At 65.8% G+C, this 42864-nt stretch carries 28 protein-coding genes, 1 pseudogene and 1 riboswitch; of the genes and pseudogenes, 19 read left to right on the forward strand and 10 right to left on the reverse strand.

Annotated features, from left to right (window positions below; all coding sequences use genetic code 11):
- The 4 genes from POF53_RS21595 to POF53_RS21610 form a co-directional block, all read left to right on the forward strand.
- Window positions 1-493, forward strand: a 493-nt coding sequence (locus POF53_RS21595; protein ID WP_498969334.1) for a hypothetical protein, incomplete at its 5' end; no start/stop codon positions are given.
- Entirely contained in the window at window positions 493-1689 is a 1197-nt protein-coding gene (locus tag POF53_RS21600; RefSeq protein WP_203647150.1) for a DUF6708 domain-containing protein, read from the forward strand. The genes POF53_RS21595 and POF53_RS21600, both read left to right, overlap by 1 nt.
- Window positions 1661-1858: a hypothetical protein gene (locus POF53_RS21605; RefSeq protein ID WP_267812176.1), complete on the forward strand. Its 198-nt coding sequence runs from the start codon at window positions 1661-1663 to the stop codon at window positions 1856-1858. Before POF53_RS21600 ends, POF53_RS21605 begins: the two co-directional genes overlap by 29 nt.
- 47 nt (window positions 1859-1905) lie before the next feature.
- Complete coding sequence (locus POF53_RS21610) at window positions 1906-2163, forward strand: PAAR domain-containing protein (protein WP_186734772.1); 258 nt, start codon at window positions 1906-1908, stop codon at window positions 2161-2163.
- A gap of 3 nt (window positions 2164-2166) precedes the next feature.
- Here POF53_RS21610 and POF53_RS21615 read toward each other — a convergent pair whose 3' ends face one another.
- Window positions 2167-3066, reverse strand: a complete 900-nt coding sequence (locus POF53_RS21615) for an MFS transporter (RefSeq protein WP_498969336.1) — start codon at window positions 3064-3066, stop codon at window positions 2167-2169.
- A gap of 76 nt (window positions 3067-3142) precedes the next feature.
- Between POF53_RS21615 and POF53_RS21620 the strand changes: the two genes are divergently transcribed.
- The 4 genes from POF53_RS21620 (at window position 3143) to POF53_RS21635 (ending at window position 7460) form a co-directional block, all read left to right on the forward strand.
- The gene (locus tag POF53_RS21620) at window positions 3143-4312 is read left to right on the forward strand and encodes an acetyltransferase domain-containing protein (RefSeq protein ID WP_498969338.1); all 1170 of its coding nucleotides are present in this window, start codon (window positions 3143-3145) and stop codon (window positions 4310-4312) included.
- Window positions 4313-4339: 27 nt separating this feature from the next.
- Window positions 4340-4537: riboswitch (cobalamin riboswitch) on the forward strand.
- Window positions 4538-4651: 114 nt separating this feature from the next.
- Window positions 4652-5665, forward strand: a complete 1014-nt coding sequence (locus POF53_RS21625) for an ABC transporter substrate-binding protein (protein WP_232857421.1) — start codon at window positions 4652-4654, stop codon at window positions 5663-5665.
- The gene (locus POF53_RS21630) at window positions 5662-6678 is read left to right on the forward strand and encodes a FecCD family ABC transporter permease (RefSeq protein ID WP_232857422.1); all 1017 of its coding nucleotides are present in this window, start codon (window positions 5662-5664) and stop codon (window positions 6676-6678) included. Before POF53_RS21625 ends, POF53_RS21630 begins: the two co-directional genes overlap by 4 nt.
- Window positions 6675-7460, forward strand: a complete 786-nt coding sequence (locus POF53_RS21635) for an ABC transporter ATP-binding protein (RefSeq protein WP_232857423.1) — start codon at window positions 6675-6677, stop codon at window positions 7458-7460. The genes POF53_RS21630 and POF53_RS21635 overlap by 4 nt, the downstream gene beginning before the upstream one ends.
- A gap of 549 nt (window positions 7461-8009) precedes the next feature.
- On the opposite strand, the gene POF53_RS21640 is transcribed toward POF53_RS21635, so the two are convergent.
- Complete coding sequence (locus tag POF53_RS21640) at window positions 8010-8444, reverse strand: bleomycin resistance protein (RefSeq protein ID WP_232857424.1); 435 nt, start codon at window positions 8442-8444, stop codon at window positions 8010-8012.
- A 223-nt stretch (window positions 8445-8667) separates the two neighbouring features.
- The gene (locus tag POF53_RS21645; RefSeq protein ID WP_232857425.1) at window positions 8668-9039 is read right to left on the reverse strand and encodes a GFA family protein; all 372 of its coding nucleotides are present in this window, start codon (window positions 9037-9039) and stop codon (window positions 8668-8670) included.
- Between the two features lie 167 nt (window positions 9040-9206).
- Here POF53_RS21645 and POF53_RS21650 point away from each other — a divergent pair, with 167 nt between their 5' ends.
- The 3 genes from POF53_RS21650 (at window position 9207) to POF53_RS21660 (ending at window position 11636) form a co-directional block, all read left to right on the forward strand.
- Window positions 9207-9362, forward strand: coding sequence for a hypothetical protein (locus POF53_RS21650; RefSeq protein ID WP_155952705.1), 156 nt, complete (start codon window positions 9207-9209; stop codon window positions 9360-9362).
- A 58-nt stretch (window positions 9363-9420) separates the two neighbouring features.
- A complete protein-coding gene (locus POF53_RS21655) occupies window positions 9421-9903 on the forward strand; it encodes a hypothetical protein (RefSeq protein WP_232857426.1) in 483 nt (160 codons plus the stop codon).
- A 149-nt stretch (window positions 9904-10052) separates the two neighbouring features.
- Window positions 10053-11636: a sensor domain-containing diguanylate cyclase gene (locus POF53_RS21660; protein ID WP_244670909.1), complete on the forward strand. Its 1584-nt coding sequence runs from the start codon at window positions 10053-10055 to the stop codon at window positions 11634-11636.
- 43 nt (window positions 11637-11679) lie between these two features.
- Here the strand turns inward: POF53_RS21660 and POF53_RS21665 are convergent, their stop codons facing one another.
- The 4 genes and pseudogenes from POF53_RS21665 to mqo all read right to left on the reverse strand — a co-directional run.
- Window positions 11680-11985, reverse strand: coding sequence for a hypothetical protein (locus POF53_RS21665; protein ID WP_186734798.1), 306 nt, complete (start codon window positions 11983-11985; stop codon window positions 11680-11682).
- Between the two features lie 134 nt (window positions 11986-12119).
- A complete protein-coding gene (locus POF53_RS21670) occupies window positions 12120-24371 on the reverse strand; it encodes a filamentous hemagglutinin family protein (protein WP_498969343.1) in 12252 nt (4083 codons plus the stop codon).
- 265 nt (window positions 24372-24636) lie between these two features.
- Window positions 24637-25782: a substrate-binding domain-containing protein gene (locus POF53_RS21675; protein WP_203647159.1), complete on the reverse strand. Its 1146-nt coding sequence runs from the start codon at window positions 25780-25782 to the stop codon at window positions 24637-24639.
- Between the two features lie 398 nt (window positions 25783-26180).
- Window positions 26181-27743: pseudogene (mqo, locus tag POF53_RS21680) on the reverse strand (malate dehydrogenase (quinone)); the annotation flags it as partial.
- A 338-nt stretch (window positions 27744-28081) separates the two neighbouring features.
- Between mqo and aroQ the strand changes: the two are divergent.
- Entirely contained in the window at window positions 28082-28531 is a 450-nt protein-coding gene (aroQ, locus tag POF53_RS21685) for a type II 3-dehydroquinate dehydratase (protein ID WP_232857433.1), read from the forward strand.
- Window positions 28528-29373 carry a shikimate dehydrogenase gene (locus tag POF53_RS21690; protein WP_475858221.1) on the forward strand — a complete coding sequence of 282 codons (846 nt, stop codon included), beginning with the start codon at window positions 28528-28530 and terminating at the stop codon, window positions 29371-29373. The genes aroQ and POF53_RS21690 overlap by 4 nt, the downstream gene beginning before the upstream one ends.
- 48 nt (window positions 29374-29421) lie before the next feature.
- On the opposite strand, the gene POF53_RS21695 is transcribed toward POF53_RS21690, so the two are convergent.
- Both POF53_RS21695 and quiC read right to left on the reverse strand, forming a co-directional pair.
- A complete protein-coding gene (locus POF53_RS21695) occupies window positions 29422-30084 on the reverse strand; it encodes a TetR/AcrR family transcriptional regulator (protein WP_203647163.1) in 663 nt (220 codons plus the stop codon).
- A 211-nt stretch (window positions 30085-30295) separates the two neighbouring features.
- A complete protein-coding gene (quiC, locus tag POF53_RS21700; protein ID WP_498969346.1) occupies window positions 30296-32188 on the reverse strand; it encodes a 3-dehydroshikimate dehydratase QuiC in 1893 nt (630 codons plus the stop codon).
- Window positions 32189-32693: 505 nt separating this feature from the next.
- On the opposite strand from quiC, the gene POF53_RS21705 reads away from it, so the two are divergent.
- Both POF53_RS21705 and POF53_RS21710 read left to right on the forward strand, forming a co-directional pair.
- Window positions 32694-34067 (forward strand): MFS transporter, encoded by a 1374-nt coding sequence (locus tag POF53_RS21705; RefSeq protein ID WP_498969348.1) that lies wholly within the window; start codon window positions 32694-32696, stop codon window positions 34065-34067.
- 93 nt (window positions 34068-34160) lie between these two features.
- The gene (locus tag POF53_RS21710) at window positions 34161-36068 is read left to right on the forward strand and encodes a hypothetical protein (RefSeq protein ID WP_498969350.1); all 1908 of its coding nucleotides are present in this window, start codon (window positions 34161-34163) and stop codon (window positions 36066-36068) included.
- A 60-nt stretch (window positions 36069-36128) separates the two neighbouring features.
- On the opposite strand, the gene POF53_RS21715 is transcribed toward POF53_RS21710, so the two are convergent.
- Window positions 36129-37040 (reverse strand): LysR substrate-binding domain-containing protein, encoded by a 912-nt coding sequence (locus POF53_RS21715; RefSeq protein WP_498969352.1) that lies wholly within the window; start codon window positions 37038-37040, stop codon window positions 36129-36131.
- Window positions 37041-37134: 94 nt separating this feature from the next.
- On the opposite strand from POF53_RS21715, the gene POF53_RS21720 reads away from it, so the two are divergent.
- From POF53_RS21720 to POF53_RS21735, 4 genes are all read left to right on the forward strand, one after another.
- Window positions 37135-38226: a tartrate dehydrogenase gene (locus POF53_RS21720; protein WP_498969353.1), complete on the forward strand. Its 1092-nt coding sequence runs from the start codon at window positions 37135-37137 to the stop codon at window positions 38224-38226.
- Window positions 38227-38490: 264 nt separating this feature from the next.
- Window positions 38491-40089, forward strand: a complete 1599-nt coding sequence (locus POF53_RS21725; RefSeq protein WP_498969355.1) for a BCCT family transporter — start codon at window positions 38491-38493, stop codon at window positions 40087-40089.
- Window positions 40090-40298: 209 nt separating this feature from the next.
- The gene (locus POF53_RS21730; protein ID WP_050706148.1) at window positions 40299-41420 is read left to right on the forward strand and encodes an aromatic ring-hydroxylating oxygenase subunit alpha; all 1122 of its coding nucleotides are present in this window, start codon (window positions 40299-40301) and stop codon (window positions 41418-41420) included.
- 57 nt (window positions 41421-41477) lie between these two features.
- Window positions 41478-42452 (forward strand): PDR/VanB family oxidoreductase, encoded by a 975-nt coding sequence (locus tag POF53_RS21735; protein ID WP_498969358.1) that lies wholly within the window; start codon window positions 41478-41480, stop codon window positions 42450-42452.
- The last annotated feature ends 412 nt before the right edge of the window (window positions 42453-42864 follow it).

Below are 42864 nucleotides of genomic sequence, written 5' to 3' on the forward strand. Positions count from 1 at the left end.
CTATCGGCTGTGGGGGGCGGGGTTGGCGACGGTGGGTGGCGTTGTCAGTATTACGTGGGACGTTTCAGACGCGAGAGAAGCCACCGCTCGATCTAAATCATTGCTGGCAACGACTTATTGGCTACGAGCTGGATCTACGACCGCCCTACTTTTGGGGCAGGGAGGAATAGCATTTTCACAGGCAAGTGTGTTTTTCCAATGGCTATCAATGAGTGCCAACCAAACATGGAAAAGCAGCTTATACGCCACCCTTTCCACTCTTTCTGCACGACTAGCCGCGAACCGTGCCGCCATGATGTTTCTGAGTCGCTTAAGCTGGATAGGCGGCGCTATTGTACTCGGCACCACTATAACCTTACTCATTATCGATGATGACACACTGGAAAAATGGTGTAGTAAATGCTGCTTCCGCCTTAAACCATCCGACAAAGGATACGTGAAGGACGCAGAAGAGCTAGAAGCCTTATTCAGCGCCATGAGTGAGGCCATATAATGTATTTTATTGAATGGCTTGCATGGCTGGCCGCCATTGACCCCAAAGAAGAACGCGAAGCCTTTAAAAAGCAGAACAGAACAATCAAGAATAGAGGGGTGTACGAAAGCGAGGACGAAGAATACGTTGCAGCCGCAAAAAAACCAGTATGCGAAACCCCAAAGAGCCGTGGCCCAGTCTACGTGTACAACGAGCATGTGCTCGAAATGCGCTGCGGCATGTGGGAGGACAAGCGCGGGCTGATCAGTATATTATCTCTCACCATAATAATGCTGATAATCAGCGGATTAGAAATTGCTTTCCATTCGATAACGATATTAATCGATCTTGCTTCTGATTATCAGGGAGAGCCGTATGGTGAGAGGCTATATTTAGCAGTTTTCTTTCTCAGCACAACCCTCTGCATCTTGTGGTTTTATCTGAAGTATGTTTTCCGCTTCACACGTTTTGAAATGTTCACGTCACGCCACTTGTTGATACGTTTCAACCGCATCACCCAACAAGTCTACCTCCACCGCCCGCCATACTGCGGAGGGATCGTCACGCTCCCATGGAACGGCGTATCGTCTAGCGGCTCTGATAAAAAGTATGCTCCACCAGGTGGAATGGGTATGCCGCTGGAACTCACATGGTCGCCCGTGTTCACTGGCACACTGCGTCCTGAACTGATTTGGGTCGGCAAATCCGCCAACAATTTTGCGGAGCTTCAAGCCGAATGGGAGTTTATCCGTCGCTTCATGGATGAAGGTCCAGAAGGACTACCACGCCCCCACATCACCTCGCACTTTCCCTGGCCCTGGCAAGCCTTCACGCCTCAGTTCGAAGGCCTGACTCACTACTTCCGCAGTTCCCCACGCGTCCTCAAATGCGGCCTGCTGCTGCTCTCTCCTGCCTTCCTGATCATCGGAACAGGCCATTGGTTGAGTCTCCTGCTGTGCTGGAAGCCTCGATGGCCCAGGGTCATTCGTGAAGCCGGCCTGCCGGGAAAACCCGTCCCGGCAGTGACCACAGTTGACGATTACCCACCCCATATCCAGGAGAGGCTGCGAGAAAACGCCTACCTCTGGACCATACGTCCAGGCAAACGCCCGGAGAGAAAGCCCCGCGCCTCTAAACGTCGGCCCAAGAGCCAAAGTCAAACTCCCGATATCGAGAAGGATGCGCCCCATGAGCTCGACAGTATTGATCAGCCGTAAAAGCAGGTTGTTCTTGACCGAGATGGAACTCAACGCACCACGCCTCTGCCTGCTGGACCAATGCTGGCGCGACGATCCCCATGACTGCGACAACCCGACAGTGCGCGGCTCCACCGTCATCCAATCCGATACCCGCGAAGTGCTAATCACCCTGAGCGAAGCCAAATAAGGCGCGGCTTAAATCCCTACACCTAACGAAAACAAGGAGCATACGTGATGAAACCCATCGTTCTAGTCGGGCACAAGCATGACTGCCCCCTGCATGGCGCAGGCGAGGTTGTTTCAGGCCATACGGCCACATTGATCAATGGCAGGGCTGTCGCCTGCGTAGGCGACAGGATCAGTTGTGGGGCCGTCATCGAAACAGGGTCGGCGAACCATGCCATCGAAGGCCGGGCCGTTGCACGCCAAGGTGATACCACCAGCCATGGCGGAACCCTGGTGGAGGGCGAGATCGGCTGGATGGTTGATTAGGCCTCATTCGCTTCTCTGCAGTACCAACGTGGCCACCAACACCACCACCGCAAACCCACAAGCCACATAACCCAACGCAGCCAGACCAAGCCCCTGGATCGCCGCGCCCCCCAGCGCGGCACCGGCGGCGATGCCCGCGTTGGCCGCCGACACGTTGAGGGTCCCGGCCAGGGCCTGGGCCTTGGCGCCGGCGCGCATCACCCGCACCTGGCACACCGGGAACAGCGCCGTGTATGCGATGCCCCACAGTGCCAGGGCGCCCACCAGCAGCAGCGGGTTGCCGATCACCGGGGTGACCAGGCCCATGCCCAAGGCCAGCATCGCCAACAGCAGCAGCGTGGCCCGCAGCGGGCTGCGATCGACGATCCGTCCGGCCAGGGCGTTGCCGAGCATGCCCACCAGGCCGAAGCCCATCAGCCACCAACCGACCGCGTTGGCCGGCACGGCGGCGAACTGCTCGAGGATCTCGGCCAGGTAGGTATAGGCAGTGAACATGGCGGTGACCACCAGCGCCGAAAGCAGCACATGGGCGATGAAACGACGGTCCTTGAGAATCACCGTCTGCCGCTCCCCTGCGACGCGGGCCGGGACCTTCGGCAGAGGCGGCAGCCAGGCCCACATCAGCAGCGCCACCAGCAGGCACAGCCCGGCGCTTTCGCTGGCGGTGCCCCAGTACACCGGCAGGGCCAGCGCGGCGAGGAACCGCGCCAGGGCCAGTACCCAGACGTTCGGCGCCAGCGCCGACAGAGCATTGAAGGCGGCGAACAGCAGCAGGATGGAGATAAACAGCCCCCTGGCGCCGCAACCGCGGGCATCTGCCCAAGGTGAGCGCGATGGTCCAGGCCCTGGCCGAGCGGCTGGGGCCGCTGATTCAGGGCTGATCCAGGCTGAACGCCAGTGCATGCCTGTATCCAGGCACAGACAAATGAAATAAAATAACATTTCATTTGAATGCTATCCCTGCCTGCGACCCGCCTCGATGACCAGCCTCCCGACCACCCTCCCCAGCCAACGCCTGCACAGCATCGACGCCCTGCGCGGCCTGGTGATCCTGTTCATGCTGCTGGACCACGTGCGCGAAACCTTCTTCCTGCACCGTCAAGTCAGCGACCCGATGACCATCGACGCGATCGACGCCACCGAACCCAGCCTGTTCGTCAGCCGCACCCTGGCGCACCTGTGCGCGCCGGTGTTCGTGCTACTCACCGGGTTGTCGGCCTGGCTCTACGGTGAAAAGCACCAGGGCCGGGGCGATGTAGCGGCATTCCTGTTCAAGCGCGGCCTGTTCCTGGTGTTGCTGGAGCTCACCCTGGTCAACTTCGCCTGGACCTTCCAGTTGCCGCCGGGCGTGATCTACCTGCAGGTGATCTGGGCCATCGGCCTGAGCATGATCGCCCTGTCGCTGCTGGTGTGGCTGCCACGCCCGCTGCTGCTGGCCCTGGGCGCGCTGATCGTCGTCGGCCACAACCTGCTCGATGGCCTGCACTTCGCGCCGCACTCGGCGCTGCATGTACCCTGGGCGATCCTGCACGAACGCGGCTGGCTGGAGCTGTCCGACAGCCTGCGCCTGCGCACTTCCTACCCGGTGCTGCCGTGGATCGGCGTGATCGCCCTCGGCTACGGGCTCGGCCCCTGGTTCAGCCGCACCAGCGATGCCGGCGAGCGCCAACACCGCCTGCTGCTCGGCGGTGTGATGCTGCTGCTCGGCTTCGTCGTATTGCGTCTTTTCAACGGCTATGGCGAGGCGCCGTGGACCTTCTACGCCAGCGTCGGGCAAACGCTGATGAGCTTCTTCAACATCACCAAGTACCCGCCGTCACTGCTGTTCCTGGCCATTACCCTGGGCGTCGGCCTGTTGCTGCTACGCGCGTTCGAGCGTGCCGGCGAGGCCCGCTGGATCGGCCCGCTGGCGGTGTTCGGCGCAGCGCCGATGTTCTTCTACCTGCTGCACCTGTATGTGCTCAAGCTGCTGTATGTGGCCTGCGTGGCGCTGTTCGGCCTGAACCAGGGCAGCCATTTCGGCTTCGACGGCATCGGCGCGGTGTGGCTGGTCGCGGTACTGCTGGCGATCGCCCTGTACCTGCCGGTGCGCGGCTTCGCCCGGCTCAAGGCGCGGCGGCGCGACATCGCCTGGCTCAAGTACCTGTAAAAGCGTTTTCAGCCGATGGCCCGATGGTCTACCATGCCGCCCGCCGGTTTCCACACGGAATCAAAAGGGAATCCCGGGCGCGCCGAGAGCGGGCCAAAGGGAACTGCCCCCGCAACTGTAGGTGCCGAGCCTGCGCCATCGATGCCACTGGGTCTGCCGACCCGGGAAGGCCGGCGCCGGCCAGGACGCACCAGTCAGGAGACCTGCCGGCACGCATTCACCAACCGGCGGGGTGTCCGGGATGGTCATCCGCCCCTGGCCGCGTGCTTGCCGCACGACGCCTGGCGATGCCTGTCCGTGGGCCATTCCGTGCACCACCCGACAGGAGATCGCCCCACCATGCCGCACCGCCTCGCCACCCTGCTCGCCGGCCTGTCACTGGCGGGCCTGGCCCACGCCGACGCCACCCGCTATCCGCTGACCATCGACAACTGCGGCCTGCCGCAGACCTTCGCCCAGGCTCCGCAGCGCGCGGTGACCATCGGCCAGGCCGGCACCGAGCTGCTCTATGCCCTGGGCCTGGGCGAGCGGCTGGCGGGCACTTCGCTGTGGTTCAACAACGTGCTGCCCGAGTTCAAGGCGCAGAACGACAAGGTCGAGCGCCTGGCCGACAACGAACCGGGCTTCGAGGCGGTGGTCGGCAAGCGCCCGCAGTTGGTGACGGCGCAGTTCGAATGGATGGTCGGCGCCCAGGGCGCGGTCGGCACCCGCGAACAGTTCGCGGAACTGGGCATTCCCACCTACCTGCTGCCCTCGGATTGCGAAGGCAAGGACAACCTGGTGGGCGCCGACGGTACCCGCCTGCAGCCGTTCAGGATCGACACCATCTACAAGAGCGTCAGCCAACTGGCCGAGATCTTCGACGTGCAGGATCGCGGCGAACGCCTCAATGCCGAGCTCAAGGGCCAGCTGGACCAGGCCCGGCAACGCCTGGCCGGCCAGGACCTGAGCCACACCAGCGCATTGTTCTGGTTCTCCAGCGCCGACCTCAAGGTCGATCCTTACGTCGCCGGTCGCCAGGGCGTGGCCGACTTCATGCTGCAGACCCTCGGCGTGCGCAACGTGGTCGAATCCAGCGAAGAATGGCCGGCGGTGGGCTGGGAAACCCTGGCCAGGGCCAACCCCACCTGGCTGATCGTCGCCCGCATGGACCGCCGCCGCTACCCCGCCGACGACTACCGGAAAAAACTCGAGTTCCTGCGCAGCGACCCGGTGACCCGCAACATGGACGCGGTCAGGCAAGGCCGGATCATCGTCCTCGACGCCGACGCCATGCAGGCCGGCATCCGCCTGTTCCGTGGCCTGGAGGTGCTGTCCAGCGCCTTTGCCAGCGGTAAAGCGCCACAACCATGAGCCGCTTGCTGCCCATCAGCGCCTTCGCGCTGCTCGCCCTGTGCCTGGCCATGCTCGCCGGGATCGCCATCGGCGAGACACGGATCAGCGCCGAGGTGGTCTGGCAGGTGCTGGCCAACCAGCTGTGGCAGGCCGGTCATGCGCTCGATCCGATCGACGCCGGCATCGTCTGGAACTACCGCCTGCCGCGCACCCTGGTGGCCGCCGCCTGCGGCGCGGGGCTGGCGACCTGCGGGGTGATCCTCCAGGCGCTGCTGCGCAACCCGCTGGCCGAGCCGTACCTGCTGGGCCTGTCGGCGGGCGCCTCGACCGGCGCCGTGGCGGTGGGCCTGTTCGGCCTCGGTGGCGCGGTGCTGTCGCTGTCGGCCGGCGCCTTCATTGGCGCGCTGGCCGCGTTCGCCCTGGTGCTGGTGCTGTCGCGGGCCAGCGGCAGCCGACAGGACAATGCGCAGGTGATCCTCGCCGGCATCGCCGGCTCGCAGCTATTCAACGCGCTGACGGCCTTTCTGATCACCAAGTCGGCAACCGCCGAACAGGCCCGAGGCATCCTGTTCTGGCTGCTGGGCAACCTCAGCGGCGTGCGCTGGCCAGCGGTGTGGCTGGCGCTGCCGGTGGCCGTGGTCGGGCTGGCGGTGTGCCTGTGGCACCGCCGGGCGCTGGACGCCTTCACCTTCGGCGCCGACTCGGCGGCCTCGCTGGGCGTGCCGGTGCGGCGCACGCAATGGTTGCTGATCAGCTGCACAGCGCTGGTGACCGCGGTGATGGTCTCGATCGTCGGTGCCATCGGCTTCGTCGGCCTGGTCATCCCCCACGCCCTGCGCCTGCTGCTCGGCCCTGGGCACAGCCGCCTGCTGCCGGCCAGCGCCCTGGGCGGCGCGTTGTTCCTGATCGTCGCCGACATCCTCTCGCGCACCCTGATCGCCGGCCAGGTGATCCCGGTGGGCGTGGTCACCGCCTTGATCGGCGCGCCGGTGTTCGCGTTGATCCTGGTCAGCCGCCGGGTGCGTCCATGACCGTGATGACCGCCATCGCCCACGCCCCGCTTGCCTGCGAGGGCCTAAGCCTGCGCCTGGGCGACCGCGACGTGCTGCAGGGAATCGACCTGAGCGTGATGCCCGGCGAGACCCTCGGCGTGGTCGGCCCCAACGGCTCGGGCAAGTCCACCCTGCTCAAGCTGCTCGCCGGCCTGCGCACGCCGAGCAGTGGCGGCGTGCGTTTGCTGGGCGAGGCGCTGGAGCGCATGCCGCGTCGGCGCGTGGCGCAAAGCCTGGCACTGGTCGAACAGCAGGCCGACACCCTGGACGCCATCAGCGTGTATGACGCCGTGGCCCTCGGCCGCACGCCGTGGTTGTCGGCCCTGGCGCCGTTCGGCGCGGATGACCGTGCGATCGTCGAGCAGGCGCTGGCCGACGCCGATGCCGGCCACCTGCGTCGGCGCCTGTGGGGCGAGCTGTCCGGCGGCGAACGCCAGCGCGTGCACATCGCCCGGGCCCTGGCCCAGCGGCCGCAGGTGTTGCTGCTGGACGAGCCGACCAATCATCTTGATATCCAGCATCAGTTGAGCCTGTTGCGGCAGGTGCAGGCGTTGCCGGTGACTACCCTGGTGGCCTTGCATGATCTGAACCAGGCGTTGACCTGTGACCGGTTGGCTGTCCTGGATCAAGGGCGGTTGGTGGCCTTGGGGAAGCCTGAAATGGTGCTGACGCCGGAGCGGTTATTGGGGACGTTTGGGGTTCAGGCTCATTACCTGGTCGATCCGTATGATGGGGCGCGGGTGCTGCGGTTTCGTGCCTGAAACGGCTGGGGGTGCTTTACAACCCTATCAAGGTCTTTGGAGGCGGGGTTATTGATTGTATCAAGGCCACCAGGTGCTCGCCGCGCACCTTGCAGCGCCTATGAGATCGAGCGCCGCCTGCGCGGCGCATCGCGGGACAAGCCCGCTCCTACATCTGTTTCGGGCCAATTTCTCCTGTGCCATTACCTGGTCCGCCCTGTTGGTACGACGCGGTTTCAGCGTGGGCATCACTGCCGCCCCGCACGACTTGAGGCATGAGCCAAGGCGGACAGCGATAACCTCACAGGAGTGACTGGCCCGAAACAGATGTAGGAGCGGGCTTGTCCCGCGATGCGCCGCGCGGGCGGCGCTCGATCTCATAGGCGCTGCAAAGCTCGTGGCAAGCACCTAGTAGCCCTAATGCAGTCAATAACCACCCGCGTCCAAACCTTGAAAGGACTGGCCCCAAGACCGTGGAGCACCGTGATCGCGGGGCAAGCCCGCTCCCACGTTGGTAATGCTGGTAAGGTTGCTTGCAGCGCGACAGCGCAAATGAGCAGGACGCGGACTCTACCGCATATTCGACTGTGCCGGACGCTCGCCCATCCGTTGCGCGAGCCTCAGCAGATAACCATCCGGGTCCTGGACCAGAAACTGACGCAGCCCCACCTCGATGGCGTCGGCGCGATACCAGACGTCCTCGCACGCCTGGAACAGCGGCCAGCGCTGGCGCTCGAGCCGCTCGACCAGCGGCGCGACCGCCGCGACGTCGATCTGCAGGTTGATCCCCCGCCCCAAGGGTTTTTCCAGGGGCCCGGTAAGCCAGTGATCCTCGGCGTCGAACTGCTCGAGCATGACCTGCGCGCCCTGCAGGTCAAGGTAGGCAAAGCGCTGCTCCGGGCGCTGATAGGCAATCTCGAACCCCAACAACGAAACCCAGAAATCCAGACTGCGATCGAGGTCACTGACGATCAGTTCGGGCACCATCTTGTTGCGCTGCAGCATGCAATCGTCCTTGAGCGGCATGGGAAAGTGGCGCACATGATATCCCTTACTCAATCTCAAGTCGTGCGCCAAGGCGGGCAACCATGGCCCAACAGGTTCGGCACGTTGCAATAGATGTAGGAGCGGGCTTGTCCCGCGATGCGCCGCGCGGGCGGCGCTCGATCTCACAGGCGCTGCAAGGCCCTCGCCGAACACCTGTCAGCCTCCCCCCAATCCCCAACCTTCACCCCACCCTCCACCAACGCGGCCGACAAGCCCGAAACGAATGCGAACTCGGCCGCAGGGCCTGGTCGCCCTTGGCATCGAAGCAGCCCAGCAGCAAGGCCACCGTCGGCGCATCGTCAATGGCCCCGAGGGAACTGCCGCAGGTGGCACAGAACGCACGGCAGGAGCCCTCGGACGAGCGGTACAGCGCAGGCAATCCACCCTCCCCGGTCCAGGCGACCGCTGCCTTGTCGAACTCCACCCAGCACAGGGTCAGGCTGCCGGAATGTCGCTGGCACTGCCCGCACGAGCAGGTATGCGGAAAACGCGGCTCGCCGCTGGCGGAGAACCGGATACGGCCGCACAGGCAGCCACCTTTGTAGCGGGTCATGGGGTTACCTTCCTTGGCTGCCGGGATTGCCGCACAATAGCCAACCTCGCGCCTACCAGTGGCGCAAAAGTGTTACGCCGTGTGGCATGCCGACCTGCCCTGCCTGCGTCGCCTGCTACAGTGCTCCCCGCGGCCCTTCCGGCCCCTGCAATGATGGAAACCTGCTGATGGAAAGAATGATCCAGTTCGTGGCCGTGGTGGTGGTCTGCACCCTCATCGGCGTCGCCTGCGAACACTACGAAGTCAACCGCTACCTGAAATGGCTGCTGATGGCCCTGCCGGCGATCCTCTGGGTGCGCCTGCGCAATCCGCTGCAACGCTGATTCCACCACCACGGGTTTGCAGTACACTCCCAGGCCTTACCGTGCTCAAGGCCCCACCATGCCCCGCCGCCTGTCTCGTCTACTGCTGCCCGTGTTGCTGCTCGGCGCCCTCGCCGCCTGCGACCAGAAACCCAGCCGCGAGGAAAAGATCCTCGCCAACCTGCCCCTGCAGGAAGCCTACGACCACAACATCGAGCGCATGGCAGGCCTGTTGGCCATGACCCACGCGCAGGTGCCCGAGGACAAGATCAAGGACGTGCTGCGCAAGCACCTGACCGTCGACGACCAGCGCCAGGACCTGTTCAGGCTCTACAGCGAGGAGCACTTCAGCGATGCCGAGTTCGACCTCATCGTTCAGGCTACCCGCGACCCGGCCAAGGCCAGGGAGCTTGGCCAGAGCGAGGAAGGCAAGCGCCTGAGCGAGAAGCTCACCACGCTGATGCGTGAAAGCGCCAGCGACGCCAAGGTCCAGGCCCTGGTGCAGGAGCGCATGCAACAGGTCGAGGATGACCTGCAGGCGCTGGAGCAGACTGCGCCCTGACCCTGGATAACAAGGGAGGATAATTCCGAGAGCTTTGTGGGAAACCGGAGCTCCCCTTGTCCTCCAATCCTGCAATTGCGCACAAGCATGGTCCACCTTGCGCCAAGCGCGTAAGGTGCGTTTTCCGCTGTATCCGACGAGGCCAAGGATTGCGATATTTCACCCCGCACGGACCGCGCCCCGACCTGCGCACCCTCATACTCGCCCTGTGCGCCACCACGGCCCTGGTCATGCTGCTGGCCAGCTACTTCGCCAGCTACCGGGTACAACGGCAACTGCTGATCGACAGCGCCCTGGAGGCCAACCGAGCCTATGCCGCCAAGCTGGCGGCCGTGACCGAAACCACCTTGGTCAGTGCCCTGCAGCAACTGGCCTACAGCGCCCGGCAAAGTGGCCTGCACCCGAACGACGACAGCCTGGTGCAGGATGAGATCGACCGCCTGCAACAGCAGGGCAACCTGTTCAATTCCACCTTGCGGGTCGATGCCCAGGGGACCGTGCGTTCGCTCTCGCCCGCCTCGCTGCAGCACCTGGCCGGCAGCCAGGCGACTTCACCCGGCGCCCAGCAAGCACTGCGCGAACACCGCACGCTGGTCTCCACACCTTTCCTGTCGGCGGCCGACAACCTGCTCGTGGTGCTCTCGCAACCGATCTTCGACGCCAGCGGCCACTACCACGGCTACATAGGCGGCAGCCTCTACCTGCGCGAGCGCAACCTGCTCAACAGCCTGCTGGGCACGCACTTCTACCAGAACGGCTCGTACCTCTATGTGGTCGATCGCAACCGCCGGCTGCTGTTTCACCCTGACAGCAAACGGGTCGGCACCCTGGTCGGCGACAACGCGCTGCTCGACGACCTGCCGAACCTCGACCATGGCACCCGGCGCCTGGTCAACAGCCAGGGCGTCGAGATGCTGGCCGGCTTCGCCACGGTGCCCAGCGCCGGCTGGACCATCGTCACCCAGCAGCCACTGCGTAACACCGTAGCCCCGCTGCGCCAACTGGTCCTCAATGTGGTTGCCATCTCCGCGCCGCTGGCCCTGCTCGGCTGCCTGCTGTTGTACTGGCTGACACAGGTCATCGCCCACCCGCTGCGACAGTTGACCCACGTTGCCCGGGGCATGGGCCAGCAACAGACCACCGAACGCATCCATCAGGTCCGCGCCTGGTACGCCGAGGCCGCCGAGCTCAAGCGCGCACTGCTGTTCGGCGTCAACCTGCTGCAGGAACGTATCGGCCGACTCAACCGTGATGCCCAGACCGACCCACTCACCGGGCTGGTCAATCGTCGTGGCCTGCAACAGGCGCTACGCCTGTTACAGGCCGAAAAGCGCGGCTTTGCCGTGGTGGTGCTGGACATCGATCACTTCAAGCGGATCAACGACGGCCATGGCCACGATATCGGCGATCAGGTCCTGCAGCAGCTGGCAGGCTTGATGCGTGGAAGCTGTCGCGAGGGGGACCTGCTGTGCCGCACCGGCGGCGAAGAGTTCCTGATACTGCTGCCAGGGGCGAGCCTGGAGGTGGCGACCGCGATCGCCGGTCACCTGCGCCTGACCGTCGAGCACGCCCCTTTCGCGCCAACTGGCGGCGTCACCCTGTCACTGGGCGTGGCCAGCTGGCGGCCTGGAGACGGCAGCGAACCCGCTGATGTGTTGGGCAACGCCGACAGGGCGCTGTACCGGGCCAAGCAGAAGGGTCGCAACCGAGTCTGCATCGACAGTCCGCACTGACGCCTGCCTGTCGCTGGTCATCGCCCAGCCACATCCGTCACGCTCAGGCCTGGCGTCTGCGCGGCACCTGTTCCGGCAGTGGCAAGGCGCCGGTGGCCAGGGCGCGAGCGCGGTCCACGCCCCAGACCAGCGCCCGGGTCATGGTCTCGCCTGGCCGCGAGGGGTAGTACTCCTCCAGCAAGGCCTTGCCGCCTCGGGCATAGAGCCCGAGAAACAGTTGCGTGGCACCGACCCTGGACAGGCGCACCTGCACATCGATGCTAGTGCCGTCGCTCAGTTCCTCGTCATGGCAGCGACTGTGCAACTGCGCATCGGCCCACTGCCAGTAGGTCTCTTCCCTGATTCGCATTGCGCTCGATACTCCGTGTCTGAAATGCCGCGCAAGAAAAGCACAGCCACGAAGCCGCGACGAGGGCCACTCGCCGAAACCATGAGCGGGATCAAGAAACCACAGGAAAAGCCTGCCGTTGGGCGGTTTTGCTCTCATAGCAACAGGTTGCCCCGCTCCTCCTCGGTCAACTGCGCCTTCGCCCGTTCGTCCAGCGTCCCCGCGCCCAGCACCTGCACCGGGCTCTGGCGGTTGTACTGGGGATTGAGGCTCGCCCCGTCCTGCCCCGGCACCAGCCGCTCGCCGCCGAAACCCAGCACCTGCACGGTGATCACCGAAGGCTGGCGCTGCCTGGACGCAGCCTGCTGCTGGCGGCCCGCCTCTTCGGCAGCCTGGCTGGCCGACGATGCCGCGGCACTGGCCGAGGCGATCGCACCGGTGTTCACCGAGGCCACCACCGGCATGCCCTTGGCATCGCCCTGGACCTGGATGTTGGCGGCGTTGACCACCTGCAGCGCGGCGATGTTGACGTTGCCCGACACGCGGATCCCGGCCTCGCCGGCATCGATGGTGCCCAGCGGCGCGATCAGGTCGATATCCCCCGGTGGCACCTCGGCGATCGGATTGAGCGTGGCGATGCCGGCGCCGGTGCTCGGCACGCTCGGCGCCAGGCCGACGTTGCCCCAGCGGTCGTAGGTACGCTTGGGCGGGGTGTAGACCACGGTGGTCTTCGAGCCGCGACCGGCGTTGATGTCGCCCTGGGCCGACCAGCCGAGAATCGAGCCGCCGAAGGTGGTCATGATCCGGCTCTGGCCGAGCAGGATGCTGCCTTGCGAATACAGCTGGATGTTGCCGCTGCCCTGGGTGATCACCCCGGCGGTGGACGGCGGGGCCTCGCCTTCGATGCCGAACACTTGCTGGCCTCCCGGCGTCAGTACCTGGATATCGCCGCCGAAGTCGGTGTGGATGCCCGCCCCGCCGTAGAAGGTGGCGCTACCGCCATAGCTGATCGGGTTGCCGGCCACGTCCCGCTCGGGGAACAGCGCGGCGATCGCCTGGCGACCGCGCAGGTAGCTACCGGTGCGCGGACCGCTGACGTCGTTGTATTCGCGGCCACCCTCGCGCAGTTCGCTGAAGTACACCTGCCGGGCGAAGATCCGCTGCTGCTCGGCAGGCAGCGTGGCGAGGAATGCCCTGCCCGCCTCGGCGTCCCCCTCGAAGGCAAAGCGCGCGCGCAGCCAGGCCAGCAGGTCCTGGTCGTAGACCTTGACGACCTGGCCCGGTTGCCCCGCCAACGACCGGGAAGGATCGGCCAGGTGCTGCGGATCCAGGTAGCGTGCCAGCAGGCCGGCGTAGTCCGGTCCCTGCTTGCCGGCCCCGACGATGATGGCGATGGCCGCGCCATCGTTACCGGCGCCACTGCCACCGACCCGACCGATACTGGTGATCGCCGCCTCCTGATAGGCCGAGTCGACGCCCGATCCGGACTGGTACAGGTTGCGCCCGGCGACCACCTCGAGCTGGCCGGGGCCGGCAACATTGAAGGTGCTCAGGCGGATGTCGCGACCGGCGCTGACCAGCGAGACATCGCGGCTGTCGCCATGGATGATGAGGTTGCCGCGGGACAGGTTGTTGCCACCCTCGCCACCGGCCACCAGGCCGCCGGCTGCCTGGCGCTGGCTGCCCAGCACGGTGCCGGCGTTGACGATGTCGCGACCGGCCATGATGCGCAGCGGCCCGCTGCCCTGATAGAGCCTGAGCCCCAGCACGGGATAATCGATGACCTCGCCGGTGTTCAGCCCGACGATATCGCCGTCCAGCGCATAGAACCGCACTGGCTGCGCAGGCTGCATCCGGCTATCGACATAGGTGTTGACGCCGAAACTGTAGAGCGGACTTTCCCAGACATTGCGCGGCAGGTCGCCGTGCAGGTTGGTCGACAGCACGAGGTTGCCGGTACTGCTGCCCAGGAATGCGGGGCGCCACGGTGTTGGTAGCGCCGAGGCGTCGGTGCCCGCCTGGCTGACTGTGTAGCCGCCGGCATAGATCGAGTCCCCCGCGAGCAACTGCAAGCGCGTGTTGGCCGACGGCGCGGTCATCAGGCTCTCCGCCGAGGCCTGGCTCGCCGAGCTGCGCACCGAGTCGCCATAGTACAGGCTGCCATTGACGGCGGTGGCGCTGAGCGCGGTCGGATAGAACACGCGGCCGCCATGGATCGCCAGGTTGCGGGTCGCGACACTGGCACGGTTGTGAACGTTCGGTGCCAGGTCGCCACCCAGGCTGACCAGTTCGATGGAGGTCTGCGGGGTCCACAGCGAGAACCAGCTGTTGCCGCGCCCGCTCATCCGCGTGCCATCGTCGGCAGTGAACGGCGTGCTGTTGAACGTCGGCACCCGGCCCGGATCGCCTACCCCCTGCAGCACCAGGTCGCCGCGGCTGAGCAGGCGCACGCCGCTGTCACCCGGCATCAGCATGACGCCGCCCCAGGCCTTGGCCCGGGTTGCGCTGTAGGGGTCGTAGGCGCGCGATTCGCTGTTGTCCTGCTCGATGCCGTAGCTGCCGTAGATCGACTGCAACAGCCCGATATTGGCCGCCTCCACCTGCAAGGCGCCGCGCAGGTTGACCAGCGTTCCCTGCAGGTCCATCTGGGCGTCCGCGGCCGTGATCGCGGCCAGCCCCGGGTTGAGTCCGCCACCGACACGCAGGTCGAGGTCGCCCCCGCCGGTCTGCACCAGGCGCCCATCGGCGTCCACCCGGCCGCTGCTGGCGACCACCAGGTTCAGGCCCTGGCTGCGCTCGACGCTGGAAAGGTCGGCGCCGCTGGCCTGCAACAGGCCGGCCGCGCCCGCCACCCGCACATCCAGATTGCCGCCACCCAGGGTGCCGATGCCGGTGAAACCGACCAGGTACGGCAAGCCGGGTGCGCTGGCCGGGTCCTGGGCGAAACTGCCGAAATTGAGCCACCAGGCACCTGGCGTGCCAGCGTCGGTCTGCCCTTGGCGCCACAGCCAGTTGCCGACAGCCGCCGAAGCGGTCTGACGGCGCGTCTGCTGCTCGGTAGCCTTGGGCCCGACCAGGTTGCCGGTCAGGTCGCCGCCAGCGGCGATCAACAGGTTGCCGCCCTGCTGCGGATACCAGGCCCGGTACTGGCCGGTGATCGATTCGTAGGCCGCGCCCAGGGCGCCAAGCACGCTGCCATCGGCCTGGCGACCGCGGGCCAGCTGATGCGCATCGATGCCCTGCTCGAGCAGGGCCGGTGCCTGGGTACCGGCGGTGTAGACCCCATACAGCGAATCCATGCGCCAGTCGCCGGCACTGAGCAGTTCAAGGTCGCCGGTACCGGTGCGCAAGACGCTGTACAGCTGGGTCTGCGGGGTGATCTCGGCCTTGGTGACGCCGCCCGGCGTTTCGACCTTCAGGCACCAGGTCGGCCGGGCGGTACACAGCGCCAGCAGGTTGGAGGGCACCGGTTGGCCGGGTACCCGCCCAACCGCCAGGTTGGTCCAGAAATAGCTGATGATGGGTTTGGAAGTCTCGATCACCCGCGTGGCGATGTAGTGCTGGTCGGCCAGGCGCAATGCGCCGGCGTCCGGCTCCGGGCGGGTGATGCGGCTGTCGGCGGCGCCCAGGTCGGCGCCGGCCACCAGGCGCATCGACCAGGATTGCGAGCCCTCCGGCAGCATCTGCCCGAGCGCCCAGTTGCGTCCCTGCTGGCCGGCGACTTCCTGGCGCAGGTCGACCCAGAACACACCTGTGGGCAGCTTGACGTCGGTGCCGGCCGGCAGCAGCGCGCCCACTGCCAGGGCCAGGGCGCCACGCTGGGTCAGCCCTCCCACAGGCAGGGCAGCGCCCTTGCGCCAGACCCCACCGCGCACCGCCACGCTTACCGGCAGGCGGCTGCCGGCATCCAGCCGGGTATCGGCGGCCAGAGTCACCGCCTGCTCGAGCAAGGTGCCGGCGGCATACAGGAGATTGCCGGAAGCATCACGCACGGCGGCATCAAGCACGGTACCGGCCGGCAGGGTCACGGCGCTTGCCAGGGTCAGCACAGCGGGCAGCCGGGTGTTGGCCGGCAGCGAGGTGTCGGCGAACGGCAGGTCGAAATTCAACGTGCTGCCCGCGGGGTAGCGCGTGCCGGCGGCCAGTTCGACGCCGCTGCGTGGAATCACCAGGTCACTGTCGAACGGCTGCTTGCCGGGAATCAGGATCCAGCCACGGCCATCCATGCGTTCGCTGCCGGTGGCCAGCTCCGGCGGCAGGAAGCCGTCGCTGATGCTGCCATGGACTTCCAGGTTGCCGCCGGCGCGCAGGGCCAAGTGGCCGACTTCGCCGGAACCGCGCAGCGCAGTCTGCGCCGTGGCCGGGTTAATACTGGCGTAGCGATGACCGGACAGGTCGAGATCGCTGCGCACCACCAGGTCGGTCTGGCCATCGCGGCTGGCGATCTCCACGCCGGGGCGCAGGTGCAGGGCCTTGGCGTAGGTGGCGTTGTTCAGGCCGGCCAGGCGGTTGTCGAGCAGGTCGCGGTTGGCCAGCGCGGCGTTGACGAACAGCACGCTGCGCGCATGCTTGGCGTCGAGATAAGCCTGGTCGATGTACTGGTACGGCCGACCACTGGCCGCCGTGCCGCCATTCAGCGCGTCGGTGTAGCGCTGCTGGCCGACCACGGCGATGGACTGCGCACCCTGGATGTCCAGCCTGCCACGGGCATCGATGGCGATATCACCGGCGATGTCGCCGCCCACGCGCGGCGCCGTCAATACCAGCGAGCCGCGGGCACGGCCGTCGTGTTGCGCGGCGGCGGTGCCGTGGCGCAGGTCCAGGCGAGCGCCGGGGCTCAGGGTCAGCACGCCGTCGCCGCTGGCCAGCTCGATCTGCGCCCGGTTCGGCGCATCGATGATCGCACCGTTGCTGTCGACCCGCAGCAGGCTGCCATGGGCATCGAGCACCGCCCCGGCGGCCAGGGTCAGGCCATGCCCGGCCGCCAGGCGGATGCTGCCGACCTGGGCGCCGCTGGCATCGACGGTGCCGGCCACGGTCAGCTGGCCGTTGTCCAGCGAGAGGCTGATTTCCCGCGCCTTGAGCTCGCTGCCGATGACCAGGTCGCCCTGGGTGATCTGGAAGCTGCGCGCGCCGAACACCTGGTCACGGTTCAGGCGCTGGTTGAGGCCGGCGAAATCATCCACCTGGCGGGCACGGATCGCCACCGCTCCCTGGTCGTACGGCACTCGCGTGCCACCGGCGTCATGATCACCGCTGGCGGCGCCAAGGAGCTGGCCCTGCAGGCTGACCTGCCCGCCCAGGGCAGTGGCGCTCAGGCGGCCGGCGCGATTGTTGCGGGCACTGAGGTCAACCAGGCTGCCACTGGCCTGGCGGATGTCACCGACAGCGCTGGCCAGCAGCAGCTCACCGCCCCAGCTGTACTGGGTCACGTCGTTGAAGGTCAGGCTGCGCCCGGCCAGGTCGATACGCGAACGCTCCCCCAGGACCAGCGCCTCTTGCGCCGAAACGCTCAGCTTGCCGCTGGGCAGGCTGAAGGTACCGTCGAGCAGCACCTGCTGGCCACTGAGCGCGAGCTCCGCGCCCACGCCATCGCGGCCGCTGGCCAGCGCGCCACCGCCACCGGTCACGCGCAACAGACCACCGGCGCTGATGCGGTTGATCGAACCGGCGCCGCCGGTCCACAGCGGCGTCTCCACCAGCAAATCGCCACCGCTGTACTGGAAGCCGCCCTCGCCCTGCCAGGCGCCGCGCTGGTGGTACACCTGCAACGCCCCGCTGTGATTGGCGCTGACCTGGCGGCTGGCGCGGATGTCGACCTGGCTGAAGCCCAGGGTCTGGCGGCTCATGCTGGCGGTGCCGTCGGGCTGGCTGGCCGGCCCGTAGCCGAAGGTCAGGTTTTCCACCCGCAGCTCGAGCACGCCGTCGCCACTGCCCGCGCCACCGGCGATGGGTGCGCCAGACAACGTACGGGCGCCGTTCCACACCAGGTTGCCGGTGTGGATGGTCGCCCGTTCGCTGGCCTGGCCGAGGCCGTAGATGGCCGGCGTGCCGAGGATCAGTTGCTGCACGCGGTTGCGCCCGGTCAAAGGATCATAGGTGTCGAGCACGCTGTTGCCGAAGAAGTTCAGCGAGTCGGCCGCCGTCAGCGACAGGGTCTCCAGGGCGGGAATGCCGCCCTCGGTGCTGCCCTGGAACAGACGGTCGAGCACTTGCTGGTTGAGCGTCAGCCCCTGGCCCAGCACCCCGGCGTTGGCCGCGGCGGCCAACGCGGCGGCGGAGCCGACGTTGATCCGCCCTACCGCCAGGCCCAGGTGGCGGGTGCCGAAGCTGACCTGGTCGTCGAGGTTGAAGGTGCGGTCGGTCGCGGCGAACAGCGAGCCGTCCGAGTACAGGCGGGTCACCCCCGCGCAGTTGCCCGAGGGGCAATCGCCAATGAGGATGCTGCCGGGCGCGAAGACATCGCCGGCCACCGACGGCAGCACGTCCAGGCGGCCGTTGGACAGCGCCAGCAAGCCGTGGGCATTGGGGTCGATGAGGAAACCGTCATTGGCATCGAACGGCACCGCCCCCTGGCCCAGGGTAATGATACCGGCCCCCTGCTCGACGACGATGGCGCCACGCGCCCTGTCGGTAGCCAGGAACACCTCGCCGGCGCGCAGTTCGGCACCACTGCGCACGAGGATGTCAGCGGTCGACTCCTTGAAGCGCATCATGTTGCCACCCTGGCCGTAGAGCACCTCCGGACGGGCGCCGATGCTCAGCCGCGGCGCCTTGAGCGCGCTCAGGTCGCTGGCGCGCAGCGCGACCCGGTTGGGTTGCAACCAGTCGCTGGCCTGACCGTCGGCGAGGATCTCGATGGCCTCCACGCCCAGTACCGCCACGCTGCCGCCACGTCCGTCGCGGGCGGCGTCGAAGCGCGCCTGACCGGTAAAGCGGAACGCGGTCTCGGGATCGGCATTGGGCTTCAGGCGCAGGGTCAGCCACTTGCCATCGGCCTCGAGCGCCGCCCGCGGAACACCCTTGGCCAAGGCGTCGGCCCCGACGAAGGCGGCGTAGGACATTTCGTTGTACTGGCTGTAGCGGCGCAGGGTGTCGGCGGCGGTGAGGATCACCTGCCCCGACAACGGCTGGCGGATATCGGTGTTGGCCACCGACAGGCTGCCCGAGGTGGTCCAGGAACCATTGCGCATGACCTGGCTGATGCCTCGCTGGCCGGCCATGGCCAAGCCGTTGAGCTCGACGCGGAAGGCGCCCGGCAACAGCGCGTAGCTGGCCGGCAGCAAGGTGTAGGTACCCGCCGCCAGCCCCGGCACGCCCTGGTCGAGGGTGATGCGCTGGCCGATGGCCGGGTCCGCCACGCCGGCCTCCCCGGCCAGCGGCGCGTAGTCGCCGGCCAGGCCTGGGACGATGGCATAGACCGGGTTGCTCGACAGCGACGGCAGTACCAGGCGGCCATCGGCATCGAGCTGCATCAACGGATGGTAGCGGGCGTCGGTGGAGCCGCCGCGCCCGGAGACGAAGCCGGCGCCGGTCAGTTCGCCGCCGCCGGCCAGGTCGATCAGCGCCCCGGCCTGCACATCGATGCGCTTGCCGGCCAGGACCACCCCGTGATCGCTATCGCCGGTGCCGCCGATCAGGTTCACCGGCTTGCCGTCGTACAGGTAGCTCAGGCCATCGACCGTGCCGCCGTAAGGCATGCGCAGCCCCGCCGCGCTGACCGAAGTGATGCTGCCGGGCAGCAGGTGCACATCCTGGCCGTTCTCGCCGGTATCCCCCAGCAGCACCTGGCCAAGCGGCGCCCGCACCACCCCACCCTGCTCCACCGTGCCAGCGCCCAGGTGCAGGCGGCCGAACACCGACAGCGGCACGCCTGGCGTGGCCTCACCGACCCGTCCGATCCGCAGGGTGGCGTCGCGGGTGCTCAGCACGCGGGCGTAGGCACCGCTCACGGGGTACAGTTGCGCGGCCAACAGTTCAATATCGGCATTGCTGCTCAGCTGGGTCGGCATCGAGGGGATGTCGCGGCCGAGGAAGCGGATATCCCCTTCACTGCGCAGACGGGTCAGGGCAAAGCCCCGACGGTCGAACTCAAGCTGTTGCCCGCCACTGAGGGCCAGATTGCCGTGGGCGCCCAGGCCCAGTTCGTCGCGTATTTCAAGCAGGTTGGCCTCGACCTGCAACAGTGCGTGCGACGCCTGCTGCGACAGCCCGCCCTTGACCGTCGGGCGCACGGTCTGGTCGCCGCCCAGGTGGTTGCTGCCTGCCAGTCGCACGTAGGGCGCACGCAGGCGGATGCGGCTGTCGTCGGCACTGCCGTCGGCGAGCACCAGGGAGCCGGCGTACAGTTGCAGGCCCTGGGCCAGGTCCAGTGCCAGCGAACTGTCGAAGGCCAGCACACCGTCGCTGAGCAGGGCCAGGTTGGCGAAGCCACCGCGCTCGACGGTGTCCACATCCAGGCGCGCATGGCCATAGCGCAAGCGCTCGTCGGTCCCGGCCCCACGGCCGAGTACCAGCTCGCGCGGCACATTCAGGCCATCCTCCAGGCCATCCTTGCGGTACAGACCGGTATCGAGGGCCACGCCGAGGCTGCCGCCCGCCGCGCCGACACCGCCGGACCTGGCGCTGAGCGTGCCGTCCAGGCGCAGGCCATAGCTGGAGGCCAGGCTGATGCTGCCACCGGCGCTGGCCATTGCCAGTGGGCCCTGACCACGGATGTCCAGCACGGCGCTGGCGCCATCGGCGCGCAGGCGGGCGCCACGGGCGATGTCGACAAAGAGGTAGGCGCCGTCGCTGGTCCCCTTGGCGTGGTCGATCTGCCCACCAATGACGATGTTGCCGCCGGCGGTGACCCGCCCGTAGCGCCGGCCCTGGCTGTCGAGGGCGGTAAGCGCCTGGCCGGAGACATCGATCAACGCCTCGCTGCCCAGGCGGATCGCACGGTTGTGCAGGCTTTCCTGCACCCCGCTCACCACCGTTTCGGGCAATACCTGCAACAGGCTCACCTTGCCAGCGGCGGCCAGCAGCGAACCGTCCAGATTCAATTGCGCGGTACTGCTCAGGGCGATCGACTGCAACGGGTCGACACCGATGCTGGCGCCACGGCGCACCTCCAGCAGCGCGGCCTCGCGGTCCGCCTGGGCCAGGCGGGTATCGCCGGCGGCGAGGCTCAGGCTGGCACCGGCACGCAGGCCCAGCTCGCCCTTGATCGCGTTTTCACGCACCTGCGGCGGCAACCACAGGGTGGCCTGGTCAGCGACCGACAGGCTGGCGTCGAGCAGTTCCACGGGTCGGGTGACCTGCACCTGGGCGCCTTCGGCCACGATCAACTGTCGCGTGCCACGCACATTGTACTGGGCGAAGCCGCGGTTGAAGAAATCCGCGCCGAGGTGCAAGGCGCTCGCGTCGGCCACCCCGCCGATCCGCACGCGCTCGGCCTGCAGGTCGAGGGTGCCGGCGCCATTGCTGCCATGGCCGCGCAGCTCGCCATCGAGGCGCAAGCGCCCGTCACCGCTGGCGTTGAACACGCCGGCCTGCAACGTCAGGTTGCCGCCGCTGCCACCGCGCAGCTGGTTGCGCTCACCGCGCACCACCCCGCCGGAAACATCCAGCACGCTGGCCTGCCCCAGCAGCACATCGCCGGAGCTGCGCAGCGACAGGCTGCCGCCGTTGCGCCAGGCCATGGCCCCTGCGTCTTCGCGGTCGCTGCGCGCACCACCGACATCCAGGCGCACACCTTCGCCAACCAGCACCTGCGCACGCAATCCGGCCGGCGTGGCCAGGGCGATATCGCGCAGATCGGCGCCGTCACGCTGGCGCAGCACATCGCCCAACATCATCTGCCCGCCCTTGGCGGTAAGGTCGGCCGCGACCCGCACCTGCGGCGCGTACAGGGTCAGTTGCCCGCCGTCGGCCAGGTGCAGCGCCTGGTCGACCTGCACCGACTCGCTGGCGGCAATGCTCAGGCCGCCCAGCGCGAAACCGTTGAGCAATTCGCTGTCCAGTACCAGTCGCCCGCGCCGCTGCTCGTCCAACGGCGCCTGCAACTGCACATCGGCACTGGCGCCACGGTTGCCGCCAGCCAACGTCACCTGGCGCAGCACCGGGGTCAGGCTGAAGGCCAGGTCCTTGCTGGCGGTGAGGTAGCCCGGCAGCTGCTGGCCGATGACCAGCTGGGCGCCTCGGGCGCGAGCACTGTGGACCTGCTTGTAACCATCCAGCCCGGCCACCGGCGCCCGCACCTGGCGCTCGTCCTGCCAGGTCTCGCCGACCAGCCGGCCGTCGAGCAATGCGCCCTGGGTGGCCACCACAAGGCTGCCGGCGTCGCGCCCGACGGTGTAGCCCTGTTCGAAGCGCTGTTGCGGCGCGATCAGCGGGTTGTAGAACACACGGGTCTGGGCCCAGCGCGCCGAATGGTCCTCGAAGCCCTGGTACAGGCCGCTGTAGAGCAGGTCGCCCGGCGCCCGCGACAGCTCGTACAGGCGCCCGTCCTCGCCACGCAGCCAGCTCTGACGCACATAGCCGTCCTGCACCGCCAGGGTACCGCCGGACAGGTTGATCTCGGCGCCGGCGCGGGTGACCAGGTCCTGGCCGGTGAAGGTCACGGTGCCGCCCTGGGCCATCCATTCACCCACGCCGTGGCTGCGCGTGCCCAGGTAGCCGCCCACCTCCAGCAGGCCACCCGCGGTGTACCAGCGGTCGCCGGCATGGCCATTGACACCGGCCGCGACGTGCACCAGCTCACGCACGTCGACCCACACATCGCTGTTGATCAGCCCGCCCTTGTCGCGGTTGCCGGCGGCATCGCGCTGCTCGTTGCCCTGGACATTGATCTTGATGACATTGCTTTCCATCGCCACCTTGACCCCGAGGGCGCCGGCCACATCGAGGCGCGCGCCATCGTCGACCAGGCTGCGCCGGCCGGCGCTGACCGCCACCTGGCCACCGGTGGCCAGGGTCAGCGAACCGTCCTGGAAGTGCACGGTACCGCCGCTGACCACTTCCACCCGCGACTGCTCGGGGCGGTCGATGACCGTGCTGAGGTTGTCGAAGCGCCCCGTGGCCAGGTTGCCGTTGCTGCCGTTGACCACCGCCCTCGAGGCTTCGCGCTGGCTGTCGAGCGCCGCGCTGTCGTCGAGCAGCACGGCGGTAACGCTGCCGCGCTCGAAGCTGACGCTGCCGGTGGCATCGCTGGCGGCGTTGAGCAGGTGGATGCTGCCGCGCCGATCCACCGAGGTGCTGGCCAGGACCACACCCTGCTGGCGCACCTGGTGACCGGTCAGGGTGACATCGCCGCCACTGGCCTGGATCAGCCCGCTGTTGCTCACCGTGCCGGCACTGCTGCCGGGCTTCAGGCTACCCGCCACTTCGTTGCCACGGGTGGTCGAGTAACGGTTGGCCTCGGTGCCCTGGCCGCGACGGATATAGAAATCGTCCGCCGCCGCCAGGGTCGCCTGGCCCTTGCCGGCGATGATCTGGCCGTCGTTGCCCACCTCGCTGCCCAGCAACAGCACGTAGCCGCCACCGCTGGTGGAGCTGCTCGGCGCCTGGGTACGAATCTGCGCGCCGCGCTCGACCAGCACCTTGCCGGCGGCATTGGTGAAGGTGGCCTGGCTGGCGCTGCTGTCGACGTAGAGCCCGCGCTGGGTGAACTGCTCGTCACTGACCTGGGCGGCGGCGGCCACCAGGTTGCGCACGTTGACCTGGCTGGTGCCGTTGAACACCACACCGTTGCGGTTGATCAGCATCACCGTGCCGGGCGCCTCGATCTGACCATGGATCTGGCTCGGACGGGCGGCGGGGTCGTTGACCCGGTTGAGCACGGCCCAGTCCGCCTGCTGCTCGAAACGCACGGTGGTGTCGCGCCCGACGTTGAAGGTCTCCCAGTTGAGGATGGCCTTGTCGGCGGTCTGTTCGATGCGCACCTGGGTCTTGCCATCGGCCTGGCTCTGCTGCGGTGCCTTGGCATTGAGCCAGCCCTGGGTCAGCGGGTTCTCGTCGACCTTCAGGCCACCCTCGCCCAGGCCGTTGGGCACAACCTGCGGCTGCACCTGGGCCAGGGTCCGGCCATTGGCCTGGGCCGCCTGCTGGGCGGCGATGGCCGCCACCGTGTTGTTGAGGTTGTTCACCGAACGCTGGAACTGCTGGTTCAGGCGCTGCTGCTGGGCCAGCGGTGGTGGCGATCCCGGCAGCACCTGCCCTGCCCCGCCGGCGCCAGCGGCGCCGCTCGGAGCATTGGAGGCGCCCTTGGCGGCGAACCAGCCCGAGCTGAACGGCTGCGCCGCGTGGGCGCTGCCCGCCAGCATCAGCAAGGCGATGGCCTGGGCCAGTGGCTTGAGCCGCGGCGGCTCGCCGCGACGCTGGATGGCGGAGGCTGAAAGGGCTGGCTTGGGCATGCCGCGCGACATCGCAGGGTTCCTTGTGCTGGTTCTCGAGATCAGGGAATGGCGGTCGTGATGCCGCTTTGCCATAAGGCGCTCCGGCGACCGGGGGACCGAAGCTTTGTCATGCAAAGTTCATGGGGCTGGGGTATGGCGAACGCCTGCACCCGGCGCAATGCCGGTGCTCGTGCTGCCAGGTCGACGCAAAATGAAAAAAGCCCCGGCGTCACCCACGGGTGCCGCCAGGGCCCATGCCCACGTCCGAGGACGCGGGCCACCGGGGTTTTGCCTGTTACGAGCGACCGATACCGTTGCACACGTTGGTGTTGGCGATATCCAGGCCTTCGTTGCCTGCGTTGGTCAGGAAGGCCTTCTTGATTTCATCGGCGAAGGCGACCGGAACCGGCACGAAGGAGTGGATACCGATGGCCAGGTCGTGGTTGCCGCTGTACAGGTCGTTGAGGAAGCCACGAACAGCGGTGGCGTCGGCGGCGTCCTTGTAGCACTGGCCAACCAGCAGGTTGGTGTAGCCGACGATCGGGTAGCCAGTGGTTGGGACCGGCTTGTCGCTGGCGCCACGGCCGAAGGTGACAGCCCAGCTGGCCGGGTTGGCGCGGTTGGCGGTCGGGGCGGTGGCGCTGGCCAGGGCGGCCTGGGCGTTGTCGACGGTCGGCAGTACGGCGGTGCCGCTGGCCAGCTTGCTGACACGGGCCACCTGGGCGTTGTTGGCGGTATCGACGAAGTCAGGGCTGACGTAGCCGATGGCGCCGTCGGTGGCATTGACCGCATTGATCACGTCAGCGCTGCCGGCCACGCCCTGCCAGGTGCTCGGCTCGGTGCCGACGTTGGCGCTGGTGAACGTGCTGCTGACCGAGAAGGCGGTCGGGCAGCTGTCGTTGAGGAAGCGCGCCAGCAGCTCGGTGGTGCCGCTGCTGCCGTTGCGGTAGATCACCTTGATCGGGGTGGTGTCGGCGGTGCCGAGCAGTTGGCCCCAGGTGGAGATGCTGCCGGAGAACACGCCGCACAGCTGCGAAGCGTTGACCTGCAGATCGCTGACACCATTGCGGTGGTAAGGGATGGTGACGGTGGTGCCGACGGCCGGGATCTGGATCAGTTTGCCCCAAGTCGCGGCGCGGTTGGTGTCGTAGGTCGACAGTTCGCTGGCGCTGAGCACCGAGTCGGAACCGGCGAAGTCGACGTTGGTGCCGGCCGGCTGGTTGATCGACGCAGGGGCGTTGGTCAGGAAAGCGGTCTTGCCACCGCCGCTGCCCACGCCGGTGTAGCTGAAGCCGCTTGGCAGGATGCCTTCCCAGGTGGCGTTGCCGTTGTACAGCGGCTCAGGCAGGGTGGCGCCGCCACCGACAACAGCAGCCATGGATTGGGCCGAAGCCAGGGTAGCAGCCACCAGGGAGGCGGCGATCACAGTACGCTTAAACATGAAGCAATCTCCTATCGTCGTGTTCGTACGTTGAGTGGGTCGCGCATTGCTGTGGCCACAGGCTGCATACCCTGATCCAGAGGGGCTGGCGGCCTGTCCACGGAGGCAACATTCGCAGCTTGTGGTGACAGGCAGAGGAAAAAACATCGGGAGTTCGGCGGGGAAAAGCTCGGGTGTCGGGGGGCGTTTTTTGCGCTCGCGGCTGGGCAGACAGTGAACAGGGCAAACGGTACCGGAGGGATCGATCAGGAGGATGGCGGATCAGGCACTCGGGAGTTTGTAGCAGGTGAGAAAAAAGATTTTGCCAGTGCGACCACTTCACAGTGGCCGGTGGCTCATGTTGGGGGGAACCCGCTCCCGCAGCGCCCGGCTGCGGGAGCGATCACTTAGGGCGCGGCAACCTCACTGGGCGTCGCCAGTTGCAGGATCTCGCTGGTGTAGGCCCACTCTTGCTGGACCTTGTCCGGGTGCTCGTTCAGGCGGATGCCGTAGGACGGAATGATCTGCTTGATCTTCGCCTGCCACTCGGGCGTGGCCACCTTGTCCTTGAACACCTTGTTCAGCAGGTCGAGCATGATCGGCGGCGCGGTCGAGGCGCCCGGCGAGGCACCGAGCAGCCCGGCGATGCTGCCATCCTTGGATGTCACCACTTCGGTGCCCAGCTTCAGCACCCCGCCCTGGTTCTCGTCCTTCTTGATGATCTGCACCCGCTGGCCGGCCTGCCACAGGCGCCAGTCGGCCTTCTTCGCCTCGGGGAAGTAGGTCTGCAGCGCGGCGAAGCGGTCATCGTCGGACTGCATCAGCTGGCCGATCAGGTACTGCACCAGGTCGAACTCGCGCACCCCGACCCGCACCATCGGCCAGGTGTTGTGCAACGACATGCTGGCGAACAGGTCGAGCAGCGAACCTTCCTTGAGGAACTTGGTGGAGAAGGTGGCGAACGGCCCGAACAGGATCATACGCTTGCCGTCGAGCACCCGGGTGTCCAGGTGCGGCACCGACATCGGCGGTGCGCCGGTCGCGGCGATGCCGTAGGCCTTGGCCATGTGGCGCTGGGCGATGGCCGGGTTGTCGGTGACCAGGAACGAGCCGCCCACCGGGAAGCCGGCATAGTCCTTGGCCTCGTCGATGCCGGACTTCTGCAGCAACGGCAGTGCCGCGCCGCCGGCGCCGATGAACAGGAATTTGGCGTCGGTGGTCGAGGTGCTGCCGTCCTTGAGGTTCTTGTACTCGACGTGCCAACTGCCGTCGTCGTTGCGGGTGATGTCCTGCACCTCGCTGGACAGCTTGAGGTCGAAGTTGGGCCGGGTCTGCAGGTAGCCGACGTACTGGCGGGTGATCTCGCCGAAGTTGACGTCGGTGCCGATGGGCGTCCAGGTGACGGCGAGCTTCTGGTTCGGGTCGCGCCCCTCCATCATCAGCGGCACCCACTTGGCGATCTGCGCATGGTCCTCGGAATACTGCATGGGTTTGAACAATGGGCTGGCCTGCAGCGCCTCGTAGCGCTTCTTGAGGAAGCGGATGTTGTCGTCGCCCCAGACGAAGCTCATGTGCGGTGTGGTGTTGATGAACGAGCGCGGATTCTTCAGCACCCCCTGCTTCACTTGCCAGGCGAGGAACTGGCGGGTGACCTGAAACGACTCGTTGATCTCCACCGCCTTGCTGATGTCGATCTTGCCGTCCTTCTCCGGGGTGTAGTTGAGTTCGGCCAGCGCCGAGTGGCCGGTACCGGCGTTGTTCCAGCCGTTGGAGCTTTCCTCGGCGACCTTGTCCAGGCGCTCGACCATCTCCATCGACCAGCCCGGCTCCAGCTCGTTGAGCCAGACCGCCAGCGTGGAACTCATGATGCCGCCGCCCACCAGCAGCACATCGACCCGCTTGCCTTCGGCGGCGTGGGCGTGAAGGCCCAGGGCCAGGACCAGTGCCGCGACTGCCCACCTGGGCGTTTTGCTGATGTTCATGTGCTCTCCCGTGTTGGTCGTTCCGTGCGTCTGCGGAATCAAGCTTAGCCGACTGATTTGCTCGGGCATGGTCAGGATGCTTGTTGTCGCCTTTAAACCCAGCACTTTTAAGGTATTGACGTCCGGCTTGGACTTGCCGGGGCTGCTTTGCAGCCCTTTCGCGGCACAAGGCCGCTCCTACAGGGGGGGCGCGGTCGCCTGTAGGAGCGGCCTTGTGCCGCGATAGGGCCGGTACAGGCAGCCGATAATCGCCCGCTTTATACAGCCAATCATTTGACCAAACTAACCAGATAGTACAATTATCGAAACATCCAAAAACAACAAAGCGATGCCCCGTCATGACACCTCGAATCCTCGTGCTCAACGGCCCCAACCTCAACCTGCTGGGCACCCGCGAACCCGCCCAGTACGGCCACGAAACCCTTGCCGACCTGGCCCGTCTGTGCGCCGCCAGCGCCGCCGAGCTGGGCCTGGAACTGGAGTTTCGCCAGACCAACCACGAAGGCGAGCTGCTCGACTGGATCCATGCCGCCCGTGGCCGCTGCCACGGCATCCTGATCAACCCCGCCGCCTGGACCCACACCTCGGTGGCCATCCGCGACGCCCTGGTGGCCAGCGAACTGCCGGTGATCGAGGTGCACCTGTCCAACGTGCACAAGCGCGAGCCGTTCCGCCATCTGTCGTTCGTCTCCAGCATCGCCGTGGGGGTGATCTGCGGCCTCGGCAGCCAGGGCTATTGCATGGCCCTGGGCTACTTCAGCAAATACCTGCGCGAGCACGCGGCATGAACGGCGCGGGTATCCTCGCCGGCCTCATCGGCCGTGGCATCCAGGCCTCGCGCACCCCGGCGCTGCACGAGCATGAAGGCGACGCCCAGGCGCTGCGCTACCTGTACCGGCTGATCGACGCCGACCAGCTGGGCCTGGACGACAGCGCCCTGCCCGCGCTGCTCGATGCCGCCGAACGCACCGGCTTCACCGGGCTCAACATCACCTTCCCGTTCAAGCAGGCGATCCTGCCGTTGCTCGACGAGCTGTCGGACGAAGCCCGTGGCATTGGCGCGGTGAACACCGTGGTACTGCGCGATGGCCGGCGGGTGGGCCACAACACCGACTGCCTGGGTTTCGCCGAGGGCTTGCGACGCGGCCTGCCTGGGGTCGCGCGGCAACGCGTCGTACAGATGGGTGCTGGCGGCGCCGGCGCGGCAGTGGCCCATGCGCTGCTGGCCGAAGGCGTCGAGCGCTTGCAGCTGTTCGAGGTGGACCGGGCCCGTGCCCAGGCACTGGTGGACAATCTCACTGAGCGTTTCGGCGCCGGTCGTGCCGTGCTCGGCGAAGACCTGTCTGGCGCGGTGGCCGACGCCGATGGCCTGGTCAACACCACGCCCGTGGGCATGGCCAAGCTACCCGGCACCCCGTTGCCGCCCGCACTGCTGCACCCTCGACTATGGGTGGCGGAAATCATCTACTTCCCCCTGCAGACCGAGCTGTTGCGCCATGCCCGCGCCTTGGGCTGCCGCACCCTGGATGGCGGCACCATGGCGGTGTTCCAGGCGGTCAAGGCGTTCGAGCTGTTCAGCGGACGCCCGGCCGATGCCGAGCGCATGCAGGCGCACTTCGCCAGCTTCTGACCACCAGGAGGTCCATCGCGGGCCTGTCGACTTGCCCGCGATCGCCCGTCAGGCCTTGATGTAGCGCATCACCGCTTCGCAGATCACCTGCTTGTGACGCTGCTTGACCTGTTCGTCGGCCAGGTCGATCTGGAAGATATCGCCGAAGGTATGGCGATTCGATACCCGATAGAAGCAGAACGAGCTCATCAGCATGTGCAGGTCGATCACCTCGATCCCCGGGCGGAACACGCCCTGCTCCACGCCACGGGCGAGGATCTTGCCCAGCGCATCGAGCACCATGCTGCTCATTTCGCGGATCACCGGCGACTGCTTGACGTACTCGCCGTAATGGATGTTCTCGGTGCAGACGATGCGCACGAAGTCGACGTTGTTGGCGTGGTGGTCGAAGGTGAACTCCACCAGGCGCTGGATCGCCTGCTCGGGCGCAAGCGAGTCGAGGTCCAGGCTGTGCTCGGTCTTGCGGATGTCGCCGTAGAGCTTGACCAGGCATTCGACGTAGAGCTGCTCCTTGCTGCCGAAGTAGTAGTAGATCATGCGCTTGGAGGTGGCGGTGCGCTCGGCGATGGCGTCGACCCGGGCGCCGGCCAGGCCCTGCTGGACAAACTCGGTGATGGCGGCCTGGAGAATGTTCTCGCGGGTCTTTTCCGGGTTGTTCTTGCGCGATCTGCGCAGCCCTTCGACTTCAGGCTTGGCTACCGAATCACTCATACCGACTCACAGGCTCGTTATAGGAATCCGGGCGATTATCCGTGAGCCGGGCGGTGCAGGGAAGCGTGGTGTTGGTCGAGAGTGCGCGGTCCCTGTAGGAGCGGCCTTGTGCCGCGAAAGGGCCGCAAAGCGGCCCCGGCGATCCGTGCTTGAACGCTGAAATCCTGGGGCTGCTACGCAGCCCATTCGCGGCACAAGGCCGCTCCTACAGCTACAGCACCGACTTGCGCGCCTTGGCCATCGCCGCCAGGCGCACCGCCACATTGGCCGCGCCATACCCGGCGTAACCGCCCTTGCGCTGCAGGATCTCGAAGAAGAAGCGCCCCTCGAACGGTTCGGTGTACACATGGAACAGCTCGCCGCCCTGGGCATCGCGGTCGTACAGCACGTTGTAGTACGCCAGCTCGCTGAGGAACTCGTCATCGAAGTCGAAGCGCGCCGCCAGGTCGTCGTAGTAGTTCAGCGGGATCTCCAGCAACGGCACGCCGGCCTCCTTGGCCCGGGCCACCTCGCGGAAGATATCGTCGCAGTCGAAGGCGACATGGTGCACGCCCGAGCCGCGATAACTGTCCAGGGCATGGGCGATGGCGGTGTTGCGGTTCTCCGAGATGTTCAACGGCAGGCGCAGGCTGCCGCACTGACTGCGCAGGGCACGGCTCTTGACCAGGCCATAGGGGTCGGGCAGCACCACCTCGTCGTCGGCGGTGAAATCGAACAGGCTCTTGTAGAACAGCACCCAGCTGTCCAGCGCCTCGGCCGGCAGCGCCAGGGCCATGTGGTCGATGCGCTTGAGCCCGCCGCTGGCCCGGGCGTTCCGGTCCAGGTGGAAGTCGGTGTCGTAGAGGGTCGGGCCATCGCTGTCCGGCTCTACCAGGTACAACAGACTGCCGTCGGGGGCGCGCACCGCCGGGATCTCGCGCTCATTGGGGCCGACCAGGCCACGGAACGGCTGGCCACGGTAGGCGGTGGCGCGCCGCAGCGCGGCCTGGCCGTCGTTCACCCGCAGGGCCGTGGCACACAACGACGGGCCATGGGCCTCGAAGAAGTTGTGGGCGAACGAGTAAGGCTCGGCGTTGAGCACGATATTGATATCGCCCTGGCGCAGCAGGCGCACCGCCTTGCTGCGGTGTTCGCCGACCTCGGCGAAGCCCAGGCGCTTGAGCCACACACCCAGGCGCGCGCCTACCGCCTCGTCGACGGCGAATTCAAGGAACTCCACACCGTCGTAGCGGCTCGCGGGCGGCGGCGCGAACAGCACGCCAGGCTCGGCAGCCCGCGCCTCACGTTCCAGCTGAAGGCGAGTCTTCTCCTCCAGATACAGCAGCGAACGCAATCCGTCGGCGGCATTCTGCCGGGGCGGTGCCGCACGGAAACCGTCGTTGAAGATCTCCAGCGACAGCGGACCGCGATAGCCGGTGGCCAGAATCGGCGCGAGGAAACCCGCCAGGTCCATCTCGCCCTGCCCCGGGAAGCAGCGGAAATGTCGACTCCACTCCAGTACATCCATGGCCAGGATCGGTGCGTCGGCCATCTGCACGAAGAAGATCTTCTCGCCGGGAATATCGCGCATACCGCTGGGGTCGCCCTTGATCGACAAGGTGTGGAAGCTGTCGAGGATCACCCCCAGCGCCGGATGATCGGCCTGGCGCACCAGGTTCCACACCTGCTGCCAGGTGTTGACGTGGCGGCCCCAGGCCAAGGCCTCGTAGCCGATGCGCAGGCCGCGGTCACCGGCATGTTCGGCAAGCAGGCGCAGGTCGTCCACCAGCAGTTGCTCATCACCCAGGGCGTCGGGCTGGACGTTGCTGCACACCAGCACCAGGTCGGTGCCCAGCTCCTGCATCAGGTCGAACTTGCGCTCGGCGCGGTCGAGGTTCTTGTGCAGGCGGTCGCGGCGGCAGCCTTCAAAGTCGCGAAACGGCTGGAACAGGGTGATCGCCAACCCCAGGTCCGCGCACAGCTGGCGGATCTCGCGGGGGCTGCCGGCGTAGTACAGCAGGTCGTTCTCGAAGATCTCGACGCCGTCGAACCCCGCGGCGGCGATGGCTTCGAGTTTTTCCGGCAGGGTGCCGCTCAAGGAAACGGTGGCGATCGAACGGTGCATGGCGGGTGTTCCTTGTTATTGAGGGAGGCCTGGGCAGGTCCGGCCCTATCGCGGGGCAAGCCCGCTCCCACAGGTGTTGCGTTGTTCCCTGTAGGAGCGGGCTTGCCCCGCGAAAGGGCCAGTCCCGACAGCATCTGTCTGGCACGATCGATTATTCGCAGGTAAAGTCGCCCCGGCAACGCACTTTGTACGAAACAGTTAGTTTTCGTTCGATTACCGAACAAAACCCGTTCCAGCGAATTGATTCACCCACCCCCGTGAACAACCATGAACACCAGTCGCAGGCCCCGCCGGCCCTTCTCGCTGCCACGCCGGTCGTTCGGCGGGCCCCGCGCTGCAACGCCCAACGTCACCACATAATAAGTTCAAGAAAACGGGTACCGACCTATGCATACCTTGCTCGCCCTGCGATCCGCGCCGCCGCGTTCGTCTTCTCCCTACAGCCCCGTTGCCGTGCCCCGCGCGCGCTGACCATCCGGCCCCTGACAAGAACAACGGAGACAACATGGCCCGCTCAAGCTCCCAAGCCAAGAAAGCCACCGCCAGCGGATGGATCGGCTCTGCCCTCGAGTACTACGACTTCTTCATCTATGCCCAGGCCGCAGCGCTGATCTTCCCGCAGATCTTCTTCCCCTCCACCGACCCGAAGATGGCCATCATCGCCTCGCTGGCCACCTACGGCGTGGGTTACCTGGCGCGCCCGATCGGCGCCTGCGTGCTCGGCCACTGGGGCGACACTCGCGGGCGCAAGAACGTGCTGCTGCTGTGCATGTTCCTGATGGGCCTGTCGACCATGGCCGTGGGCCTGCTGCCCACCTACCACGACATCGGCCTGCTGGCCCCGGCGCTGCTGGTGGTGCTGCGCCTGGTCCAGGGCTTCGCCGTGGCCGGCGAAATCTCCGGAGCCAGCTCGATGATCATGGAGCACGCGCCGTTCGGCCGCCGCGGCTACTACGCCAGCTACACCCTGCAAGGCGTGCAGGCCGGCCAGGTGATGGCGGCGGCGGTGTTCCTGCCGCTGGCCTACTTCATGCCCAGCGAGGCCTTCAACGAGTGGGGCTGGCGCATCCCGTTCCTGATGAGCGCGGTAGTGCTGATCGCCGGTTTCATCATCCGCAAGGAAGTGCACGAGACCCCGGCTTTCGTCCAGGAGGAGAAACAGGACAAGGTCGCCAAGTCGCCGATCGGCGAAGCCTTCCGCCACAGCTGGAAGCACATGGTGCTGGTGATGTTCATGGCGCTGATGAACGTGATTCCGGTGGTCGCCACCATCTTCGGCGCGGCCTACGCGGTGCAGCCGGCCTACGGCATCGGCTTCGACAAGAGCGTGTACCTGTGGATCCCGGTGGTGGGCAACATCGTCGCGGTGCTGGTGATCCCCTTCGTCGGCAACCTGTCCGACCGGATCGGCCGTCGCCCGACCATGATCGCCGGCTGCCTGGGCTCGGGCCTGCTGGCCTTCGCCTACCTGTATGCGATCAGCATCCAGAACGTGCCGCTGGCCTTCGCCGCTTCGATTCTCATGTGGGGCATGGTCTACCAGGGTTACAACGCGGTGTTCCCAAGCTTCTACCCGGAGCTGTTCCACACCCGCTACCGCGTCTCTGCCATGGCCATCGCGCAGAACATCGGCACCATGATCACCGCCATGCTGCCGGCGCTGTTCGCCGCTGTGGCGCCACCAGGTTCGGAGCATATCTGGCTGGTGGTCGGCGGGCTGGCGTTCCTGGTCACCTGCGTGTGCGCGTTCGCCGCGTACCTGGCGCCGGAGACCCATCGACTGGCCATGGAAGACCTGGGCAACCCACAGGCGCGGCCGATGGATCGCGAGGTCTATGAATCCGGCCGCAAGGCCACCGCGAAAGTGATGAGCCACTGAGGGCCCGGCCAGTCACCTGACATTATTGCCAGGTGACTGGTATTTCACAAACTGCTCTGCTGTGGACGAGGGTTAAACCACAGGAGCAATCCGATGAAAGTGCGCAATTGGAAAACAGCGTGGGCGGGGGTATTACTGGCGATGGTCACGGTAATTTCCGCGCAAGCGGCCACGCCACTGTTTACTGTAGAAACCGGGCAGGATACCGCCCAGTTGAAGAAGACCGCGACAGGTTACCTGGCCAGGTTGTTAGCTGAACCTGCCAACGTCGAGATCAAGCTGGTCAAGGTGGATGCGAAGTTGGTCAATCCACAGACTCAGGCTATCGCCGTCTCGACACCTGATGGCAAAACCGTAGAGTTCCACTTGCGCCCCTCCAAGCCCCTGGCCAGCGGATTTGACAGTTGGGTAGGTTACAAGGCCTCCGAGTGGAAGAAAAAACACGCCAGCCAAGCGAAGAACGAAATCGATTACGATCCGCGATACTATCTTTCCCTTGTACGCCAGCAGGACAAGGTCGTCGGTAGGCTGATCGTCGATGGGCAGCTCTATCGTCTTGACTACATAGGCCCTGGCCAGCACGCACTGATCAAGGTGGATGAGTCGAAACTGCCTGCGGAAGCCAGGCCGTTACGGGACACAGACGCCACTGACAAGATCACCCCGTCCGACAACGCCAAACGGCCTGACTTCTACGAGATAAATGTGCTGCTGGTATCAACCAAGCCCGTTCGCGAGAGTAAGCCAAACTATAAGGAAGAATTGATTGGTGCCTTGCAGGATGCCAACCAGTACTTCGTCAATAGCAAGATCAAAGTCATCTATTACCTTGCCGCTATCTACGACTCCAACTACGAAGGCGACGGTAGTGACCTGAACGAGCTGAAAAGCAAGGACACCGAGCTGGGCAAGATGGTCTGGAAATACCGCAGCGCGCTGGGCGCACACCTGGTCTCGCTGTATGGCACCTTCACCGAGTCCTGTGGGGTCGCATACAGCTGGTCGACCAAGGAGACCGCGTACAGCGCCATCAGTTGCCCTTCGTCACTGGCCCATGTACTTGGCCAGAACTATGGTGGCACCGTTGGCTGGGACCCCGCGCCTACCAATCCACTCAACCATGGCTACAAACGCGAGACCGCCCCCGAGTTCCATACCCAGATGGTCACCGCCCACGGCGCCCTGCCCAACTTCTCCAACCCCAGGGTGGAATATCAGGGCAAGCCCATGGGTGACGCGCTGCATGACATGGCGCAGTTCATTGAGGACAAGAGGGCCGAGTATGTGAGCAGTTTCTACGGCCCGCTCAATGCACTCAGTCTGTCGTTATATGAACAAACGGACTCCCAGGGAGAGAAATGCTACCTTCAGATTCGTTCCGGGCAACCAGTGAATATTTCCAGCGCGTGCAATGAGCAACCTGTGCGGTCCTTCTGGCTGACCAATATCGGCATCGCACAGCGCCTTTGCCTCTATGACGGACCAGGAGAACGTCATGTGTGCTACACGAGAACCGCCGACGGTGCAGATGATGTCGAGGTCAAGAATATTGACGACTCAAAAGATGTACCCGCAGGCTACATTCGTGAGCAGAAAGGCGGAGCACTGAATGGCGCCGTTGTAGATGCCCTGCATGGAGGTAATGCTGTCCTGCTGTTTGCTGAGAAAAACTTCAAAAGCCCGATGTGTGGCTTTAGCACTACCTTTGCCGAATACCTGATCACTGAAGAAGTAGGCTGCCCTCACGACGCGGGCGGCAAGGCACGTTCAGCGCGAATCTTCTCGCATTCAGCAGGCAGCCCCCCCACTAGCTATTGGACGTTCTATAACGAAGACCGTAGCCGGACATTGAATTTCAAAGGTCAGCTATACGGTAAATTCGGGATAGCCGACTTCGATTCCCCCAACGGTATTCCAGCCACTATCGAGAGGACTCAGACAGGCGGTGCCATGAACGGTAATGTTCATCGCTTCAGGTTCAACAATTCTCCACCCAATTAAACAGAGTTCGAACCCGCCAAGTCATTGAAGGCGGTGGGGTCGCTACACGGCTCCCTGCCTTCAATCAGGCAACCGATACCGCTCGGTAAAATACTGCCGAAAGAACTCCACCGCCACCCGCACCTTGGCCGAGCCGGCCAAGGGCGCGGTGTACACCGCCCAGATGTCCGCCGCCTGCTGGTAGTGCGGCAGCACCTGCACCAGCCGCCCCTCGGCGATGCTGTCGTGCACGTCCCACCACGAGCGCAGCAGGATGCCACGCCCGTCCAGGCACCACTGGTGCGCCACCTCGCCATGGTTGCTCGACAGCCCGCCGGTCACCCGCACGCTCTCCTCGCCCTGCGGCCCTTCCAGGTGCCATAGCCCGAACGGGTGGTCACGCTCCTTGATCACCAGGCAGTCATGGCTGGCCAGGTCCGCCAGCACCCGCGGCGTGCCATGCTCGGCCAGGTACGCAGGCGCCGCGCACAACACCCGACGGTTGCGCGCCAGGGGCTTGGCGATCAGGTGCGGGGCGATCACGTTACCCACGCGGATATCCAGGTCGACGCCTTCGGCGATCAAGTCCACCAGGCGGTCGTGCACATCCAGGCGGATGTCCAGGCGCGGATAGCGCGCCGCCAGTTCCGACAGCGCCGGCGCCACGAAGCGTCGGCCCAGGCCAAGGCTGCTGGCGATACGCAATTGCCCGACCGGCTCGCGCTGGCTGGCGTTGAGGTCGTCGCCCATGCGTTGCAGGGTCTCGAAGATCTGCTGCGCCCACTGGTACACCCGCTCGCCCTCCTCGCTCACCGTCACCCGCCGGGTGGTGCGGTGCAGCAGGCGCACGCCGAGGCTGTCCTCCAGCAGGCGGATGCGCTTGCTGACGAACGCCGCCGACATGCCGCGCTCGTCGGCCACCGCGGCAAAGCTGGCGCGACGGGCCACCTGCAGGAAGATATTGAGGTCATCCAGGTTCGGCAGATTATTCACGATTCGTGCACCAAGAATTGATGGATTGCCGGATTATCTCCGAAGCACAGCCTTATAGCATGGCCGCATCTTCCCTGAACACGAGAGGCGCCCCATGACCAAGACCTTCAAGATCGCCGCCATCCCCGGTGACGGCATCGGCAACGAAGTCCTCCCCGAGGGCCTGCGCGTGGTCGAGGCCGCCGCCCGCAAGCACGGCCTGAACCTTGAGTTCGAGTTCTTCGAGTGGGCCAGCTGCGACTACTACCTGGCCCACGGCAAGATGATGCCCGACGACTGGTTCGACCAGCTCAAGGGCTTCGACGCCCTGTACTTCGGCGCCGTCGGCTGGCCGGACAAGGTCCCGGACCATATCTCGCTGTGGGGTTCGCTGCTGAAATTCCGCCGCGATTTCGACCAGTACGTGAACATCCGCCCGGTGCGCCTGTTCCCCGGCGTGCCCTGCCCGCTGGCGAACAAGCAGCCCGGCGACATCGACTTCGTGGTGATCCGCGAGAACACCGAAGGTGAATATTCGTCCCTGGGCGGGCGCATGTTCGAAGGCACCGACAACGAGTTCGTGCTGCAGGAGTCGGTGTTCACCCGCCGTGGCGTGGACCGCATCCTCAAGTACGCCTTCGACGTGGCCCAGACCCGCGAGCGCAAGCACGTCACCTCGGCGACCAAGTCCAACGGCATGGCCGTGAGCATGCCCTACTGGGACGAGCGCACCGCCGCCATGGCCGCCCACTACCCCGAGATCAGTTGGGACAAGCAGCACATCGACATTCTCTGCGCCCGTTTCGTGCTGCAGCCGGAGCGCTTCGACGTGGTGGTGGCCTCCAACCTGTTCGGCGACATCCTCTCGGACCTCGGCCCGGCCTGCGCCGGCACCATCGGCATCGCGCCGTCGGCCAACCTCAACCCCGAGCGCAAGTTCCCGTCGCTGTTCGAGCCGGTGCACGGTTCGGCGCCGGACATCCATGGCCAGAACATTGCCAACCCGATCGCGATGATCTGGTCCGGCGCGCTGATGCTCGAGTTCCTCGGCCAGGCCGATAACGACGCTCGCTACCAGGCGGCCCACGACGACATCCTCAAGGCCATCGAGACGGTGATCGCCAACGGCGACACCACCCGCGACATGGGTGGCAGCCGCTCGACCCAGGACGTGGGCAAGGCCATTGCCGAGCTGCTCGGGGCCTGAGTCGGCGGCGCTTGCTTCGCGGGTAAACCCGCTCCCACAGGATGGATGCAAACCCTGTGGGAGCGGGTTTACCCGCGAAAAGGGTGAAACCAACCATCCGGATTGTCCGACGATCCTATTGCCACCCACTTCGATTCAATGCAGAATCTGTAAACCAAAAGATACTTGTTATCTGACAGTTAACATAAAGGAAAACCCAGCCTCGATACGGACTTCCCCAACGCCTGACGCCTACTACAAAAAAAATGCTCCAGGAGACAATTGATGTCCCCCAATAACAAAAAGATCGACGTGTTCCTGATCGCCGTGAGCCTGTTGGCCGTGCTGCTCACCGTGATCGGCCTTGCTGCCTTCCCCGCCCAGGCCGAAAGCCTGGCCAACCAGCTGTTCGAGGTGGCCACCCGCACCTTCGGCACCAGCGTCCAGGTCCTGGTGTTCGGCAGTTCCCTGGCCGTGCTGTACCTGGCCTTCAGCAAGTACGGCAACATCCGCCTGGGCGCCGGCAAGCCGGAGTACTCCACCACCACCTGGGTGTTCATGTTCATCTGCGCCGGCATGGGTTCCTCGACCCTGTACTGGGGCGTGATGGAGTGGGCCTACTACTACCAGACCCCGGGCCTGAACATCGCGCCGATGTCGGCCAAGGCCCTGGAGTACAGCGTCAGCTACTCGTTCTTCCACTGGGGCATCAGCGCCTGGTCGATCTACGCCCTGGCCTCGCTGGCCATGGCCTATCACTTCCATGTGCGCAAGAAGAGCGGCCTGAACCTGGCCTCGATCATCGAGGCGGTCACCGGCTTCAAGGCCACCGGCCCCGTCGGGCGCACCGTCGACCTGATCTTCCTGCTGACCATGATGGGCGCACTGACCGTGTCGCTGGCGCTCACCGCCTCGACCCTGACCCGTGGCCTTGCCGACCTGGCCGGCACCCCCAACACCTTCACCGTGCAACTGCTGGTGATCGGCGCGGTGGCGCTGCTGTTCTCGCTGAGTTCGTACATCGGCATCGACGGCGGCCTGCAGCGCCTGTCGAAGATGGTCTGCATCGGCGCCCTGGTGTTCGCCGCCATCGTCCTGCTGGTCGGCCCGACCCAGTTCACCCTGAACAACACCGCCAATTCCATCGGCCTGATGCTGCAACATTACGTGCAGATGAGCCTGTTCACCGACCCGGCCGGCGATGGCGCCTTCACCCGCAACTGGACGGTGTTCTACTGGCTATGGTGGGTGTCCTACGCGCCGGGCGTGGCCATGTTCGTCGCCCGCGTCTCGCGTGGCCGGCTGATCAAGGAAGTGGTGTTCGCCCTGCTGCTGGGCGGCAGCTTCGGTTGCTGGTTCTTCTTCGGCGCGCTGGAAAGCTACAGCATGCACCAGTTCATCAACGGCCAGATCGACGTGCCCAAGCTGCTCGGCACCCTCGGTGGCGAAGCGGCGGTGACTGATCTCTTGCTGGCCCTGCCATGGGGCACGCTGTTCCTCGCCGCGTACCTGTTCATCATGGCGGTGTTCTGCGCCTCGCACATGGACGCCGCCGCCTACGCCGTGGCCGCCACCAGCACCCGCAACCTGCGCGAGGGCGAGGACCCGAGCCCGACCCTGCGTCTGTTCTGGTGCGTGGTACTGACCCTGGTGCCGCTGGCCATGCTGTTCGCCAAGGCCTCGCTGTCGACCATGAAGACCGCCGTGGTGCTCACCGCGATCCCGTTCATGGTGATCCTGCTGGTGAAGATCTACGGCTTCTTCAAGTGGCTGGCGGCCGACTACGGCCAGGTGCCGGCGTACCGCATCGAGGAAGAGGCCACCCGCCTGGCCGGCGAAGAGCCGCAGCAGCAGGCGCCGCGCAGCGCAGCGGCGGTGCACTGACCATGTAGGAGCGGCCTTGTGCCGCGAAAGGGGCGCGAAGCGGCCCCCAGGATCTGGGGTCTACCTCGGATTTGCAGGGGCTGCTGCGCAGCCCTTTCGCGGCACAAGGCCGCTCCTACAGGAAGCAGCGTCACGCAGCAGTACAAAAAAATTTACCCAACTTGTTAACCAGCAGATACGCGTTAACCAATAAGAACCGAGATAGAGCCATGAACGATTTCAAACGCCTGCCCGCCGACTTCTGCGCCAACCCCGAAGAGGCCTTCACCCTCCCGGCAAAGTTCTACACCCAGGCCGCCGTCTTCGAGCACGAGAAGGAAGCGATCTTCGCCCGCAGCTGGATCTGCGTCGGCCACCGCAGCGAAGTCGCCGAAAAAAACGCCTACATCACCCGCCAGGTGATCGGTGAGAGCATCATCGTCGTGCGTGGCCGCGACGACGTGCTGCGCGCGTTCTACAACGTCTGCCCGCACCGCGGCCACCAGCTGCTCGAAGGCAGCGGCAAGGCCAAGAACGTCATCACCTGCCCGTACCACGCCTGGACCTTCAAGCTCGACGGCGAGCTGGCCCACGCGCGCAACTGCGAGAACGTGGCCAACTTCGACAAGGACAACTCCACCCTGGTGCAGCTGCGCGTCGAAGAGTACGCCGGCTTCATCTTCATCAACATGGACAACGACGCAGGTTCCGTCGAAGACCAGCTGCCCGGCATGCAAAAACGCATGCGCGAGGCCTGCGCGGTGATCGACGACCTGCACCTGGCCGCGCGCTTCGTCAGCGACACCCCGGCCAACTGGAAGTCGATCGTCGACAACTACCTCGAGTGCTACCACTGCGCCCCGGCCCACCCCGGCTTCTCCGATTCGGTGGACGTCGGCCAGTACAGCCATAGCCTGCACGGCAACTGGACCTTGCAGTACGGCCTGGCCAAGCCGTCGGAGCAGTCGTTCAAGTTCGATGAAACGGTCAAGGATCCGTCCTTCGCCGGCTTCTGGGCCTGGCCGTGCACCATGTTCAACGTACCGCCAGGGGCCAACTTCATGACCGTGATCTACGAGTTCCCGGTCGATGCCGAAACCACCCTGCAGCACTACGACATCTACTTCCTCAACAAGGACCTCAGCGAGGAGCAGCACAAGCTGATCGACTGGTACCGCGAGGTGTTCCGTCCCGAGGACCTGCGCCTGGTCGAGAGCGTGCAGAAGGGCCTGAAGTCCCGCGGCTACCGCGGCCAGGGCCGGATCATGGTCGATTCGCAGCGCAGCGGCGTGAGCGAGCACGGCATCGCCCACTTCCACAACCTGATCGCCGTCGCCCACCTGGACGACTGACCATGCTCCCCGCCCCGCGCCAGGGCCTGGCGCGGGGCTTCGTTGTCGAGGTACGCCATGGCCAAGCAATACGAAATGTTCAAGGTGCGCGTGACCGACGTGGAACAGGCCACGCCGCAGATCAAGCGCTTCACCCTGGCCCGCGCCGACGGCGCCGCCCTGCCCGCCTTCAGCGGCGGCAGCCATGTCATCGTGCAGATGCAGTCGGCCTGCGGCAGCCAGTTCAGCAATGCCTACTCGCTGATGAGCGACCCGCGCCAGTTGCACAGCTACCAGATCGGCGTGCGCCTGGAGGAGCAGTCCAAGGGCGGTTCGGCGTTCATGCACCAGCAGGTCGAGGTGGGCAGCGAGCTGACCATTTCCACCCCCAACAACCTGTTCGCCCTCGACCCAAGCGCCGGGCGCCATGTGCTGATCGCCGGCGGCATCGGCATCACCCCGTTCCTGGCGCAGTTGCACGAGCTCGAAGGCGGCAGCACCCCCTATGAGCTGCACTACGCCTTCCGCGCCCCCGAGCACGGCGCCTTCCAGGGCGACCTGGCGCAAGGCCCGCATGCCGGCAACACCCGCTTCTATATCGACAGCCTGGAGCGCAAGCTCGACCTCGCCGCGCTCTGCGCGGGGCTCACCGATGACGCCCATCTCTATGTGTGCGGGCCCAAGCCGCTGATCGACGCGGTGATCGCCAGCGCCGCCGCCGCCGGCATCGCCGAGTCCCGCGTGCATTGGGAACAGTTCGCCGCCGCCGCGCCGACCGCAGGCTCGGCGTTCACCGTGGTACTGGCGCGCTCCGGTACCGAACTGGAAGTCGAGCAAGGCATGACCATTCTCCAGGCCATCGAGAAATCCAAGGCCGCCAAGGTCGAGTGCCTGTGCCGCGAAGGCGTGTGCGGCACCTGCGAGACGGCGATCCTCGAAGGCGAAGCCGAGCATTTCGACCAGTACCTGAGCGACGAGGAGAAAGCCTCGCAGCAGACCATGATGCTGTGCGTCTCGCGGGCGCGCTCGGCGCGGTTGGTGCTGGATCTCTGAACCTTGGCGGCGGATCGCCTGCCCGCGCGGATTCGCCGGTGAGATGTAACTGAATAGTGCCAATAAGCGCTGAAAAGGAAAATCAGAGAAACGTCCTACGCGGATTTGGGAAGCACTGTCGACCACCCACAATCCGTTCCTCGCTAGTGTTTCAGGTCTGCGTAACGTCGCCCATGGCTGGCTGCAACAGCCAGCCACGGGCTCGGTACAAACACACCTGCATGAACAGCTTCGCTGAGGACATCGGATGTTCGACTTCAACAAATTGCTCGAAATCAATCGGCAAGCCTGCGAGGCCCTGGAGGCCCCCTTCGCCAGCGGGCCCGCCGTCCATTGCACGCGCACCTTCACCATCCTGCCCCTGCGCTATGCGGCCGTTGGCGGCACTACCGGCCAGCGCCTGCGCTTGCCA

This window comes from Mitsuaria sp. RG (genome assembly GCF_028369275.1).
Classification (GTDB): Bacteria; Pseudomonadota; Gammaproteobacteria; order Pseudomonadales; family Pseudomonadaceae; genus Aquipseudomonas; species Aquipseudomonas peradeniyensis.

Coding starts and splice junctions, on each gene's coding strand:
- POF53_RS21600 (WP_203647150.1), top strand. CDS start 493: ATGTATTTTATTGAATGGCTTGCATGGCTGGCCGCCATTGACCCCAAA.
- POF53_RS21605 (WP_267812176.1), top strand. CDS start 1,661: ATGAGCTCGACAGTATTGATCAGCCGTAAAAGCAGGTTGTTCTTGACC.
- POF53_RS21610 (WP_186734772.1), top strand. CDS start 1,906: ATGAAACCCATCGTTCTAGTCGGGCACAAGCATGACTGCCCCCTGCAT.
- POF53_RS21615 (WP_498969336.1), bottom strand. CDS start 3,066: ATGCACTGGCGTTCAGCCTGGATCAGCCCTGAATCAGCGGCCCCAGCC.
- POF53_RS21620 (WP_498969338.1), top strand. CDS start 3,143: ATGACCAGCCTCCCGACCACCCTCCCCAGCCAACGCCTGCACAGCATC.
- POF53_RS21625 (WP_232857421.1), top strand. CDS start 4,652: ATGCCGCACCGCCTCGCCACCCTGCTCGCCGGCCTGTCACTGGCGGGC.
- POF53_RS21630 (WP_232857422.1), top strand. CDS start 5,662: ATGAGCCGCTTGCTGCCCATCAGCGCCTTCGCGCTGCTCGCCCTGTGC.
- POF53_RS21635 (WP_232857423.1), top strand. CDS start 6,675: ATGACCGTGATGACCGCCATCGCCCACGCCCCGCTTGCCTGCGAGGGC.
- POF53_RS21640 (WP_232857424.1), bottom strand. CDS start 8,444: ATGCTGCAGCGCAACAAGATGGTGCCCGAACTGATCGTCAGTGACCTC.
- POF53_RS21645 (WP_232857425.1), bottom strand. CDS start 9,039: ATGACCCGCTACAAAGGTGGCTGCCTGTGCGGCCGTATCCGGTTCTCC.
- POF53_RS21650 (WP_155952705.1), top strand. CDS start 9,207: ATGGAAAGAATGATCCAGTTCGTGGCCGTGGTGGTGGTCTGCACCCTC.
- POF53_RS21655 (WP_232857426.1), top strand. CDS start 9,421: ATGCCCCGCCGCCTGTCTCGTCTACTGCTGCCCGTGTTGCTGCTCGGC.
- POF53_RS21665 (WP_186734798.1), bottom strand. CDS start 11,985: ATGCGAATCAGGGAAGAGACCTACTGGCAGTGGGCCGATGCGCAGTTG.
- POF53_RS21670 (WP_498969343.1), bottom strand. CDS start 24,371: ATGTCGCGCGGCATGCCCAAGCCAGCCCTTTCAGCCTCCGCCATCCAG.
- POF53_RS21675 (WP_203647159.1), bottom strand. CDS start 25,782: ATGTTTAAGCGTACTGTGATCGCCGCCTCCCTGGTGGCTGCTACCCTG.
- aroQ (WP_232857433.1), top strand. CDS start 28,082: ATGACACCTCGAATCCTCGTGCTCAACGGCCCCAACCTCAACCTGCTG.
- POF53_RS21690 (WP_475858221.1), top strand. CDS start 28,528: ATGAACGGCGCGGGTATCCTCGCCGGCCTCATCGGCCGTGGCATCCAG.
- POF53_RS21695 (WP_203647163.1), bottom strand. CDS start 30,084: ATGAGTGATTCGGTAGCCAAGCCTGAAGTCGAAGGGCTGCGCAGATCG.
- quiC (WP_498969346.1), bottom strand. CDS start 32,188: ATGCACCGTTCGATCGCCACCGTTTCCTTGAGCGGCACCCTGCCGGAA.
- POF53_RS21705 (WP_498969348.1), top strand. CDS start 32,694: ATGGCCCGCTCAAGCTCCCAAGCCAAGAAAGCCACCGCCAGCGGATGG.
- POF53_RS21710 (WP_498969350.1), top strand. CDS start 34,161: ATGAAAGTGCGCAATTGGAAAACAGCGTGGGCGGGGGTATTACTGGCG.
- POF53_RS21720 (WP_498969353.1), top strand. CDS start 37,135: ATGACCAAGACCTTCAAGATCGCCGCCATCCCCGGTGACGGCATCGGC.
- POF53_RS21725 (WP_498969355.1), top strand. CDS start 38,491: ATGTCCCCCAATAACAAAAAGATCGACGTGTTCCTGATCGCCGTGAGC.
- POF53_RS21730 (WP_050706148.1), top strand. CDS start 40,299: ATGAACGATTTCAAACGCCTGCCCGCCGACTTCTGCGCCAACCCCGAA.
- POF53_RS21735 (WP_498969358.1), top strand. CDS start 41,478: ATGGCCAAGCAATACGAAATGTTCAAGGTGCGCGTGACCGACGTGGAA.